The 46,388-nt window shown below is 70.5% G+C and carries 46 protein-coding genes; 17 read left to right on the forward strand and 29 right to left on the reverse strand.

Annotated features, from left to right (window positions below; all coding sequences use genetic code 11):
- Positions 1-497: 497 nt before the first annotated feature.
- Positions 498-899 carry a hypothetical protein gene (locus tag ACWD4B_RS22075; protein ID WP_451422333.1) on the forward strand — a complete coding sequence of 134 codons (402 nt, stop codon included), beginning with the start codon at positions 498-500 and terminating at the stop codon, positions 897-899.
- Positions 900-904: 5 nt separating this feature from the next.
- On the forward strand, positions 905-1,642 hold the full coding sequence (locus ACWD4B_RS22080) for a hypothetical protein (RefSeq protein ID WP_451422334.1): 738 nt from the start codon (positions 905-907) through the stop codon (positions 1,640-1,642).
- A gap of 17 nt (positions 1,643-1,659) precedes the next feature.
- On the opposite strand, the gene ACWD4B_RS22085 is transcribed toward ACWD4B_RS22080, so the two are convergent.
- The 8 genes from ACWD4B_RS22085 to ACWD4B_RS22120 all read right to left on the reverse strand — a co-directional run bounded on the left by ACWD4B_RS22085 (position 1,660) and on the right by ACWD4B_RS22120 (position 9,769).
- Positions 1,660-3,057: an NADP-dependent succinic semialdehyde dehydrogenase gene (locus ACWD4B_RS22085; RefSeq protein ID WP_451422335.1), complete on the reverse strand. Its 1,398-nt coding sequence runs from the start codon at positions 3,055-3,057 to the stop codon at positions 1,660-1,662.
- Positions 3,058-3,156: 99 nt separating this feature from the next.
- Positions 3,157-4,164, reverse strand: a complete 1,008-nt coding sequence (locus ACWD4B_RS22090; protein WP_451422336.1) for a hypothetical protein — start codon at positions 4,162-4,164, stop codon at positions 3,157-3,159.
- Positions 4,165-4,209: 45 nt separating this feature from the next.
- Positions 4,210-5,220 carry an ornithine carbamoyltransferase gene (locus ACWD4B_RS22095; RefSeq protein ID WP_451422337.1) on the reverse strand — a complete coding sequence of 337 codons (1,011 nt, stop codon included), beginning with the start codon at positions 5,218-5,220 and terminating at the stop codon, positions 4,210-4,212.
- Positions 5,221-5,444: 224 nt separating this feature from the next.
- On the reverse strand, positions 5,445-6,953 hold the full coding sequence (locus ACWD4B_RS22100; RefSeq protein WP_451422338.1) for an MFS transporter: 1,509 nt from the start codon (positions 6,951-6,953) through the stop codon (positions 5,445-5,447).
- Between the two features lie 509 nt (positions 6,954-7,462).
- Complete coding sequence (locus ACWD4B_RS22105; protein WP_451422339.1) at positions 7,463-7,639, reverse strand: hypothetical protein; 177 nt, start codon at positions 7,637-7,639, stop codon at positions 7,463-7,465.
- 90 nt (positions 7,640-7,729) lie between these two features.
- Positions 7,730-8,209 carry an NUDIX hydrolase gene (locus ACWD4B_RS22110; RefSeq protein ID WP_451422340.1) on the reverse strand — a complete coding sequence of 160 codons (480 nt, stop codon included), beginning with the start codon at positions 8,207-8,209 and terminating at the stop codon, positions 7,730-7,732.
- A 10-nt stretch (positions 8,210-8,219) separates the two neighbouring features.
- Positions 8,220-8,795 carry a hypothetical protein gene (locus ACWD4B_RS22115; protein WP_451422341.1) on the reverse strand — a complete coding sequence of 192 codons (576 nt, stop codon included), beginning with the start codon at positions 8,793-8,795 and terminating at the stop codon, positions 8,220-8,222.
- 185 nt (positions 8,796-8,980) lie between these two features.
- Entirely contained in the window at positions 8,981-9,769 is a 789-nt protein-coding gene (locus ACWD4B_RS22120) for a glutamate racemase (protein WP_451422342.1), read from the reverse strand.
- An 83-nt stretch (positions 9,770-9,852) separates the two neighbouring features.
- Between ACWD4B_RS22120 and ACWD4B_RS22125 the strand changes: the two genes are divergently transcribed.
- A complete protein-coding gene (locus tag ACWD4B_RS22125; RefSeq protein WP_451422370.1) occupies positions 9,853-11,010 on the forward strand; it encodes a glycosyltransferase in 1,158 nt (385 codons plus the stop codon).
- A 178-nt stretch (positions 11,011-11,188) separates the two neighbouring features.
- Here the strand turns inward: ACWD4B_RS22125 and ACWD4B_RS22130 are convergent, their stop codons facing one another.
- Complete coding sequence (locus ACWD4B_RS22130) at positions 11,189-12,367, reverse strand: TerD family protein (RefSeq protein WP_451422343.1); 1,179 nt, start codon at positions 12,365-12,367, stop codon at positions 11,189-11,191.
- Between the two features lie 208 nt (positions 12,368-12,575).
- Between ACWD4B_RS22130 and ACWD4B_RS22135 the strand changes: the two genes are divergently transcribed.
- From ACWD4B_RS22135 to ACWD4B_RS22160, 6 genes are all read left to right on the forward strand, one after another.
- Entirely contained in the window at positions 12,576-13,007 is a 432-nt protein-coding gene (locus tag ACWD4B_RS22135) for a DUF6643 family protein (RefSeq protein ID WP_336411115.1), read from the forward strand.
- 64 nt (positions 13,008-13,071) lie between these two features.
- Positions 13,072-13,905: an MOSC domain-containing protein gene (locus ACWD4B_RS22140; protein ID WP_451422344.1), complete on the forward strand. Its 834-nt coding sequence runs from the start codon at positions 13,072-13,074 to the stop codon at positions 13,903-13,905.
- A 133-nt stretch (positions 13,906-14,038) separates the two neighbouring features.
- Positions 14,039-14,632 carry an Rv1733c family protein gene (locus ACWD4B_RS22145; RefSeq protein WP_451422345.1) on the forward strand — a complete coding sequence of 198 codons (594 nt, stop codon included), beginning with the start codon at positions 14,039-14,041 and terminating at the stop codon, positions 14,630-14,632.
- A gap of 98 nt (positions 14,633-14,730) precedes the next feature.
- The gene (locus tag ACWD4B_RS22150; RefSeq protein WP_451422346.1) at positions 14,731-17,100 is read left to right on the forward strand and encodes a right-handed parallel beta-helix repeat-containing protein; all 2,370 of its coding nucleotides are present in this window, start codon (positions 14,731-14,733) and stop codon (positions 17,098-17,100) included.
- A gap of 87 nt (positions 17,101-17,187) precedes the next feature.
- Positions 17,188-18,024 (forward strand): DeoR/GlpR family DNA-binding transcription regulator, encoded by an 837-nt coding sequence (locus ACWD4B_RS22155; protein WP_451422347.1) that lies wholly within the window; start codon positions 17,188-17,190, stop codon positions 18,022-18,024.
- A 139-nt stretch (positions 18,025-18,163) separates the two neighbouring features.
- The gene (locus ACWD4B_RS22160; protein WP_451422348.1) at positions 18,164-18,646 is read left to right on the forward strand and encodes an SRPBCC family protein; all 483 of its coding nucleotides are present in this window, start codon (positions 18,164-18,166) and stop codon (positions 18,644-18,646) included.
- 18 nt (positions 18,647-18,664) lie between these two features.
- On the opposite strand, the gene ACWD4B_RS22165 is transcribed toward ACWD4B_RS22160, so the two are convergent.
- A complete protein-coding gene (locus ACWD4B_RS22165) occupies positions 18,665-19,789 on the reverse strand; it encodes an L-cysteine desulfhydrase Cds1 (RefSeq protein WP_390775909.1) in 1,125 nt (374 codons plus the stop codon).
- A 112-nt stretch (positions 19,790-19,901) separates the two neighbouring features.
- On the opposite strand from ACWD4B_RS22165, the gene ACWD4B_RS22170 reads away from it, so the two are divergent.
- Both ACWD4B_RS22170 and ACWD4B_RS22175 read left to right on the forward strand, forming a co-directional pair.
- Entirely contained in the window at positions 19,902-20,222 is a 321-nt protein-coding gene (locus ACWD4B_RS22170; RefSeq protein WP_390775910.1) for a hypothetical protein, read from the forward strand.
- A gap of 144 nt (positions 20,223-20,366) precedes the next feature.
- Positions 20,367-20,828: an ATP-binding protein gene (locus ACWD4B_RS22175; protein WP_336411123.1), complete on the forward strand. Its 462-nt coding sequence runs from the start codon at positions 20,367-20,369 to the stop codon at positions 20,826-20,828.
- A 37-nt stretch (positions 20,829-20,865) separates the two neighbouring features.
- Here ACWD4B_RS22175 and ACWD4B_RS22180 read toward each other — a convergent pair whose 3' ends face one another.
- Positions 20,866-22,089, reverse strand: coding sequence for an ROK family protein (locus ACWD4B_RS22180; RefSeq protein WP_451422349.1), 1,224 nt, complete (start codon positions 22,087-22,089; stop codon positions 20,866-20,868).
- 17 nt (positions 22,090-22,106) lie between these two features.
- On the opposite strand from ACWD4B_RS22180, the gene ACWD4B_RS22185 reads away from it, so the two are divergent.
- Positions 22,107-23,309, forward strand: a complete 1,203-nt coding sequence (locus ACWD4B_RS22185) for an MFS transporter (RefSeq protein WP_451422350.1) — start codon at positions 22,107-22,109, stop codon at positions 23,307-23,309.
- Positions 23,310-23,358: 49 nt separating this feature from the next.
- Positions 23,359-24,252 (forward strand): DUF2797 domain-containing protein, encoded by an 894-nt coding sequence (locus tag ACWD4B_RS22190; protein WP_451422351.1) that lies wholly within the window; start codon positions 23,359-23,361, stop codon positions 24,250-24,252.
- Between the two features lie 3 nt (positions 24,253-24,255).
- Here ACWD4B_RS22190 and ACWD4B_RS22195 read toward each other — a convergent pair whose 3' ends face one another.
- Together ACWD4B_RS22195 and ACWD4B_RS22200 are read right to left on the reverse strand one after the other, a co-directional pair.
- Positions 24,256-25,923: a CocE/NonD family hydrolase gene (locus ACWD4B_RS22195; RefSeq protein ID WP_451422352.1), complete on the reverse strand. Its 1,668-nt coding sequence runs from the start codon at positions 25,921-25,923 to the stop codon at positions 24,256-24,258.
- 493 nt (positions 25,924-26,416) lie between these two features.
- Positions 26,417-26,905, reverse strand: a complete 489-nt coding sequence (locus ACWD4B_RS22200) for an ATP-binding protein (RefSeq protein ID WP_451422371.1) — start codon at positions 26,903-26,905, stop codon at positions 26,417-26,419.
- Positions 26,906-27,149: 244 nt separating this feature from the next.
- Here ACWD4B_RS22200 and ACWD4B_RS22205 point away from each other — a divergent pair, with 244 nt between their 5' ends.
- Positions 27,150-28,520: a sporulation protein gene (locus ACWD4B_RS22205; RefSeq protein WP_451422353.1), complete on the forward strand. Its 1,371-nt coding sequence runs from the start codon at positions 27,150-27,152 to the stop codon at positions 28,518-28,520.
- Between the two features lie 3 nt (positions 28,521-28,523).
- On the opposite strand, the gene ACWD4B_RS22210 is transcribed toward ACWD4B_RS22205, so the two are convergent.
- Together ACWD4B_RS22210 and ACWD4B_RS22215 are read right to left on the reverse strand one after the other, a co-directional pair.
- Positions 28,524-29,444, reverse strand: a complete 921-nt coding sequence (locus ACWD4B_RS22210; protein WP_451422354.1) for an aminoglycoside phosphotransferase family protein — start codon at positions 29,442-29,444, stop codon at positions 28,524-28,526.
- A gap of 153 nt (positions 29,445-29,597) precedes the next feature.
- Entirely contained in the window at positions 29,598-30,257 is a 660-nt protein-coding gene (locus tag ACWD4B_RS22215; protein WP_451422355.1) for an NAD(P)H-dependent oxidoreductase, read from the reverse strand.
- Here ACWD4B_RS22215 and ACWD4B_RS22220 point away from each other — a divergent pair.
- Together ACWD4B_RS22220 and ACWD4B_RS22225 are read left to right on the forward strand one after the other, a co-directional pair.
- Positions 30,235-30,525 carry a MarR family winged helix-turn-helix transcriptional regulator gene (locus ACWD4B_RS22220; protein ID WP_451422356.1) on the forward strand — a complete coding sequence of 97 codons (291 nt, stop codon included), beginning with the start codon at positions 30,235-30,237 and terminating at the stop codon, positions 30,523-30,525. The two genes, ACWD4B_RS22215 and ACWD4B_RS22220, sit on opposite strands and share 23 nt — an antisense overlap.
- A 101-nt stretch (positions 30,526-30,626) precedes the next feature.
- Positions 30,627-30,959 carry a hypothetical protein gene (locus ACWD4B_RS22225; RefSeq protein ID WP_451422357.1) on the forward strand — a complete coding sequence of 111 codons (333 nt, stop codon included), beginning with the start codon at positions 30,627-30,629 and terminating at the stop codon, positions 30,957-30,959.
- Between the two features lie 383 nt (positions 30,960-31,342).
- On the opposite strand, the gene ACWD4B_RS22230 is transcribed toward ACWD4B_RS22225, so the two are convergent.
- The 9 genes from ACWD4B_RS22230 to ACWD4B_RS22270 all read right to left on the reverse strand — a co-directional run bounded on the left by ACWD4B_RS22230 (position 31,343) and on the right by ACWD4B_RS22270 (position 38,982).
- Positions 31,343-31,567 carry a MerR family transcriptional regulator gene (locus ACWD4B_RS22230; RefSeq protein ID WP_451422358.1) on the reverse strand — a complete coding sequence of 75 codons (225 nt, stop codon included), beginning with the start codon at positions 31,565-31,567 and terminating at the stop codon, positions 31,343-31,345.
- Positions 31,568-31,680: 113 nt separating this feature from the next.
- A complete protein-coding gene (locus tag ACWD4B_RS22235) occupies positions 31,681-32,397 on the reverse strand; it encodes a hypothetical protein (RefSeq protein WP_451422359.1) in 717 nt (238 codons plus the stop codon).
- A gap of 156 nt (positions 32,398-32,553) precedes the next feature.
- Positions 32,554-32,961: a hypothetical protein gene (locus tag ACWD4B_RS22240; RefSeq protein ID WP_451422360.1), complete on the reverse strand. Its 408-nt coding sequence runs from the start codon at positions 32,959-32,961 to the stop codon at positions 32,554-32,556.
- A 229-nt stretch (positions 32,962-33,190) separates the two neighbouring features.
- Positions 33,191-34,450 (reverse strand): DUF7224 domain-containing protein, encoded by a 1,260-nt coding sequence (locus tag ACWD4B_RS22245; RefSeq protein ID WP_451422372.1) that lies wholly within the window; start codon positions 34,448-34,450, stop codon positions 33,191-33,193.
- An 11-nt stretch (positions 34,451-34,461) separates the two neighbouring features.
- Positions 34,462-35,217 (reverse strand): ATP-binding cassette domain-containing protein, encoded by a 756-nt coding sequence (locus ACWD4B_RS22250; RefSeq protein ID WP_451422361.1) that lies wholly within the window; start codon positions 35,215-35,217, stop codon positions 34,462-34,464.
- A gap of 79 nt (positions 35,218-35,296) precedes the next feature.
- Positions 35,297-35,635, reverse strand: a complete 339-nt coding sequence (locus ACWD4B_RS22255; RefSeq protein ID WP_451422362.1) for a hypothetical protein — start codon at positions 35,633-35,635, stop codon at positions 35,297-35,299.
- A 97-nt stretch (positions 35,636-35,732) separates the two neighbouring features.
- Positions 35,733-36,077 carry a hypothetical protein gene (locus ACWD4B_RS22260; protein WP_451422363.1) on the reverse strand — a complete coding sequence of 115 codons (345 nt, stop codon included), beginning with the start codon at positions 36,075-36,077 and terminating at the stop codon, positions 35,733-35,735.
- Positions 36,078-36,658: 581 nt separating this feature from the next.
- Complete coding sequence (locus ACWD4B_RS22265) at positions 36,659-37,576, reverse strand: hypothetical protein (RefSeq protein WP_451422364.1); 918 nt, start codon at positions 37,574-37,576, stop codon at positions 36,659-36,661.
- 209 nt (positions 37,577-37,785) lie between these two features.
- Positions 37,786-38,982: a geranylgeranyl reductase family protein gene (locus tag ACWD4B_RS22270; RefSeq protein WP_451422373.1), complete on the reverse strand. Its 1,197-nt coding sequence runs from the start codon at positions 38,980-38,982 to the stop codon at positions 37,786-37,788.
- A gap of 223 nt (positions 38,983-39,205) precedes the next feature.
- On the opposite strand from ACWD4B_RS22270, the gene ACWD4B_RS22275 reads away from it, so the two are divergent.
- On the forward strand, positions 39,206-40,591 hold the full coding sequence (locus tag ACWD4B_RS22275) for a M20/M25/M40 family metallo-hydrolase (RefSeq protein ID WP_451422365.1): 1,386 nt from the start codon (positions 39,206-39,208) through the stop codon (positions 40,589-40,591).
- Between the two features lie 247 nt (positions 40,592-40,838).
- Here the strand turns inward: ACWD4B_RS22275 and ACWD4B_RS22280 are convergent, their stop codons facing one another.
- The 5 genes from ACWD4B_RS22280 to ACWD4B_RS22300 form a co-directional block, all read right to left on the reverse strand.
- A complete protein-coding gene (locus tag ACWD4B_RS22280; protein WP_451422366.1) occupies positions 40,839-41,795 on the reverse strand; it encodes an SDR family NAD(P)-dependent oxidoreductase in 957 nt (318 codons plus the stop codon).
- A 110-nt stretch (positions 41,796-41,905) separates the two neighbouring features.
- Complete coding sequence (locus ACWD4B_RS22285; RefSeq protein WP_451422367.1) at positions 41,906-42,817, reverse strand: hypothetical protein; 912 nt, start codon at positions 42,815-42,817, stop codon at positions 41,906-41,908.
- A gap of 200 nt (positions 42,818-43,017) precedes the next feature.
- Positions 43,018-43,896 (reverse strand): helix-turn-helix domain-containing protein, encoded by an 879-nt coding sequence (locus tag ACWD4B_RS22290; protein WP_451422368.1) that lies wholly within the window; start codon positions 43,894-43,896, stop codon positions 43,018-43,020.
- 109 nt (positions 43,897-44,005) lie between these two features.
- A complete protein-coding gene (locus ACWD4B_RS22295) occupies positions 44,006-45,046 on the reverse strand; it encodes an NUDIX domain-containing protein (protein WP_451422369.1) in 1,041 nt (346 codons plus the stop codon).
- 95 nt (positions 45,047-45,141) lie between these two features.
- The gene (locus ACWD4B_RS22300; protein ID WP_390775927.1) at positions 45,142-46,104 is read right to left on the reverse strand and encodes an ROK family protein; all 963 of its coding nucleotides are present in this window, start codon (positions 46,102-46,104) and stop codon (positions 45,142-45,144) included.
- Positions 46,105-46,388 lie beyond the last annotated feature (284 nt).

A 46,388-nucleotide genomic window follows, 5' to 3' on the forward strand; every position in this document is an offset into this window, starting at 1 on the left:
TGATGCGCAGAGAACGCATGGTTGATGTTCCCCCGAATAGTGACATGTGCTGCGCCGTACCCTGTGCGGCGCTTGAGAAGCCGAGCGGTTGTCGGCGCGACATCCGCTGGCAGCGGATCAAGGGACCGGACGTTACGGCTTGCGGATCATGGGGCCTGCACTGTTACAGGACCGGGGCCTCGCACAAAGTGCGCGCCGCACACGGTGGAGCGCTGCGTCAGCAAACTGAAGCGGCACCGGGCCGTCGCGACCCGCTATGACAAGCGCGACTACATCTTCCCCGGCACCCTGGCCACCGCAACCATCGTGATCCGGCTCCGCGATCTCATCAAAGAGCCATCAGACACTGCCTGGCCCGGACAGGCCTCTCCAAGCGGCAAGAACCGTCTGGACCGGTTGTGGCGAACCCCCCGGGCTGACACGCTACTCGCGAGAGCTGGCCCCGTTCATGCCAAGTTGCCAGCAGGGGCGGAGCGGTCAACCGCGGGGGTGGGCATGTGAATTGGGATCAAGCTGCTGCCTACGGAGCCATCGGCGGAGGAATTGTCGAGGCCCTGGTGTGGAACGGCTACCTGTTGGCTTGGCAGGCAGCCCGTCATGAGGCACGTGAAGGCAGACGGAGACTTCCCCCCTTACGTAAATACGTCGATCTTTCTGCAGACCTCGCCGCCGGGTTGAGTCGCATTCTCCTCGGAGCCCTGATGGGGTGGCTGCTGCATCCTCAGATCACCGGCCTCTACGCGGCGGTGGCTGCCGGTGCATCGGCGCCCGCACTGATCCGACAGCTGGGATCCCTGCGCACGGTGCAAGCCGCACTCAGGGCCGGTGATCCACAACTCGGCGAGCCGTCACCAGCGCCGGACCTCCAGCCCAACAGCGGTAACACCGCGGCGCGGTGACATCGATGAGCTTCGCACGCCGGTATGTGAATGCGATGCTGGGTGCCGACTCTGCGCGGGTTCCCGGTACTGGAGAAAGAGCCCATTCAGGTCTCACTTGGTGGCGACGCTACCTGGCGTCGCTGCTCGGCATGCCACTCCGCAACTCCTCGTCACCACGCACCGACTCCGCCTCTGCGGCAATGGAAGATGTCGACGAGACCGGAACCCGCCTGCCGCCAGGGCCTTCTCATGCTCCATGGCGCAAGGGCTCGGCTTTGACGGCGATGATGACAGGCTTCGCTGTGCTCGCGGCAGCCTTTCTGACTTTCACGGGCGCGTCATGGCTCCACAACCGGCCGACGGGTCAGCCCCATCGGCCGAGCACCGGCCACCCGCCGGAATCCGCCGACGATTCCGTGCTGTGGACAGGTTTCCTCGACCTCGGTCAAGGAAACAGCTGGAACGTCGACCAGACCCCGCCAAAGGTGGCACCCCACCAAAAGGGGGACTTCACCATCACATGCCTTTCCGCCTGCCACTCGGCCTTGATCTCCGGAAGCAGGGTCGCGCCAGGGGACCAAACTGCAGAACCACAGCGGCAACAATGCACTCACGCACTGACCGCCAGCCCCGTACAGAGCGTCAACCTGCAAATTGGACGCTCAGCCTGCTTCATGACGAAGAAGGGGCACATCGGCTACCTCAAGGTGTACGAAACTCTCAACCGTTACGGCCCCATCGAGGTCACTGTCTGGAAGTGATAACGGAGCCCGCAGGATCAGCCGACAGCCCCGTGCCACACCGTCGTGACGTTGCAGAACTCCCGGATGCCGTGCCCCGAGAGCTCGCGGCCGTACCCCGAGCGCTTCACCCCGCCGAACGGGAACGCCGGGTGGGAGGCCGTCATGCCGTTGAAGAAGACGCCGCCGGCCTCCATGTCCTGCACGAAGCGGCGCTGTTCCTCCTCGTCGCGGGTCCAGACGTTCGAACTCAGGCCGAACGGCGAGTCGTTGGCGACCTCCAGTGCCTCGTCCACGTCCTGCACCCGGTACAGCGAGGCCACCGGGCCGAAGGCCTCCTCGTGATGGATGCGCATCTGCGGGGTCACGCCGGCCAGCACCGTGGGTTCGTAGTACCAGCCGCGGGGCAGCGCCTCCGGGCGCTTCGCGCCGCACAGGGCCACCGCGCCGTGCCGCAGTGCGTCGTCCACGAGCGCCTCCAGGTCGGCGCGGCCCTGTGCGGTGGCGAGGGGGCCGACGTCCGTGGACCCGGCCATGGGGTCGCCGACCGTGAGTGCGGCCATCAGTTCCGTGAAGCGTGCCGTGAACGCGTCGTAGACGTCCGTGTGCACGATGAAGCGCTTGGCGGCGATGCAGGACTGGCCGTTGTTCTGCACCCGGGCCGTGACCGCCGTGCGTGCGGCGCGTTCCAGGTCGGCCGACGGCATCACCACGTACGGGTCGCTGCCGCCGAGTTCGAGGACCGTCTTCTTGATCTCGTCGCCCGCGACGGCGGCCACCGAGCGACCCGCGGGCTCGCTTCCCGTCAGCGTCGCCGCGGCCACCCTGCGGTCGCGCAGCACGGCCTCGACGGCGCCGGAGCCGATGAGCAGGGTCTGGAAGCAGCCTTCGGGGTAGCCGGCCCGGCGGAAGAGGTCCTCCAGGTAGAGCGCGGTCCGCGGGACGTTGGAGGCGTGCTTGAGCAGGCCCGTGTTGCCGGCCATCAGGGCGGGGGCCGCGAAGCGGATCACCTGCCACAGCGGGAAGTTCCACGGCATGACGGCCAGGACGACGCCCAGGGGCCGGTAGTGGACGCGGGCGTGCTCGGCCCCGGAGTCCTTCACGTCCGCCTGCGGGGGGCGCTCGTCCGCCAGCAGGGCCTCGGCGTGCGCCGCGTACCAGCGCATGGCCTTGGCGCACTTGGCGGCCTCCGCGCGGGCGGCGGCGAGCGGCTTGCCCATCTCGGTGGTCATGGTGCGGGCGACGGCGTCGCGGTCCTCGTCCAGCAGGTCCGCGGCGCGGTCGAGCAGCAGGGCCCGTTCGGCGAAGTCCGTGGCGCGGTAGCGGCGGAAGGCGGCGTGGGCGGCGGCCAGCCGCCGCTCGGTCTCCTCCGGTCCGAGCGGGTCGAAGGTTTCGAGGGTCTCGCCGGTCGCGGGGTTGACCGTTGCAATGGGCATGGGTGAAGTCCTTCCTCCTGCTGCCTCGTACGCGCCACACCTTTTGCCTGGATGATGCCGGGTTCGCAGGCCCTCCCGCAGCACCGCCCGCCGAACGGGCTACGCGACCGTCAGGCCGGCCAGCCGGGTCACTTCCCCCATGGTGTAGCCGCGTTCGAAGTACCGCGGCTCGGAGAGCATGCGTGATACGAGGCCGATCAGCATCCCTGCGTACTTCTCGCACTTCTCGCCCTTCTCCTCCGTCTCCTCCGCCGATGTCCCGGACAGTCTCGCCCCGGATTCCGTGAGCACCAGCGGGGTCAGCAGCCGCGGCGGCGGCACGGTGCCCGGCCGGAAGCGGAACGCCTCGTCCAGCAGCCTGCAGCCCATGGCCCGGTCGGCCCCCTCGACGATCACGGGGAGCGCACTGTCGCGGACCGCGATCCGCTCCGCGACGTGGCTGCGGTGCAGCGCCGTCAGACCGACGAAGGTGTCGTTGCCGCGCGTCACGTCGGCCGTGTACGTGCCGTGGTCGAGGCAGACGGCCGCGAACCGCGCCCCCCGCGCGTCGGCCGACAGCAGCTCGGTGTGCTCGCCGTGCCGCTGCGCCCACCCGCAGTGCGGGCAGGGCAGGCGCACCGGCACCGAGCCGGTGGAGGGTGCGAGCACCCAGCGCAGCGTGTCCATCAGGCCCAGCGAGGCGAGGAACTCCTCCCGGAAGGCGGGACGGGCCTGCTGCTCGGTGTACGTCCCGGTCTCGTACGCGACGCCCGTCGCGGCCGACAGGGCGGTGAAGAGGGCGTCGTAGTGCGTCCGGGTCAGTTCTGCGACCTGCTCCGCGCCCAGGACGTCGCGGACGGTGCGCTCGTACAGCGTGCCGGTGGCCGGGCACTCGCGGGTCTCGCAGGCGTGGTCGTCCAACACGGCGAAGCGGACGAGGACTTCGACGCCGAAGCGTTCCCGTACGGCCTTCGCCAGGAGGAAGGTGCAGGTCTGCAGCACATGGACGCCCAGGTGCGGCGGTGCCGTGCGGAGCCGCATCGCTGCGTACAGGACCACACGTTCCTGGCGGCCGGCGCGCAGCCGGGGGCGGATGAAGTCGCACGGGTGCAGCACTGGTGCGGTCATGGGTCCTCTCCCTCTTCACCGGGCAGCTCTTCACCAGGCGGCTCTTCACCGGGCGGCGGCCCACTCCAGGACGGCCATCGCGCCGGCGGGCTTCATCGCCGCCTGGGTCCAGGCCAGGGACCGCGGTCCGTCGAGGACCCGGCCCGAGACCTCGTCGCCGCGGCGGGCGGGCAGGCCGTGCATGAAGGCCGCCCGCGGCCAGCGGTCCAGCAGGGCCTCGTCGACGTGGAAGGGGCGGAAGGCCTCGCGCCAGGCGGGGTCCGGGCGGGCGATGCCGGCGAGCTGCCAGCGGGTGGTGTAGAGGACGTCCACGGCGGGCGGCGCGGCGGCGAGGTCGTGGATCTGGTCGACGGCGGCGCCGACCGTGCAGGCCCGGCGGTCGGCCGTGCGCAGCTCGTCCTGCGGCACCCCGTAGCCGGCGGGGGTGGCGAAGGTGACGCGGGCTCCGGGGACGGCGGCCAGCGCATGGGCGAGGGCGACGGCCGTGCTGTTGCCCTCGCCGACGTAGAGCACGCGGATGCCCGTCAGGTCTCCGAAGGACAGGGCGAGGGTGGCGAGGTCGCACAGGCCCTGGGTGGGGTGCTCCTGTGCGGTCAGGGCGTTGACGACGGGCATCCGTCCCTGCCGGGAGAGTTCGCGCAGTTCGTCCAGCGGGCCCGCGGTGCGGGCGACCAGGGAGTCGAGCATCGCGCCGAGCACCCGCCCGGTGTCCCCCACCGACTCCCCGGTGCCCAGGTGGAGATCGGCCGGGCCGAAGGCGACGGGTGCGGCGCCGAGCCGGATGGCGGCGGCCGTGAAGGCGGTACGGGTGCGGGTCGAGGCCCTGGTGAACAGCAGGCCCGTCAACTGACCGGCCAGCGGGCGGTCATGGGCCCCGTGGTCGTGGAACAGCTCGACCGACCGTGCGGTCAGACGCATGATCAGCGGTGGTGCGAGCTCGGCCAGCGAGAACAGCCCGCAGGCGTGCCCGAGTCCGCGCCCGGGTCCGTACCCCGGCCCCTGCCTGCACCCGCGGCCGGTGGTGTCACTGTCGCGGCTGTCCGCACGGCCCGCCACGGCGCCTCCCCGAGACTGCCCGGTGCGGGCGTGCGCCGCACCGGATCCCTGCCCTCGGGTCGTCGAATGTATGGGACACGTGACGCGTGCAACAAGGCGGTGAACTCGCCACGTTTGATGCGGAGGTGGTGCGTGGCGGATGCACCGTTCGGCCCGGCAGAAACGGATCGGCGCCCGCCGTGGGGCGGGCGCCGTCCTGTCGGAGTGACGGGAGATGCAGGTGCTCAGCGGGGAGGCTGGTCCGCCGCGTCACCGGCCCCGCGGGCCGGGCCGGAGAGCGGGGCCGGATTCTGCGGTCTGCTCCCCTCGCCCGCGGGGGCGGTCTGGCCCCGGCCGGCGGGCGAGGACGGCGGGTGCAGCGGGGCCGAGGTGTGCTCGGCCCGCAGGCGCCGGGTGACCGCGTGCCGGGGGCTGCCGTTGCGCCGGGCCATGGCCATGCGGCGCACGGCCGTGATCCCCTCGATCTCCGCCTCGGCCGCCGGCGCCGAGGTGAGCAGGCTCCGGCCGGGCAGTCTGAAAGTGCGGTAGAGCAGGGAGACCGCGGTCGCGGACGCCAGGCCGAAGCCCAGGCAGACGATCCAGGGGAGCCAGGACAGCCCGGTCCGCGCCCCCAGGTCCATGGCCCGGCCGACGACGAAGTTGCCGCCCATCGCCGCCAGCCCCGAGAAGACGTAGAACAGGCCGAAGTACGTGCCCGTCAGCGCCTCGCGCCCGAAGCGGGGGATCATCTCCATCACCGTGGGGTGGGCGACCATGGTCCCGAAGTAGAGCATCAGCGAGCCGAGGACCAGCACCAGCATCCGCGGCACCGCGTCGGCCAGGCCTCTGGACGGCGCGCTGTCGCAGACCAGCAGCGGCGGTACGAACCCGAGCCCCATGACGATGAGCCCTCCGCTCACCCAGCGCAGGCCGCCGCCGTGCCGTTCCAGCATGCGGGTGATGCGGAGCTGGAAGAGCATGTTCACCAGCGCGCCCATGGCCAGCAGCACCCCGGCCGAGCCCGCCCAGCCGGAGGCCTTCAGGGCCCCGGCGGGCAGCAGCAGGTAGACCTGGTTCTCCACGGTGATCATTCCGGTGGTGGCGAAGGAGAACAGCAGGAACCGCCCGTTGCCGAAGGCCTCGCGCCAGTCGGCGAAGACGGAGCTGCGGTCGGTGTCCGCGGCGGCCTCGCGCGGCAGCACCTTCGCCTGGGCCACCGTCAGCACGCCGAAGACCGCGGCCCCGGAGAGCGCGAAGATGCGGAAGTCCGTCAGGAACAGCACGCTGCCCAGCAGCAGTCCGAGGAACGAGCCGACCGTGGCGTAGACGTTGAGCAGTGCGAACGCCTCGGCGTGGCGGTCGCCCGACTCCAGGGCCACGTAGGTACGGACGGCCGGGTAGAACATCGCCGCGGCGATCCCGCTGAGCAGGGAGGCCCCGAGCACCAGCGGCAGGGTGTTGCCGAAGGCGAACAGGGCGAACGCGACGGTCCGCAGGGCGCAGCCGGCGATGATCACCATCCGCGGCCCCAGCCGGTCGGCGGCCGAGCCGCCGAGGATGAACAGGCCCTGCTGACTGAGCGTTCGTGCTCCCAGCACCAGCCCGACCAGTGCGGCGGACATGCCGAGCCCGTGCTCGAGATAGGCGGCGAGAAAGGGCATCAGGAGGTAGAACCCGATGTCCACGCCGAACTGGTTGATGAATAGCAATCGCAATGCGAGGGGGAACTCGCGCGTCGCCCGAAGTGTCATCATGCACGTCCCTGTATTCAGCCCGAGCAGACGGAAGAACACCCTGAGCCGAGTGGGCGCCATGCACCCGGAGGGTTTCGCGGTGCGAGGTGGCGGCAGGGACGGCGACCGGGACGACCTTGTGTTTCTCCCTGTTCAGGAGCCCTGATCACAGGTCAGAACGCCCCGGCGTACAGCGCGTCGGCTCGCATTTCCGTTCCTGGGAACGGTCGCACTCGCTGGATGGAGCGAGCGGTTGATCATATGCTTTTGCGGTGCATGGTCAACGACTCCCGACTACGCTCGGAAGATACTCGGCAGATACTTTAGCAAAGCAGCCTCTTTCTCGATAGAGGCTGGAAAGCCTTCGGCCGCTGGAACGGCAGTCCCCACGAACGCACTTGCCCGCCGGGGCCGCAGTCCTCCGGCAGGAACGCATGGACCATTGCAACCAGGCATGAAAAAAGCCGAGTTCGCGTATTGTGGACGCGAACTCGGCTTCGGCGCAGCCGATATGGGGGCCACCCGTCCCGTCATTCACGGAACACGCTGGTGGCCACCCACATCAGCCCTGCCCACGAGCCGACCACCACGACGGCGGCGAGGACGCCGCACACCCACGCGGCAAGCGGAACCGGATCGTTCTCCTGCTCGGGCTCCGGTTCCACGGGACAGCATCGCGAGCAGTGGGCGGAATGAGTGTCAGACATGCACGGCAGCCTGCTCCGCCAAATGCCCTGATCACAAGGCGGGTACCGGCCTGGTACGCACGGTCCCCCAGAGGGCTCCGGGCCCCCTGCTCACGCCTCCCCGAGGCCCTCGAACCAGGTCGGCCCGCCCGCCGCGGCCTGCTTGATCCGCCGGACCGCGAACTCCTCCATCTCCGGCAGCGCGTCCACCGCGAACCAGCCCACCTCCAGCGACTCGTCGTCGTTCACCCGCGCCTCCCCGCCGACCGCCCGCGCGAGAAAACAGGTGTCCATGAACTGGCACACGTCGCCATTGGGATAGGTGACCCGCTGCAGCGCCTCGACGAGCAGGACCCGCTCCGGGACGCAGTGCACCGCCGTCTCCTCGTACACCTCGCGCACGAGGGCCGCCGCCGGCTGCTCGCCGGGGTCGGGGATGCCGCCGATGATCGACCACTCGCCGGTGTCCGCACGGCGGCCGAGCAGCACCCGGCCCTCGTCGTCGCGCACGACGGCGCTCACGCCGGGCATCCAGAGCAGGTGGTGGCCCGCCTTGGCGCGCAGGTCACGGATGAAATCGGGGATCGGCATGTCCCGAAGCCTAAGTGGTGTGCGGCGGTGGTCCGCCGATCCGCAGCCGGTCGCGGATCACGCGTACCGCCGCCTCCGCGTCGTCCACGGTGACCGTGAACGTGCGGCCGTCGCCGAGCCGCAGCACGAAGCCCTCGCCGCGCCGGACGACGACGGCCGTGCCCTTCTCCGGGCGCCAGCGGTATCCCCAGCCGCCCCACTGGCGGGGCGTGACGCGGGGGGCGAAATCCGCGCCGATCACCTGCGTGAGGGGGATGCGGGTGCGGGGCACGCCGATGTGGCCGCAGCGCACCTCCAGGTTGTCCTGGTCGACCCGCACGGCCACGTGGACGAACGCGATGGTGCCGTAGAGCATCAGCAGCCCGGCCGCGACGCAGCCGACGACCGCCATCGCCAGCGGAGCGAGCCCGGACGTCCAGGAGTTGTCGACGGCGAGCTCGATACCGAGGGCGAGGCAGGCGGCACCGGCGGCGGCCAGCACCCACTGGATGCGGTTGGTCGCACGACCCGTCCAGACAGCGGGCGGGGCGGCGTCGGCCTCGCCGCCGTTTCCGGGGGTCCGCGGGTCCTCGGAGTACTCCCTCATACCGGGCAGCCTACTCACGTTCCGTGGGAGCGGCAGGGGTGCGGCGCCCCGCAGGGGCGCGGGGCTCGCCACGAGCAGCCACGGCGCGCCTGCAGACGACACCTGCGGGCCGGTGGGGGCTGGTCGCGCCCACGCGGCGGAGCCGCATGACGTCACAGCCCCGCGCCCCTTACGGGGCGCCCTGGCTAGGGGCGGGCAGGGCTTGCCGTGAGCAGGGAGCGGCCCTCGGGGTAGCTCAGGGAGGACGGCTCCAGCTCCGTCTCGCGCCCGCTCGAGAGCACGGTCAGGCCGCCCGTGGGCGCCGCGCCGGGGGCGGGGGCGGCGCCGATGCGCCGCAGCGCCTGCGCGGCGACGGCCTCGGCGGAGCCGAACAGCGCCAGGGGCGGGGCCGAGGGCTGCTGGACGGCGGCGCGGATGCGCTCGGCGACGAGCTCGTAGTGGGTGCAGCCCAGGACGACGGCGCGGACGCCTCGCGGGGTGCGGGCGGCGGCGTCGGCGATGGCGGCGTCGGCGGCGTCCGCGTCGGCCCACTGCACGGCGTCGGCGAGGCCGGGGCAGGCCACCTCGGTGACCTCGACGCCGGCGGCGAAGTCACGGATCAGTCCGCGCTGGTAGGGGCTGCCGGTGGTGGCCGGGGTGGCCCAGATGGCGACGGGGCCGCCGGCGGCGGCCGCGGGCTTGATCGCGGGGACGGTGCCGATGACCGGCAGCGCGGGCTCCAGCTCGGCGCGTATCGCGGCCAGGGCGTGGACGGAGGCCGTGTTGCAGGCGACGATCAGGGCGTCGGGCCGGCGGGCCGCGGCGGCGCGGGCGACGGCCAGGGCGCGCTCGACGACGTCCTCGGGGGTGCGGGGGCCCCAGGGCATCGTCTCGGGGGCGGCGGAGAGCACCAGATCGGCGTCGGGCCGCATCCGGTGCACGGCGGCGGCCGCCGCCAGCAGGCCATTTCCGGAGTCCATGAGCGCGATCTTCACCCGGTCACTTTAATCGATGCGTCCTGCGGACCGTCCCGCGCGGGCGGTCCGGGTGCGGCAGACTGCGGCGGGTGGGCGTGCTGATGTGGATCACCGTGGGTTCCCTGGCCGCATGGCTCTGGCTGCTGCTGGCGCAGGGCTTCTTCTGGCGCACCGACGTCCGGCTGCCGCCACGGACGCCGCCCGCACGGTGGCCGTCCGTGGCCGTCGTCGTGCCGGCCCGGGACGAGGCGGAGGTGCTGTCGTCGAGCCTGCCGTCCCTGCTCGCGCAGGACTATCCGGGCCGGGCGGAGATCTTCCTCGTCGACGACGGCAGCACGGACGGCACCGGCGAGCTGGCCCGCGCCCTGGCGGACGCGCACGGCGGGCTGCCGCTGACCGTGGACGCGCCCGGGGAGCCCGGGCCGGGCTGGACGGGCAAGCTGTGGGCGGTGCGGCACGGCATGGCGCTGGCCCGGGCGCGGACGGATGCCGAGTACCTGCTGCTGACGGACGCGGACATCGCGCACGCCCCGGACAGCCTGCGGGAGTTGGTGGCCGCTGCCGTGTCGGGCGGGCTGGACCTGGTGTCGCAGATGGCCCGGCTGCGGGTGGCGACCTTCTGGGAGCGCCTGGTCGTGCCGGCCTTCGTCTACTTCTTCGCCCAGCTCTATCCCTTCCGCCGGGTCAACAGGCCGGGTGCCCGCACGGCCGCCGCGGCGGGCGGGTGCGTGCTGCTGCGGCGCGAGGCGGCCGAGCGGGCCGGGGTGCCGGAGTGCATCCGGCAGGCGGTGATCGACGACGTGGCGCTGTCGCGGGCGGTGCAGCGGTCCGGCGGGCGGATCTGGCTGGGGCTGGCCGACCGGGTGGACAGCGTGCGCCCGTACCCGCGGCTGGCGCAGCTGTGGCGGATGGTCTCGCGCAGCGCCTACGCGCAGTTGCTGCACAGCCCGCTGCTGCTGGCCGGGACGGTGGCGGGGCTGGCGGTGGTCTACCTCGTGCCGCCCGTGGCGGTCGTCGCGGGGGCGGTGACCGGCGGCGTCGTCCCGCTCGTCGCCGGGGCGGCCGCGTGGACGGTGATGACGGGGACGTACCTGCCGATGCTGCGCTACTACCGGCAGCCGCTGTGGCTCGCGCCGCTGCTGCCGTTCACGGCGCTGCTGTACCTGCTGATGACGGTGGACTCGGCGGTGCAGCACCACCGGGGCCGGGGCGCGGCGTGGAAGGGACGGACCTACGCCCGCCCGGAGGCCGCGCCCTAGCCGGCGCCCCGTAAGGGGCGCGGGGAACTGCGCGAGCGACCACGACGCGCCCGCAGCCAAGGTGATCGGGGCTGCGCCCCGGACCCCCGGGGTAGTGCGTCGACTGCGGGCCGGTGGGGGCTGGTCGCGCAGTTCCCCGCGCCTCTGACGGGGCACGAAGATCGCCCACCGCCCGGCCTCACTTGCGGCCGGGCGTCCACTGCAGGCCCCAGCCGTAGGCGCGGTCGAGGGTGCGCTGCGGGCTGACCCCGCGGTCCGGCACCAGGTAGCGGGCCTCGCGGCGGACGACGAGGCCGCTTCCGTCGTGGGTGAGCAGGGCGAGGGCGCAGACGGTGGACGGCACGGTGCATTCGTCCAGGGCGAAGTCGACGGGCGCGCCCTGCTGTGGCCGGAGGGTGACGGTGGCGTGGAGGCCGGAGAAGGAGGCGGCTCCTTCGTAGATCGTCACGAAGACGAGGATGCGCCGGAACGCGGCGGCGTGGTCAAGGTTGACCGAGAGGTTCTCGCCGTCCGCGGCGGCGCCGGTCCGGTCGTCGCCGTCGAGGTGGATCCAGGGCGGCCGGTGCAGGGAACCGAAGGAGTTGCCGAGCGCCTGGATCACGCCCTTGGTGCCGTCGGCGAGTTCGTACAGGGCCCCCAGATCGAGGTCCACGCCGGCGGAGGGGGCCGCGAGGGCCCGGCCGAGGCGGGCGCGCCGGCCACGGGGCTCCTGGCGCATCTGCCAGTTGAGGTTGACGCGCAGGATGCCGGAGGTGCCGCCCTGTTTGGCGAGCGAGACGGCCGGGGCCTGTTTGGTCAGCGTGACCCGGGCCGGGCGGGCGGGCTGCGGTGCGGGCTCGGCGGCGGCTGCACCGTAGGCGGCGGCCAGGCCCGCCGGGCCGTCGGCGTAGCCCTGGCCCACCGCCCGGAACCGCCAGCCGCCGTGCCGCCGGTAGAGCTCGCCGAGGACGAGGACGGTCTCCACGGTGGCGTCCCGGCTGTCGTAGCGGGCGAGTTCGCCGCCGTCGGCCGCGTCCAGGACGCGGATGTGCAGGCCCGGTACCCGGCCGAAGTCCCCGCCCTCGGCCGCGGCCGTGAGCAGGACGCGCTCTACGGCCGGTTCGAGTGCGCCGAGGTCGACGGCGAGGGTGTCGGTGACGGTGCCGTCGGCGGAGTGCCTGCCCTCGTGCCGCACGGCGCCGGAGGAGTCCACCGGCCGGCTGCGGGAGACGGCGTCCGCACCGGAGCGGACCCGGCCCTCGGCCAGCAGCAGTGCACCGGCCTCGGCCGCGGGTGCCCCCGGCCCGGCGCCCCGGACCACCTCGACGCGCACCGCCCGCGCGGATATCGGCGCATTGGCGCCCTTGAGCATGCCCATCGTCGACCCCACCCCTGAAAAACCCTGAAGGAACTGAAGGAGCTGAAGGAGCTGAAGGAACGGTCGGCTTTTACACGATTCCTACGTACCTTGGCGACCGTTTTTCCCAGGTTCGCTCGGGTTGGGGAGCCGCACCTGCTCCGAGCTTGTGAAGGAACCCCCATACCCGTCTCCCCAACCGGAGCACCATGGGCTTAACTTATGCGCTATGACCTCCCCCCGCAGTGCCTACGGTGGCGGCTACTACGCCACGTCGTCGTTCAAGGACACCCCCATCTACGACAGCCTCGTCGCCGAGCGTGGCACCCCGCAGATCGCGCCCATCCGCGTGTCGTCGCCGTACGACTTCAGCAGCAACAGCAACCTGCCGGCGCTGCCCGCTCTGCCCTCCGGGCCGTCCGCGGCCCCGGCCCCGCAGTACGCCGCCCCGGCGCCGCAGCCCGGCCCCGTGCAGCCGATGGGCCTCCAGCAGGCGGCCGCTCCGTACATCCCGCCGCAGGCCTCCGCGCCGCGCGGCTACCCGGGCCCGGCCGCGGGCCCCGCCGGCTACGACGCGATGCGTCCCGTCGCGCCGCGCCCCGCCCCGGCGTCGTACGAGGACCCGTACAACCGGCCGTACCCGCAGCAGGGTGGCTACTGACGGACTCCGCCGCCGCATTCGGTCCGGCAGTTCAACTGCCGGACCCGGCTGGCAGACTGGCGGTATGTCCACACCTGTGCTGAGTTCGGTCCACCTCTATCCGGTCAAGTCGATGGCGGGCTGCTCGCCGGACGAGGCGACCGTGGAACCGTGGGGGCTCGCCGGGGACCGGAGGTGGCTGGTGACCGAGCCCGACGGCCGGTTCATCACCCAACGGCAGCTCCCGCGGCTCGCGTTGGCCTCGGCGCAGCCGCTGCAGGACGGCGGGGTCCGGCTCACCGCCCCGGGCGCGGAGCCGCTCGACGTGGCCGTGCCCGCGCCGGTGGAGCAGGGGGGCACGATTCCCGTGACGGTGTTCCGGGACAAGGTGGAGGCGGTGCGCGCGGGGGACGCGGCCGCAGCCTGGGTGAGCGCCTTCCTGGGGACCGAGGCGCAGCTGGTGCACATGGACGACCCGGCCGTCCGGCGTCCGGTCGATCCCGACTACGGGCTCCCGGGCGACACCGTGAGCTTCGCCGACGGCTATCCGCTGCTGGTGACGACCACCGGCTCGCTGCACGCGCTCAACGCGCTCATCGCCGAGGACGGCATCGCCGCCGAGGGCCCGCTGCCGATGAACCGCTTCCGGCCGAACGTCGTCGTCGACCACACCGCGCCCTGGGCCGAGGACGGCTGGCGCAGGATCAGGATCGGCGGGATGACCTTCCGGGTCGTCAAGCCCAGCGGCCGCTGCGTCATCACCACCACCGACCAGGCCACGGCCGAGCGCGGCAAGGAGCCGCTGCGCACACTCGCCCGGCACCACCGGATCGGCGAGCGGCTGGTGTTCGGGCAGAACCTGATCCCCGAGCACACCGGGGTGCTGCGCGTCGGCGACCCCTTCGAGGTCCTCGACTGAGGCGGCACGTCAACTCGCCGCACGGGCAGGCGTCCACGGAGGGTGATTTTGCTCTCTCCGCCGCCTTCCTCCGCATGCGCCGTCCCCGGTGAGGTATTTACGGACGCGTGAGGGGGTGGGCACTGTGCGCGCAATGCGGTTCGTATGGCGGTGGCGGCGCAATCCTCTGCGCCGCCGGAGCGATGTCCTCGAGGCCTGGACGGGCGTGGCCGCGGTGCTGCTGATGCTGGCGCTCGGGACGGTGGCGGGCTGGACGGTGGGCTCGTTCGCCCACGGCGCCCTGCGGGAGGCGGTCCGTGAACAGCAGCAGCACCGGCACCTGGTGAGCGCCGAAGTGGTGCGCGTGGTGACGGGCACGGCGGCGGAGCCCGACCACGAGTCGACCACCGGGCGCGAGGGGTACGGCCGGTTCCTGGCCCGCTGGCAGGATCCCGGCGGCGTCGAGCACACCGGCCTGGTGGCGCTGCACCAGGCGCCGGACCCGCAGGAGCGGTTCCCGCTGTGGACGGACGACGAGGGCCGGATCGCCGGGCGCCCCATGGACCGGGCGACGGCCGCCGTGCACGCGGTGCTCGCCGGCGCCGCGGCGGCTGCGGGCGCGGCGGGACTGGTGGAGGGCGTGCGCAGGGTGGTCGTATGGCGCCTGGTGCACCGGCGGTACGTGCAGTGGGACCGGGAGTGGCGGCGGGCCGGGCACACCTGGGGGCGGGCGGACGCAGGAAGCTGACCGGCCGACTCCCACGGCCCGCGCGCGCTACGGTGGTTGCGGCCGGTACTCATCCGTCCCGGGTGGACGCATGCACGAGGTGGGGGCACAGCAGCACCATGGCACAGGGCTCGGTCCAGGTGACGCACACCGGCACGTCGCGCTGGCGACGCCGCACGGGAGAGTACGACTCCCTCTCATCGGCCCTGGACGCGGCCGCCGACGGGGACGTGCTGTCCCTGTCCCCGGGCACCTACCGGGAGAACCTGGTGGTCTCGCGGGCCGTCACCCTGCGCGGTGCCGAGGGCGCGCCCGGTGCGGTGCGGATCGCCCCGACCGAGGGCGTCGCCGTCACCGTGCGCGCCTCCGCCCGGCTGGTCGACCTGCACATCGAGGGCCACGACGCCGCGCAGCCGGCGCTCCTGGTCGAGGGCGGCGCACCGGAGTTGGAGGGTCTGCGGGTGGCGACCCGCTCGGCCGCGGGCATCGAGGTGCGCGGGGGCGCCCGGCCGACCGTGCGCGCCTGCACCGTCGACAACCCCGGGGGCGTGGGCATCAGCGTGCTGGACGGCGCGGGCGGCGTCTTCGAGGACTGCGAGGTGGTCGCCGCGGGCCAGGCGGGCGTCTCCGTGCGCGGCGGGGCCGCCCCCCGTCTGGAGCGCTGCCGGGTGCACCACGCCCGGGGCGCGGGGCTGTCGCTGACCGGCGAGGGCAGCACGCTGGAGGCGGCCGGCTGCGAGGTCTACGAGATCAAGGGCACGGGCGTACAGGTCACTTCGCGCGCCACCGGGCGGCTGACGGACTGCCGGGTGCACCGCACGTGCGGCGACGGGGTGTCGCTGGACACCGACGCGGTCCTCGCCCTGGCCGACTGCGACATCCACGACGTCCCCGAGAACGCGGTGGACGTGCGGGCGCGTTCGGTGCTGACGATGCAGCGCTCGACGGTGCGCCGGTTCGGGCGCAACGGCCTGTCCGTGTGGGACCCGGGCACCCGGGTCGAGGCGGGCCAGTGCGAGATCCACGACAGCACCGGCGACTACCCGGCGGTGTGGGTGAGCGACGGCGCCGGCGCCGTCCTCGACGCGTGCCGCCTGCACGACGTGCCGGACGCGCTGTTCGTCCTCGACCGCGGCTCGCGCGTGGAGGTCTCCGGCAGCGACCTGTCCCGGGTGCGGGGCACCGCGGTGTCGGTGAGCGGCGGGGCGACGGCCCTGCTGCACGACTGCCGGGTCCGCGAGGCCACCACCGGGGTCTGGTTCCGCGGCCACGACAGCGGCGGCAAGCTGACCGGCTGCACCCTGGACACGACGTCGACCGGCGTGATCGTCACCCAGGGCGCGGACCCGGTCGTCGAGCGCTGCACGGTGAGTTCACCGGCGGAGGCGGGCTTCTACGTGTCCGCGGAGGGCCGGGGCACCTTCCACGGCTGCCGGGTGACCGGCAGCAGCGGCTACGGCTTCCACGTCATCGACGGCTGCCGGACGACGCTCACCGACTGCCGCGCGGAGCGGTGCGCGCGCGGCGGCTACGAGTTCGCCGAGGGCGGCCCGGTCAGCGAGGGGTGCACGAGCGACGAGCCGACGGCCCCCGTGGTGCGCGCCGTGGAGACGGCGCACCGGCCGCTCGTCCCGCCGATCCCGGAGCAGCGCGTCTCCGACTCCGTTGCCGTGTCCGCGCGTTCGTCGTCGACGGTGCTCCGCGAACTCGACACCCTGGTGGGCCTGGACAGCGTCAAGCGCGAAGTGCGCGCCCTGATCGACATGATCGAGGTCGGGCGCCGGAGGCAGCAGGCAGGACTCAAGGCGGCCTCCGTCCGGCGCCATCTGGTCTTCACGGGCTCGCCCGGCACCGGCAAGACGACGGTGGCGCGGCTGTACGGCGAGATCCTGGCGGCGCTGGGGGTGCTGGAGCGCGGGCACCTGGTGGAGGTCTCCCGGGTGGACCTGGTGGGCGAGCACATCGGCTCGACCGCCCTGCGCACCCAGGAGGTGTTCGACCGGGCGCGCGGCGGGGTGCTCTTCATCGACGAGGCGTATGCGCTCTGTCCCGAGGACGGGGGGCGGGACTTCGGCCGCGAGGCCATCGACACGCTGGTGAAGCTCATGGAGGACCACCGCGACGAGGTCGTGGTGATCGTCGCCGGCTACACGGCCGAGATGCAGCGCTTCCTGACGGTCAACCCCGGTGTGGCGTCGCGCTTTTCGCGCACGATCACGTTCGGGGACTACGCGCCGGACGAACTGCTGCGCATCGTGCAGCAGCAGGCGGACGAGCACGAGTACCGCCTCGGCGAGCGGGCCTCCGAGGCCCTGCTCGCCTACTTCACGGCCGTCCCCCGGGGCCCCGCCTTCGGCAACGGCCGCACGGCGCGCCAGACCTTCGAGGCGATGGTCGAGCACCACGCGGGCCGTGTGGCACGGCTGCCCTCTCCGAGCACGGAGGACCTCACCCTGCTGGTTGCGGAGGACCTGCCGGCGTTGCCGTGAGCCGTACCGGCGGCGCCGAACCCGCGGCAACCCCTACGTGGGACAATGCAGCCTGCAGGGCGAGCTGTGACGGAAAGGGACGGCCGGGTGGACGACAATCAGAATCTCCTGGCGGAGCAACGGCGCGCCCTGATCCTCGACGAGGTCAGACGGCGCGGCGGTGTACGGGTCAACGAGCTGACGCGGAGGCTCAACGTCTCGGACATGACGGTCCGCCGCGACCTGGACGCCCTCGCCCGCCAGGGCCTCGTGGAGAAGGTGCACGGCGGCGCCGTGCCGGTCGCCGAGCCCACCTCGCACGAGCCCGGCTTCGAGGCGAAGGCGGTCCTGGAGCTGAGCGCCAAGGAATCCATCGCGCGGGAGGCCGCGAAGATGGCCCCGCGCGGCAGCGCGATCGCGCTGGCGGGCGGCACGACGGCCTACGCCCTGGCGCAGCAGCTGGTGGACATTCCGGACCTGACGGTGGTCACCAACTCGGTGCGGGTCGCCGACGTCTTCCACAGCGCGCAGCGCACCATGACGGCCTCCGGCCCGGCGGCCCGTCCGGGCGCGGCGACGGTGGTGGTCACGGGCGGGGTGCGGACCCCGTCGGACACCCTGGTGGGCCCGGTCGCGGACGCGGCCATCCGCTCGCTCCATTTCGACGTGCTGTTCATCGGGGTGCACGGCATATCCGTGACGGCCGGCCTCTCGACGCCCAACCTCGCTGAGGCGGAGACGAACCGGCACTTCGTGCGCTCCGCGCGCCGGGTCGTGGTGCTGGCCGACCACACCAAGTGGGGGACGGTGGGCCTGAGTTCGTTCGCCTCGCTCGACGAGGTCGATGCCCTGGTGACGGATGCGGGACTGTCGGCGGAGGCCCGCACGGAGATCGCGGAACGCCTGCCGGAACTGGTGGTGGCGGGCCCGTCCGAGACGCCCTGAGCGGATTTCCGTGCCCCGTAAGGGGCGCGGGGAACTGCGCGATCAGCCACGAACCACCCGCAGCCGCAGTACCGCGCTTCCAGCGGAGCGCCTAAGGTGACCGCGACCACGCGATCCGCCGATGTCCGGGGGTGCCGGGATGCCGCTCAGAAAGCTCCGCCCCGTGGGGCCTGCCTTCGCCGGGACCGCGCCGCTGCGCTTCGCGTTCACGGCCCGGATGGCGGCGCCGCCGGAAGCGGTGTACCGCGCGCTGGCCGACGAAGTGGAGGCCTGGCCACGGTGGTTCGGTGCGGTGGCACTGGCCCGGCCGCTGGAGGCGGAGGGCCTCGGCGGCCGCGAGATCCGGCTGCGGGGAGGGCTCCGCTTCCGGGAGACGATCACGACCGCGGACGAGCCGAAGCAGTACGCCTACCGGGTCGACCTGACGAACGCCCCCGGCGTCCGGGCCCTGCTGGAGGAGTGGCTCCTGGTCCCGGTGGGCGCGGGAACGGTCGTCACATGGACGGTCGCCCTGGACCCGGCCCCGCTCGCGGGCCCGCTGCTGCGGCTCGTCCGGCCGGGCGTGGCACGGGAGTTCCGCCGGGCGGTCCGCACCCTGGACCGGCGGCTCGCGACGGGCTGAGACGGCCCGCGGCGGGGGTCAGGGCCAGCGGCCGGTCGCCAGGAAGGTGCTGATGGCCAGGGCGTAGGGCGTGATGTCCAGGCCCTGTTGGGCGAGCCAGGCGTCGGAGTAGTACTTGTCGAGGTAGCGCTCGCCGGGGTCGCAGATGAGTGTGACGATGCTGCCGCGGTGTCCCTCGCCGGCCATCTCCGCAACGATCTTGAGGGCGCTCCACAGCCCGGTGCCCGTCGAGCCGCCCGCCTTGCGCCCGATGGCCCGGTCCAGGGCGCGCACGGCCGCGACGCTCGCGGCGTCCGGCACCTTCATCATCCGGTCGATCACGCCCGGCAGGAAGCTGGGCTCCATCCGGGGCCGCCCGATGCCCTCGATGCGTGAGCCCCGGTCGCTGGTCGCCCCCGGGTCGTGGTCGCGCCAGCCGTCGAAGAAGCAGGAGTTCTCGGGGTCGGCGACGCAGATGCGGGTGTCGTACTGCAGGTAGCGCACGTACCGGCCGAGCGTCGCGGAGGTGCCCCCGGTGCCGGCGGTCGCGACGATCCAGACGGGCTCGGGGAAGCGCTCGTCGCGCAGCTGGCTGTAGACGGACTCGGCGATGTTGTTGTTGCCCCGCCAGTCGGTCGCCCGTTCTGCGTAGGTGAACTGGTCGATGTAGTGGCCGCCGGTCCGCTCGGCGAGGGCGGCCGCCTCGGTGTACATCGCACGGGGGTCGTCCACGAAGTGGCAGCTCCCGCCGTGGAATTCGATGAGCCGGCACTTCTCGCGGCTGGTCGTACGCGGCATGACGGCGACGAAGGGCACGCCGATCAGCTGGGCGAAGTACGCCTCGGAGACGGCGGTCGAGCCGCTGGAGGCCTCGATGACCGGGGACTCGGGGCGGATCCAGCCGTTGCACAGCCCGTAGAGGAACAGCGAACGGGCAAGACGGTGCTTCAGGCTTCCGGTGGGATGGGTGGACTCGTCCTTGAGGTAGAGGTCGACGCCCCACTCCTCGGGGATCGGGAAGCGCAACAGGTGCGTGTCCGCCGAGCGGTTGGCGTCGGCCTGCACCTTGCGGACGGCTTCCTTGAGCCAGGTGCGGTAGGCCGGGTCGCTGCGGTCCACGTCGACGGTGGGCACGGGGCCCCCGGACTGCTGTGTGCTGTTCACGCCGGGCTCCTGACGACGACCCCCACGACCAACATAAAGGGGTACTGGTGCCCGGGCCTCCGCACGGGCAGACTGCGCACGGAGGACCTTCCGGCCGGAGAGGCGGTGCGCCGTGGCAGAACCGGAGTTCACTGCGACGGGAGTGGGGATCGAGTGCGCCCGCAGGTCACTCACCCGGGCCGGCCAGGTGAAGATCCACGACGGCAGGCTGGAACTGCTGACCAGCTACGGCCGGGAGATCGACAGCGCACCCGTGGTCTCGGTCCACGCGAGCAAGCCGTGGTTCGCCTCCCGGGACCGGGCCCGGGCGACCGTCAACGGCACCCGGTACGTGCTCACGCTGGGCCGGCGCGACGCGGATCCCGGCGATGCGGCGGACGCCGCGGTCGACCGCTTCCTGGCGGCGGTGCGGGCGGCGCACGAGGGCACCTGACGGGCGCACGAGTTGCGCACTCGGCCATGAGCACCGACGCTTGTTGCGTACCGGTATCACCGAGAGTCCTGCGCACATCGACAGCCCGTATCGACAGCGCACTTCTGCATCAGGCTAGCCCTACTTCTTCAGGGAGTCGCAGCCGTGATCAGCCGAGTGAACAAGCACTGCACCGTTGAACTCCAGGCTCTCCCCCCTCGGATCCGCCAGGTCCGCAGAATCGTATCTGCGCAGCTTCGCTACTGGCATCTGGATCCGCTCATCGATTCCGCGGCGCTCGGGGTCACCGAGTTGCTGACCAACGTGCACCTGCATGCGCAGCCGGACAAGCGCTGCACGGTCGAGATCGACCTGGTGCCGGAGCGGCTCACGGTCTCGGTGCGCGACCACGATCCGCGGCTGCCGTGCATCAAGGTCCCGGACACGGACGGACTGACCACGCACGGACGCGGTCTGGCCCTGGTGGCGGCGGTGAGCGAGAGCTGGGGCGTACGGGAACGCCAGGACGGCGGCAAGGTCGTCTGGTTCACGTTGCCGGTACCGACGGCCGCCCCCTGCCCGGTGAATGCCACCCCACCGCTGGAGACGGCCGCGGCGCTGAACTGAGGCGCCCCGTAAGGGGCGCGGCTCGGCCCCCCGTGGGTTACCCCAGCACCGCCAACGGATCGTCCAGCACCGGCTGCCACGCCGCCTCGGCCGCCCCGATCAGACTGCCGTGGTCGAGCGTGCACGCGAGAATCGGCACGCTCCCGCTCCGCCCCCACAGGCTGCGGTCGGCGACGACGGCCCGCAGCCGCTCGGGGTCGGCCTCCAGCAGCTCGCGGTGCAGACCGCCCAGCAGCACCCGGTCCGGGTTGAGGATGTTGACCAGGCCCGCGAGCCCGAGCCCGAGCCGGTCGACAAGCAGCTCGACCGCGGCCCGCACGGCCGGGTCCGCGTACTCGGTGTGGATCAGGTCCCGGGACTGCTGCAGCAGCGACACCGCGGGGCCCGGCTCCCGGCCCGCCGCGGTGACGAAGGCCAGCGGGTCGGCCTCGACGTCGAGGCAGCCGCGGCTGCCGCAGTGGCAGGGCAGGCCCGCGGGGCTGACGGTGAGGTGGCCCACCTCCAGGGCGAGGCCCGAACTGCCGCTGTGCAGGCGGCCGTCGAGCACGAGCGCCCCGCCCACGCCGCGGTGCCCCGTGGCCACGCACAGCAGGTGCCGGGCGCCCCGGCCCGCGCCGTGCCGGTACTCGGCGAGGGCGGCGAGGTTGATGTCGTTGCCCGCGACCCCGGCAAGCGGGACGCCGCCGGGCCCGGTGATCCCGGACTTGGCGAGGGCCTCGGTGAACAGCTCGCGCACGGGCGCGCCCACGGGCCAGGAGAGGTGCAGCGGATTGAGGGCGGTGCCGTCCGGCTCGGCGACGGCCGAGGGCACGGCGAGCCCTGCGCCCAGGCAGCGGCGCCCGGTCTCGCGCAGCAGCCCGGCGCCCGCGGCCACGACGGCGTCGATGATGTGCGAGGGGTCGGCGGGCACCGTCATGCAGCCCGGTGCCGTGGCGATCGTCCGGCCGCCGAGCCCGACGAGCGAGGCGCGGAAGCCGTCCGCGTGGATCTGCGCGGCGAGGACGACGGGGCCGTTCGGCGCGACGGACAGGCGGTGCGACGGGCGGCCCTGGGAGCCCGCGGCCGCCGCCGGGCGGGCGTCGACCTGGATCAGGCCGAGCGCCTCCAGCTCGGCGGCCACGGCCCCGGCGGTCGCCCGGGTCACGCCGAGTTCGGCGGTGAGGACGGCGCGCGTGGGGGCGCGGCCGGTGTGCACGAGCTCCAGGGCGGGGCCGAGGGCGCCGCGGCCCCGCTCCAAACGTGTTGTCCGAGTCTGGGTCACGCCTCTATTCTGACTTTGTGCCGACGCTGAACAAAATACGGACGGCCGTTTTCCCGGGGACGCACCGGACCCCGGACGCACCGGCACTCCGTATCCTCCGCGCCCGACTGACCCTCTTCTTCGCCCTCGACGGCTTCCTCTTCGCCGGCTGGGTGGTCCGCATCCCTGCGATCAAGGAACGCACCGGGGCCTCCGCCGGAACCCTCGGACTGGCCCTGCTGGGCGTGTCGGCGGGCGCGGTGGCCACCATGATGATCACAGGCCGGCTGTGCCGGCGCTTCGGCAGCCACCCGGTGACGGTCGCCTCGGCGGTCCTGATGTCGCTGGGCATCGCCCTGCCGCCGCTGGCCGGTTCGGCGCTCGCCCTCGGCCTGGTGCTGCTGGTCTTCGGCGCCGCCTACGGCGGACTCAACGTCGCCATGAACAGCGCGGCCGTCGACCTCGTCACGGCGCTGCGCAGGCCCGTGATGCCGAGCTTCCACGCCGCGTTCAGCGTCGGCGGGATGCTCGGGGCGGGGCTCGGCGGCCTGGTCGCCGGGCAGGTGCCGGTGACGGCGCACCTGCTGCTGTTGACCGCGCTCGGCCTGGCCGTCAGCGCCGCGGCGGGCCGCGGGCTGCTCGCGCACCCGGTGCCGGAGCGGGAGCGGCCCGCGGCGGCCACCGCCCGGAGCTCCCGCCCTGCCGGGCGGCTGGTCGCCCTCTTCGGGGTGATCGCCCTGTGCACGGCGTACGGGGAGGGCGCCCTCGCGGACTGGAGCGCCCTGCACCTGACGCAGGACCTCGCCGCCCCGGCGGGCGTGGCGGCCGTGGGCTACTCCGTCTTCGCACTGGCCATGACCGTGGGCCGGGTCGCGGGCAGCACGCTGCTCGCGCGGCTCGGCCAGACGCGCGTGCTGGTCGCGGGCGGGGCGACGGCGGCAGCGGGAATGCTGGTGGGCGCGCTGGCCCCGACGGTGTGGGCCGTACTGGCCGGATTCGTGTTGACGGGCCTGGGCCTGGCCAACGCCTTCCCGGTCGCGGTGGGCCGCGCCGGGGAGCTGGCGGGCCCGGGCGGCGTGGCCGCGGCCTCGACGTTCGGCTACGGCGGCATGCTGCTGGGCCCGCCGGCGATCGGCTTCCTGGCGGAGGCGTACACCCTGCCGGTGGCGTTGACGACGGTCGCGGCGCTGGCCGCGACGGCGGCGGTGCTTGCGTACGGGGCACGGCGGGTCGTCCAGTGAACGGGACCGGTGAACAGGACGGGTGAACAGGACCGGGAGAATGCACCCCATGCACACCGACTGGCGCTGCACCGGCCTCCGCTGGTCCCCGGCCGAAGGTCCCGCCCTCACCTGGCACCACCCCGTCCACGGCGACCGTCTCTCCCCTCTCCCGCCGGAACGGCACCTCGCCTTCACCACCGGCCCCGCACGCCACTGCATCGGCGTGCGCCGCGCCGGCCGTCACACCCCGTGCCCGACGGAGGCCCTCGTCCCGCCGGGCGCCGTCTCCGCACAGTGCCCCGAGTGCGCCCGCCTGGACCGCTCGCACTCCGTCGCGGCCGACACGGCCGCCGACGACCCCCGCCCGTACGACGTCTACCTCGCCTGGTTCGCCCCGGGCCTGATCAAGGTCGGCATCACGGCGGCCGAGCGCGAGGGCGCCCGGCTCCTCGAACAGGCCGCGCTCTCCCACGCGTTGCTCGGCCGCGGCCCGCTGATGGCCGCCCGCCGCGCCGAGTCGGTCCTGGGCGCGGCACTCGCCGTGCCGGACCGCTTCCCGTACGCGGCCAAGCGCGCCGCCCGCCATCCCCTGCCGCCGCAGGAACGGCGCACGGCCGAACTGGCGGAACTGCACGACCGCGCATGCCACTTGCCCGGCCTCCCGGAGTCCCTGGCGATACGGGACTTCGCACCGGTGCACCACGACGCCGCATTCCACCTGGACCGGCTGCGCCCGGACCCCGGCACCGTGGAACTCGCCCCCGGCCGCACGGTGGCGGGCCGGGTGGCCGCCGTGGCCGGGCCGGACGTGTATCTGGACGCCGTGGACGGGCGGTTCCTGCTGCTCGACGCCCGGCAGTTGGCCGGCTGGGAGCTCACCGCGGCGGCGCCGGATGCGCGGACGACGGCGGACGTACGGACCGTCGGGGCGACGGCGGAGGGTCCCGAAGCCCTGTTCTGAGCATCAGTTTCCGAGCCTGAGTTCGGAGTCCGCGTGGAGGGTGATGCGCACCGGTACGAAGGCGGTGGCGTCGACCGGTGACTCTCCGGTGCCGGGGTTGCGGGCGTAGCGCGGATGGGCGCCTGCGCTGATCTGCCAGCGGATGCGGTGACCGGCGGCAAAGCGGTGGGCGGTGGAGCTCATCGGCACAGTGACGTGCGACGGTTCCTGGCCGGCCGTCGTCAACCGGCCCGCTCCGTCACAGACATTGACGGAGCGGCCTTGCGCGTCGACGTCGCACAGGCGGGTGAAGACGTCGGCATGACCGGTGTCCGTGGAGATGCTCAGCCGTGCGGAGACCGGGCCGAGCACGTCCACGGGTTCGGTCAGCGGGGGGCCGGTGAACGTGAGGACGTCGTCCCGGACTTCGAGGGTGCTGTTGTCCCGGGGACCGGCATGGCGGGAGAGCAGCGGGCCGCCGAGGGACGGGGTGGGGTCGGCGGGGTCGTAGCGGAAGGTCCGCAAGGGTACGGAGCCGGTGGGGGCCTGCCGGGTGAGGTGCCCGTCGGGGGTGGGGAACCACGAGGTGACGGCCGGAGTCGGCGGCCAGGCGTCGAGGTCCCGCCAGGCGTCCTCGCCGCCGATGTGTACGCGTACCCCGGTCGAGCGCAGGCCGGAGGGATCGCCGCACAGGTGCGCGCGCAGCCAGGCGAGGCTCTCGGCGAACACCTCGGGCCACCCCTGCTGCAGTGCGGAGTGGTGGGTCCAGGGGCCGACGAGCAGGGCGGTCTCACATCCGGCCCGGCGCAACCGGCCGTACTGTTCGAGGGTCTGGTCGAGCAGGACGTCGTGCCACCCGCCGATCAGACTCGTGGGGACCTTGTGCTGATCCGCCGCCCCGACCACCGATATGCCGTGCCAGTAGGCATCCTTGGCGTCCGGGTGCGTCATCACCTCGTCCAGCCAGGGCACTTCGCCGAGCGCGGACACGTGCGCGCCGCGCAGCGGCTGCGCGGTGGTGATGTCGCGCAGCCGCCTGTGCACACGCAGGCTCGCTTTGAGCAACTGTGCGATCCCTCGGTGCTGATACGTCATGCCTGTACCGACAGTGAGGGCGTTCTCAAGGTGAAACACACCGCCCGCGTGAAAGAAGGCGTGGGGGTCGTGCAACCCCAGCTGCACCACCATCGCCTTCAGCTCCGGTGGCGGATCCAGCGCAAGGGCCCACTGCACGTATCCCAGATAACTGGGGCCGACCGTCCCCAGGGTCCCGTTGAACCAGGGCTGCTCCCGCAGCCAGGACACCGTGGCCTGCCCGTCGGCGGCCTCGTTGCGCCACGGGACGAACTCACCTCTTGACCCACCGGTGCCGCGGCAGCTCTGCAGGACCACATGAAAGCCCTGTTCGGCGAAGAGCAGGCCGTACATGGGGGACCACGGCACTCCCCTGCCGTACGGCGAGCGCACCAGGAGCGTGGGGAAGTCGCCGTCCGCGCGCGGGAAGTAGTGGTCGGTGACCAACGGACTCCCGTCGGCGGCCGGCACCACCAGCCCCGGCTCCCACCCGACGCCGTACCGCCCGGCCGGGAGGCGGCGCCACGTCGCCCTCATCAGCCGCGAGGACAGCGGCGGCTTCCCGGAAGGCGGTACCCAGGCGGGCCTCGTCCCAGGGTTGTGTGTGCGTGGTGCCATGGTTCCCCTCCTCATTTCCGTACTGTGTACGAGAATAGAGGATGCCCCGATGCCGGCCGCAAGGGCCCCGCGGTCGAGGGCCTTCAGGGTCGGTGTTGCGGGCGTCGCACGCGATCGCTCAGCCAGGCCGAATCCGCGGGACCCAGCCGCAAGGGAGGGCCGGCCTCGAATGTCAGCACAACCGCCATGGTCCCCGAGCGCCAGTCCTGGCGGACGTCCTTCACTTCTCTGTCCTCGCCCTCTACGACGATCACGTCCCCGGGCTTCACTCGTTGCGACCACACTCGTGTCATTGCCGTTTCTTTCTGCCTGAGGCCCTCGAATAGGACCCGTGCCACACCTGTTGGGGGCGCGGCCTCCCGCCCGGGAGGGGAGCTCCCGAAAGCTGCGAGAGGCCACGCCGGCCGGGGCAGGGAAGTCACTCCTGCTCCGGCAATGGGCCGCTCCAGCCTCCAGATCGCAAGGAGGTCGAGGACAGCAGCGGCCCGGCTCTCTACCTCTGAGTGCTGAGATCGAAGCGGCAGTAGACCGTCTTGCCGCCGTCTTCTCCCGGGACCCACCACACTGCGTCCGCAAGGCGGTTGATGATCAGAATCCCACGGCCGGAGTCGGGCAGAACGGCTTCCGGAAGGCCGTCCGCCAGGCAGGGCGGGAACCCCTCACCCATGGGGAAAGTGGGCCCGCTGGAGTCCTCGTCGGCAACACCGACGAACAACCACTTGGGCCACATTCGGAGGGTCACGTCGATGCGTCGGGGCGCTCCCGGTCCAGCCAGACGCTGGTCGGGGACCGCGTGGTGAACCACGTTTCCGACGAGCTCGGACACGACCAAGCGAACATCGTCCAGCAGCGCTTCAACACCCCAGTCCTGGAGGGCCGATCGGGCCATGTCGCGCGCAGCCCGCACGGTGTCGGGCGACTCGGCGAACAACGTGAATGCCCGGAAGCGGACCGTGCGCGTCGGATCGCGGGGAGCAAGCACCGACGGATCTGCTGTCGACCACTTGATCTTTGAAGACGCCACGCCCGTTCCTCCCATCTGCCGGTCGGAACGACCGTTCCGTCGGTGCCGAACAGTCAACGGCGCACTGGGGATAAGCGGGAGCGTTCACAAGGGGGTTCACGCGAACTCCCCTGATGGAAGGGGGGTTCACGAATGAACCCCCCTGGGTGACCCTGCTGTGCCACCATGAACCTCAGCCGTCATCCAGGGATGGCAAGGGAGCATGAGCCGAGAGCCAAACACCCATTTGATCTCTCTCATGGCAGAGGCCAACGTCTCGAACAAGGGCTTGGCCAAGCGCATGCGGGACGTCGCGGCCCAGCGCGGCGAACATCTTGGGACCACGCACGTAGCGGTTCAGCGGTGGCGGCACGGAGGCGGCATCCAGCCGAAGACCGCGGTCGTCATGGCTGCAGCCTTGAGCGTCAAGCTGCTGCGCAGAATCACCCCGGCCGATCTTGGGTTCTTCGGCAAGGTGGAGCTGTCCACACCTCTTCCTGTGACGTATCCCGCCACGACTGGCGATACTTTGGCTGCGCTCCACGACCTGAGCGCGGAACGGGTGGTGGGGCCGGACAGCGGGCGCTTGATCGTTGCCGACGGCGACCTGAGCGCCGCCGTCCTGTCCTGGATGGTTTCCCGCCCCGACGGCATTCAGGCCGACCGGCCGGTGAGTCAGCGCGTGGGCATGCGCGACGTCCGAGCCATCCGCACTGCGGGCAAGATGTTCATGGAGCTGGACTTTCAGTTCGGCGGCGGCCACGGGCACAAGGCCCTACGTCATTACTTCCGGCACGAGGTTCTTCCTCTGCTCGACGCGAGCTTCAGCAAGAAGGTCGGTACGGCCTTGTTCGGTGCCGCATCGGAAGTCGCGCAACTGTTGGCGTGGACCGCCTACGACTCGGGAAACCACCGGCTCGCCCACCGGTACATGCTGTCCACCCTCAGGCTTTCCCAGGTAACCGACGACAGGATGTTCGGGGCACGTATCCTGTCCAATCTCAGCCACCAGGCGAACTACTTGGGTCGGCACACCCAGGCCACGCAGCTTGCCCGTGCCGCGCTGGAGGGCGCAAAGGGGTGTGCCACGCCTCGCGCCATGTCCATGTTTGCCGCCATGGAGGCCCGGGCCTTGTCCAACTCCGCCGACGCGCGGGCGGCAGGCAAGGCCATGAGCGAAGCGGAGCGCTACTTCGAGCAGGCAGACACCGCGGAGGATCCGGATTGGTTGTCCTACTTCAACTCGGCCGAGCTCATGGGGGAGTTCTGCCACTGCTTCCGTGACCTGAAACAACGAGCTGAAGCCGTGCGGTATGCACTGAAGGCCGTGAACGAGACCGATCCCAAATACGCGCGCACCCTTGGGTTCTGCCGCATGGTGCTTGCGCAGAGCCAACTGCTCAACGGTGAAGTCGAGGCTGCAGTGACTACGGCCGGCTTGGCTGTGGAGGCAGGGAACTCGCTCCAGTCCTCCCGCTTCCAGCGCTACGTCTCCGACTTCCAGGCCGAGGTCAGCACCCACGCCGCCCATCCGGCCGTCGCCGACTTCAACGAGCAGGTGCGCCAGGCTCTCGCCCGTCTCGACGAGGAGTGACGCCTAGCAAGGACGCCAGTCACGGGGAGCCTCGTCGTCCCGCAGTGAGGCAATGCGGCGCGCATACTCCTCCGCCACGTGCCGGCCTTCGGTGACGTTCTGCATGAGCCACGTTGTCATGTGGAACTCCTGCACAGCGCGCAGTGTGGAGAAGCCCGGCCAATCCCGGAGATCACGCCCGTACGCCGACACGAAGTCCGCATATTGCTCTGCCGTCTGCCAGCCAATGCTGTGATGCTCGACCGAGGTCACCATGAGATCCCACTCCGGGTGATCGAAGCTGAACCTTTCGAAGTCGATGAGCCTGACCTGCCCGCGATCGTCAATCATCAGGTTCTGTACGTGCGCATCCCCGTGCAGCGGGCCCTTGGGCGAGTCGAAACGCAGCTCAGCCACCTTTGCTCGCAGTTCCCCGAAGCGGTGCTGCAAGAACTCGCGGTCATCAGCAGCTATTCCCTGTGCACGAGCGATGCGCAGCGGGGTCCGGCCGAAGATGTTGTAGGGCTGCATCTCCAAGCCGACAGGCAGCGACAGCGAATGCAAGTCCTTGAGAACTCTGCCGAGTTCCGCATAGGTTGCCTTCCTGTCCCCCTCGCGGATCAGATGCCAGAACGTCACCGGGTGCCCCTCCACCGATTGCGGCTGCTCCAGGTCGCCCACGACGCGCGCGGCAAGGAAGCCCTCAGCCTCCAGCCAACGCGACACTGCAACCTCGTTGCGTACCGCAGGCATGTACTCCGAAGAACGGGCGATACGCACGACCACCGGCACCGCCGCCAACCGGTACAGGGCGTTCTCGCCCAAGCGGATCAGCTTCGCCCCTTCGGCATCCAGCCCTACCGACCGGCACGCTGCAGCCATCACGCGTGCTGCTCGCGCCGAGGTGAACCCTTCCTCCGGTGTGCAAGCAGCGTCGAACGGCATGCCGGTACCAGCTCCCCTAGTCGTGCACGGCCTCCCGCCACGCGCAACCACTGGTGACCAACCAACGCGCGCCGGGCACAGCACAGACCGTACCGGCCCCTGCCGAACGCAGGCGAACCTCAAGGCCGACTGCCAGTGACCGTCCGGCGCGGTCTACCGACCATGCGATTCGAGGCTTGCGGCGGAGCGGGTCGGGGCGAGGGGGAGGGCGGAGAATCGCCTCTCGGTGTCGCGGAGCAACTGCCGGCGCTGGTCCGGGGTCTTGTCGGCGACGCCATCGAAGTTGATCCACCGCAGGTTCTTGATGCCGATCTTGCCGAAGGTGCCCTTGAAGAGGATTTTGGTCAGCGGGTCGCGGTACCACCAGCGGTAGGCCCTGTCCGGGGTGGCCATGACGGACAGGACGGTGACTCCCTGCAGCCGCGGCATCAGGTTGCGGAACGGGCTGCCTTTGGCCTCGGGCAGTTCGGCGAACACCACGTTCTTGGTGAGCACGCGGTCGAGGAAGCCCTTGGTGGCCGCCGGCATCGCTTCCCACCACACGGGGAAGGCGAACACCAGGTGGTCGGCGGCCAGTAGGCGGTGTTGGTAGTCGCGCACCTGCGGGTCGGCCACGGCGCCCTGTCGCCAGGCGGCGAGGTCCTGCCTGGTCATCGTGGGCGAGAACCCGTCGGCGGCCAGGTCGATCAGGTCCACTTCGTGCCCGGCCGTGGTGGCGCCCCGGATGGCGGCGGCGGTGACGGCGGCTGTGAAGCTGCGGCTGTGCGGAACGTTGTCGGCCGAGGCGAGAGTGTACGGGTGGTCGAGGACCATCAGGACCAAGGGCACCGTCAGCCGCCAGATCGACAACGCGGTCTCCGCCGGGCCGGTAACGGTCCAGCCGTCCCCGCACAGCCGCCGCGAGAACGCCGTCTTCCTCACACCGGCCGGCACCGATCTGGTGCGACGCGGCGACACGGCATTCCACCGGGATCGCGCCGCGATCCTGCCGATCGTCGACCCCGACGACATGCACGCCGTGATCCGCGTCCTTACGGTCATGAACAACGCCCTCAGCACCCACCGCGATGTGCACCGCTGAGGCCTGACCGTCGACCCCGGATGGCTGTGCGGGTGGCGTGGACCGGGCTGCCGGAGGTGAACGGCCAGCAGTAGTGCGGCAGTCGGCGGAACTGGAGCAGAATGTCCTATGACCTCGCACCGGGCACCTTCCCGGCCTTCGGCGGCGAGCGCGAGCATGGTGTGGTTGCCGGCCAGGACGATCAGCGGTCCGTCGGGGATTGCCCTGACGACGAGGGATCTGTACTGGCCGTTTTTGCGGAGCGAAGCGCGTATGGCGTCGATGTCGCCGCGCTTGGCGTTGCCGGGGTACGGCATCAGCTGATCAAGAGGTACGAGGGCCGTGCGCAGGTACCGGGCACCGGCGAGGCCCTCGTCTATTCGGGGCTCATCGGTCCCTTGTCTGCCCATGACTCCTCCTTGATCAAGACCAGCCGGGCGGCAGTACGGCAGTAACGTCGGCGGTCGTCGGCTCCGGGTCCGGCGGGGGTGTCGGTTCCGGCGTGCAGTCGCACCCGGGCAAGTCACGGGCGGACGGGGCGCTGCAGGCGGCTTGGTGGATACGCGCAGCGGCGTCCAGCGCGATGGCGTGGGCTGCACAGGCGAAGACGACGGTGGTGCACTCGTCGGCTTGGACGACAAGGTCGTGACGCTCTTGCTCCCGCATGAGATGGGCGGCGAACTCGATCTCGGTAAGACGGCGTTGCCAGTGCACGACCGCGCGCTCTCCGCACAGACCGCACACTGGGCCGGCCATCGGCGACGGCGCGGGCATCGGCTGCGGAGCGATGGTCACGAGTCTCCTTCTATGCCAGGGCGAGCGGTGGTGCGGTGAGAGATCAGGCTGCCGGGTAGGTGCGGCGGGCGCGTTCGCGGGTGGCTGCCTCGGCCTTGACGACGTCGATAGCCCGGTAGCGCGGGCTGCGGCAGCGCGGGGAGTTCGCGCGGTGGAGGTGACCGCGGTGCGCCCAGATGCGGATTACCGCGGGCGTGACGCCGGCGGCCTGGGCGGCCGCGGCTGTGCTCCACAAGGTGCTCTGGAGGTCATCGTCGAAGTCGAGCACGGGTAGCCACCTCCGGCGCCTCGGAATGCGAAAGCCCCGGAGGGGGCTCCGGGGCGGGCGATCGAGGCACACGGGTGCCTGGCGATCACGTTACGCGTAACGCATCTGCTGCCTCAAGCTGCTGTTTGATGCACGTGCTCTTTTACGAGCGCCCGGCAGTGCTGCTCGTATTCGTCTGGGGTGAGGAGCTGTCCGCATTCGAGGTTCCGGCACTCGATGTAGTCGTCACCGTCGGCGCGGTAGAGGGAGAGCAGTTCGCATCGGGGGCACGACATTCCGTACCTGTCCATGCGGATGTCTCGACGGGTGAACCGCTGGGCCGCCGCGTGCCAGTGGTGGATCTGCGCGGCGGGGTTCGCCGAGAGCCGGTCGTGCGGTTCGCCGGCCATCGGGTGGCATTCCAGCGCCCACGACAGGTGTGCGGTAAGGAAGGTGATCGCGCAGTCGACGTTGGCCCCTTCCTGGCCACGGTCCACGCGGGGGCGCAGACCTCGGAGATCCCTGACGTCGTCCTCAAGATCGAGGAGGCCGCCGATGATGTGATCGGTGATCAGCCGGGCGGCCTGGCCGGGCCAGGAGGGTGTGCTGCTCCGGCCAACGGTGCCGGTGGTCTTGGCTCGGGTGCCGTGGAGGGCTTCGAGCCAGATCGCGGCCAGGAGCTCGGGCAGGTCGGCGAGTTGGGATCGGGCACGGTCGGCGCAGCGCGGGCAATGGACCGGCTGTCCCCACACGGGTTTCAGATCTTGATCGATGCCTGTTGCCGGCCGTTCGGCTTCGGCTGCCCGCCAGGCGTGGTTGTGGGTTCCGGGGCACGGGGTGGGAGTGGGCATACGGCCTCCGGGGGCGCATTGGGGCGATGTGCCCATTGTGCAGGTACTTGACGCCATGTTTGAAGAGCTCGGGCCCCGGAGGAGCCCGCCATGGGCAGACTCCTCCGCATCGCGCCGCTGCGCAAAGGTCGATTGACTCATCCTGCGGGTGACCGGTTATTGATGCCGCACCGCTCTTGTGCGCCATGGAGTCAAATAGAAGGCCATGACCCCAAGTAGCGTACCAATTGCGGCAATTGCCCAGCAGGCGGAACTAGACGGTGTCTGCCCTGTCCAGTCCCACCAGCGCGGGCGCCCCAGGTCATCCTGATTGAGGTAAGTCAATGGGAAGACTGTGGCCACCGGGAGAATCCAAGACAACTTGCGGCCAAAAAGCCGTCCGGACAGAAGGGCGAGACCCAGCCAAATAATGAGCGCCCTGCTCAGTACTACAGCCATACCAAGGCCATTGATTATCAATTCGGGCACGCCAACAAGGAGGATCGTTGCCAGATAGAGAACTACGAGATGGGCTTTCTCGTAAGTTCTCAATACGGAAGAGGCTGCTTCCTCAAGCTGGTGCATGTGGCTATGCAAGCTTCCGGCAGCGAGTGCAGCAAATGCTATAGGCAACTCTCGTCGCATGGGTACGCCACTTGCTTGGCCGCCCCGCCCGAACGGCAAGTCGATCATCTTCGAGCCGAATGATATATCACATGCCGTAAGTAGCGCCAAGCCTACGGTAAGGCCGATTACGTGGTGCGAGCGCGCGTAACAAATCAATGGGTTTGACAAGAAAGGCGCTGGCTCGGCGCTAGCCGCAGAAGGCATGATGAATGATGTCGATTCGACTAGAGGTCCACTTGCTTTGTTCTTCTCCGGGCTGCTGCGTGACCCGGGCTATTGTTTGGAGGTTGACTGGCGGCCCTCCATGTATTCCGCTCGGCACTCCACCGCCGAAGATTCGCATCGTTAGCCATACGTTGAGCTCTGAGGTGGCATTTCGAAACTCCCGCGTCAGCCTGGGGCCATCTGGCAAAGTGCAGCCGTTTCCGCTGGGCCAGGAAGCACTCACAATGCTACCTGCCATGGTTGCTGCCGGGTCCCACATGGAGCCTTCCATTATGTAGAACTCGGAGGCTGGCTGTGCACCCTTCCTCAACCCGCGTTCGTGGAACTCCGATGGAACCTTAAAAAATCCCTTCGGGAGGTCGCGCATCCGATTAGCCATCTTTTGGGCGTCTGGCAGGTATTTGCGGTCTTCAGGCCAAAGGCACACCGTGGGGGTGCCGGACGTACACAGAGGCTCCCTGGAGGGCCCACGGGTGATTTGAATAGGGCCGGCGATGGTCAGACTAGCTAGGCACGCGCAGACCACGACACCAAGGGAAGCGACTCTCGGTACACCGAAACCGCCAATTGACCTGTGTTTGCCGGGAGCATAAAGAGGCCTCCTCAAGAGGCAGGCTGTTACCGCCACGGCTGCCGCCAGCAGGCAGCGCATGATTAGCGCTGGCATCGATATCGACTTATACGGGTCACCGGATATCACAAAAAGGCCGAGATTGTGCGGCGCTCCGATCCATGCGATGACGATGAGGCCGCTTAGGCCCATTAGGGTAGGGCCAAGAAATTGTGACTTTGACAGCCTCCCCACCAGGTGGCCCGCTCCCGCAAAGAGGGTAAGCAACGCTATACCCAAGAGCACATAGTCTGGCCAGATGAAACCAGGGCCCGCACTTGAGTAGCTGACCGAGACGGCGGCGATAATCCCTACCAAGTAGGCCGCAAGTCCGTAGGAAAGCGTGGCCAGTAGTTGGCACATTTCCACCTGCCACTGGGGGCGAGCGGCCGCGGCCAGCTGTGGCTGGAAGTTATTTCGTGCCGCGCGTCCAGATGACCATGCAGCCCCTGCTGCAAGAACTGGAGCAAAATAAAAGGCGGGAATCTGAACCTGGGCACTAGTCTGTGGCCACTCGCCGATCCACCAAGTGCTGCGTCCAAAGAGTGTGGCCAGATCAAGCGCGACGAGTATCAGGAGCCACCAACGCATGGGCGACCGGCGCAATTCCATCCAGTAGTATCTCACCGAACGGTCGCCCCTCGACTCTCCAGAACTGACATGTACCCGCGTTCCAGCGGCGTATCCCCGGCGTTATTTTGTGATGCCTGAGCAGTAAGTTGCGCGGGTGTTCCGCGGAAGAACAGCTCTCCGGTTGACATGACTACGACTTCGTTGCAAACGGCGGCAACATCTTCAACGAGATGCGTGCTCAAAATTACCGTCGCGTCAGTCAAAGAGCGAATGAGCTCGCGGAACTCAAGGCGTTGCGCAGGGTCGAGGCCGACTGTCGGCTCGTCGAGCAATACCAGTCGTGGCGAGCCAACTAGTGCGGAGGCAATACCGGCACGCCGCACCATGCCACCCGAGAGCGACTTCATTTGCGCGCTCATTTTGTCGGCCAGGCCTACCTGTTGAATAGTCTTGACAGTGTCGACGTGCGCACGCCGACTGGGTACCTCCCGCAGCCAGGCGATATACCTAACAAAGTCGTACAGCGAAAAGGAAGGGAAATAGCCGAAATCTTGAGGAAGGAAACCGATGTTGCGGCGCACAGACCGCGCCGATTTCTCCGAGGATACTGATTGTCCTAGAATTTTCAGAGTTCCAGCACGAGGAGGCGTAATGGTTGCCAAGGTGCGCAATAGAGTTGTTTTCCCCGCCCCGTTCGGGCCGAGAAGTCCGTAGACGCCCGGCTCGAAACTGATTTCAAGCTCGGAGAAGACCTCTTTGCTTCCGTATCCTTGAGTGAGTCCTGAGCATTCAATTATCGGGTCCATGCGAGCATCCTCTTGCTGGTGAGCCGTGTGCCAGTACATTCCGGAGTGCTGGCACACGGGTCAATTAACTACCTGCTGATCAGTGGTAAACTATGTACGCCTTTCTCATGTTGAAGGTGCATTCGACGCCTCCCCATTGGACAGCGTATGCGCCCTTCTCGAAGTAATTCCATCCAGATAGCGAGTCGTTCTCGTAGGCGCAGACACCGTAAACGCGATAGTTTCCGGTCTGGGTCACGTACGGGTCGCTACAGTGGCCGTTTGCAGTGGTGCTCCCGTACCAGGCATAGCAGCCGTTGGTGGTATCGCTGGTGTCTGCAGATGCTATGGGGGCGAAGGAGATCGCAGCAGCAGCGGCAAGGGTGCTGACCCCTGCAATCTTCGCAATGCTAGAGCGCAGGTTCCTGGGCGTTGACATGACGTACCTACCTTTCTCCTTAGAGATGGGTGAATTGGGCGTCTAGGTGAGTCGTTTTGTCGAGGGGGTGCAGATAAGTGCCTCGACTATTCGCGGCTCAGCTGTACTGTATGTAGGCCCTCCGCATATTCCAGCTACACTCGACAGTTCCCCAGCCGTCCGCGACAGTTCCCTTTTTGAAGCCGTTCCAAGCGGACAGTTGATCACCTTCATAGGCGCACACGCCGTAAACCTGATAGTCCCCGGTCACGGTCACGTAGGGGTCGGAGCAGTGGCCGTTTGCAGTGGTGTTCCCGTACCAGGCGTAGCAGCCGTTGGTGGTTGAGCTGGTGTCTGCAAAGGCTGTCGGAGCGAGGGTGAATAACGCGGAAGTCGCAAATGCGCTGGCTGCCAACACCTTCGCGAGTCTAGAACGCGCACCCCTTGACTTGATCACGACCATTCGCTCCCTTTTTGTGTGACGAGTCGGACGCCTTCACGTGTGTGACGTTTTCGTCCGACAGCAGAGGGTAGCGAGTTGTCATGGCGCGGTCGCGTGACCCTTGAGTCAAAGTGCATGATGCAATCTGGCCAGCCCAGTTGCGATGCTCCCAGCCTGTCTGCCAGGCGCAGGTCTGCCTCGGGCATCTCTGCGCCAGTGGTACCAGTCGTCCATCGACTGGGAATACCCGCCGGACCCGTCGCCGTGGACCGAGGAGCAATGGACCCTGTTCAGGCAGCAGGCAGACACCGCGCTGGACGCTCTGCGCCGTGAACTGGGCAACGGCTGGATGGTCGAGGACCGTCGTCGAGCGTCGTGACACGATGTAGAGCAGCGGGCTGACCATCGAGACAGCCCGCTGCTACAGCTAAGACGCGCAGGGAAGTGCACGACCAGCCCCAACAAACCCGCAGCCGAACGCCCAACCGTGCCGGAGGCATGCGATCAGCGCAGTGTGGAAGAGCCCGGGGCGACGCTCGAAGAGTTCGACGGCTGCCTCACCGCAACCGGACTTCCCTCCTGACGACACCACGCCCGCAAAGTCAGCAGCTGCCCTCGGCGAAGAGCTCCTCGGCCGTGGAGACGATGAACGCCTGGTCGAGCCACCGGTCCAGGGCGTCCAGGTCGGAGCAGTCGGCGAGGCGTTCCCGTACCGCATCCGGCACAGGGATCCCCCTCTTCTCCAGCACGCGCAGCACCAACCGCGCACGCTCCTCGGCCTTGCCCTCGGCGAGCCCCGCTGCGACTCCGTCGGCCTTGCCCTCCAGGTACTTCTCCTCGACGAGCGTGCCACGCCCGGGGAAGAAAGAGCCCACACCCATCAGCTTCCTCCAGATTTCTCTCGCCTGGTCGTCTGCCAGGCCGACTTCCAGCAGTTCCGAGTAGTACGCGAAGGACACGGGGTCGGCTGTGCGCAGCGCACACGCCAGCGCCTCCAGTATTGCCGCAGCGTTCCGGCCACGGCTATGTGTCATGGCGGCGAACGCCGCCCAAGTGAGGTCCTCGGCGGCCTCCCCCGGGTCGGTGATCACCGGGACGTTCCCCGGCCCCACCACCAGCGGATGCACCGACAGAGCAGCCCAGTAGCCCGGGCCGAGCTTGAACGGCCCGGCCGCCCAGTCGGCGGTGGCCTTGTCGTGGCACACCACCAGCAGGAGCGCCGGACGCTCGTACTTCGCCGTCAAATAGGCCAAGTAGTACGCCCAGCTCGCTTCCTTGTCCGGATCCCGACGCCCCTGCGCCTCGATGGCGAGTACGAACCCCTCGCCCTCCGACGGATCGATGCGCAACACGCTGTCCACCCGCCGCTCCAGCGGACGGATCTCCGTCGCATCCGCGGTGAGCACTTCGACCGTCGCCTTCTCGGGAGGTGGCAGGCCCAGGATCTTGAACACGGGCGCGAGCAGCTTCGGACGGTCCTGGAAGATCCGGTGCGAGGCCTCATGGTGCGAAGTAACCATGGGCCGACGTTATGAAGAGGCACACGGGCCCCACCCGACAAACGATTGCCCACCACACGTTCGAGTGGCAGCACGCCGATCCGCCCACGAGAGCCACGCCCGACGCTCCTGGGCGGGTCGGCCACTCGCCCGTCGTCAGCGGGACGACGCACGCTCCGGCACCGACCGGCCCCGGCACCCCGCCTCGGGCGGTGCGGCGGTGCGGCCCCTCAGCCCCGGTCCATCCTCGACAACACCCGCCGCGCCAGCGGATGCACCCGCACGACCTCGGCCAGCGACGTGGTCCCCCGCGTGATCTGCGCGAACGCGCGCCACGCAGGCGGAAATCCGGTCAGCGCAGCATGGAAGAGCCCGGGCCGGCGCTCGAAGAGCGCCAACAGGCGGCGGCCGACGCCCATTTCGATGCCCAGCCCGGCCTTGATGGCGAAGGCGTAGTTGAGCGCCTGCCGGCGCGCGTCGACGGCGTCCTGCGCCTCGGCGATGCGCACGGCCCACTCCCCCGCCAGGCGCCCGGAGCGCAGGGCGAAGGAGATGCCCTCGCGGGTCCACGGCTCCAGCAGGCCGGCCGCGTCGCCGCACACGATGACGCGGCCGCGGGAGAGCGGGGAGTCCTCGGACCGGCAGCGGGTCAGATGGCCGGAGGAGATGCTCGGCTCGAAGCCCGCGAGGCCCAGGCGGCCGATGAAGTCGTCCAGGTAGCGCTTGGTGGCGGAGCCCTCGCCGCGCGCCGAGATCACGCCGACGGTGAGGGTGTCGCCCTTGGGGAACACCCAGCCGTAACTGCCGGGAATCGGGCCCCAGTCGAGCAGCACCCGGCCGGCCCAGTCCTCGGCGACGGAGGCCGGCACCGGGATCTCCGCCTCCAGGCCGAGGTCGACCTGGGCGAGCTTCACGCCGACGTGCGCCCCTATCCGGCCCGCGCTGCCGTCCGCGCCGACCACGGCGCGGGCGAGCAGGGTGCGGCCGTCGCCGAGCACGACGGCCACCGTGCGGCGGTCGGGCACGGACGGGCCGTGCTGCTCGACGCGGGAGACGCCGACCCCGGTGCGCACCTCGGCGCCCGCGGCCCGGGCGGCGTCCACCAGGCCGGCGTCGAACTCCGGCCGGTTGATGAGCCCGAAGAGCATCCGCCGGGAGCGGCGGGTGCGGACCATCCGGCCGTTGTGGGAGAAGGTGACGGCGTGGATCCGGTCCCGCAGCGGCAGCCGGAAGCCGGGCGGCAGGGCGTCCCGCGAGGGGCCGATGATGCCGCCGCCGCAGGTCTTGTACCGCGGCAGCTCGGACTTCTCCAGCAGCAGCACCCGGCGGCCCGCGGCGGCCGCGGCGTGCGCGGCCGAGGCCCCGGCGGGCCCACCGCCCACCACCACGACGTCCCACACCGGCTCCGTACCGGGCGTACCGGGCATGTCCCGGCCCTCTTCCCGGGCTGTGCTGTCGCTGCTCACCGCGTTCTGCTCCCCATCGACCACCGGCTACGACTACGGTCCGCATCCTACGGCCCACCGGCGGCCCACCGGCCCGGACACCCGCCGCGGGAACCTCCGGGGCGGTCGTGCGAGGATCGGGACCACAGTCACGATCGCCCGTAACCCACGGACACACGACATCGCGCCCACAAGGAGCGTTCCCATGGACACGTCCCCGACCCACCAGCCGGACCCGGCCGCACTCGCGACGACCGTCGCCTCGCTGCAGCCGCGCGCCAAGGCCGAGCTGGCCGAGCTGGTCGCCTTCAAGTCGGTCGCGGACGAGGCGCAGTTCCCGAAGAGCGAGTGCGAGGCGGCCGCGGCCTGGGTGGCCGGCGCCCTGCGCACCGAGGGCTTCGAGGACGTCGCCCTGCTGGACACCCCCGACGGCACCCAGTCCGTCTACGGCATCCTGCCCGGCCCGGCCGACGCCCCCACGGTGCTGCTCTACGCGCACTACGACGTGCAGCCGCCGCTGGACGAGGCCGCCTGGATCTCCCCGCCGTTCGAGCTGACCGAGCGCGACGGCCGCTGGTACGGGCGCGGCGCCGCGGACTGCAAGGGCGGCTTCATCATGCACCTGACCGCGCTGCGGGCGCTCAAGGAGCACGGCGGCATCCCGGTCACCGTCAAGATGATCGTCGAGGGCTCCGAGGAGCAGGGCACCGGCGGCCTGGAGCGGTACGCCGAGGCGCACCCCGAGCTGCTGACCGCCGACACCATCGTCATCGGCGACGCCGGCAACTTCCGGCTCGGCCTGCCGACCGTGACGGCGACGCTGCGCGGCATGACGCTGGTGCGGGTCCAGGTGGACACGCTGGAGGGCAACCTGCACTCCGGCATGTTCGGCGGTGCCGCCCCGGATGCGCTGGCCGCCCTGATCCGCATCCTCGACTCGCTGCGCGCGCAGGACGGTTCGACGACCGTCGACGGCCTTGAGGCGGACGGCGTCTGGGAGGGTCTGCAGTACCCGGAGGAGGACTTCCGCAAGGACGCGAAGGTCCTGGACGGCGTCTCCCTGATCGGCTCCGGCACGGTGGCCGACCGGCTGTGGGCCCGTCCCGCGGTCACGGTGCTCGGCATCGACTGCCCGCCGGTCGTCGGCGCCACCCCGTCCGTCCACGCGGGCGCCCGCGCCCTGATCAGCCTGCGCGTGCCCCCGGGCATGGACGCGGCCGAGGCGACGAAGCTGCTCACCGCCCACCTGGAGTCGGCTGCTCCGTGGGACGCCCGCGTCTCGGTGGAGCGGGTCGGCCAGGGCCAGCCCTTCCAGGCCGACACGCAGAGCCCCGCGTACGCCTCGATGGCCGAGGCGATGCAGGTGGCGTACCCCGGCGAGGAGATGCAGACCGCCGGCATGGGCGGTTCGATCCCCCTGTGCAACACGCTGGCCTCGCTCTACCCGGAGACGGAGATCCTCCTCATCGGCCTGAGCGAGCCGGAGGCCCAGATCCACGCGGTGAACGAGAGCGTCTCGCCGGAGGAGCTGGAGCGGCTGTCGCTGACGGAGGCGTTGTTCCTGGTGAACTACGCACGCAGCAAGGCCTGATCGGAACCTTCGAGCGCCCGGCGCGGACCGCATTCCGGTCCGCACCGGGCGCTTTCGCATGCCGCCTCGCCCACCGCGCGGAGCCGTGTGCACGACATGACGTCGCGCTGTTCGCAGACGCCATGACGCTGGTCTCCGTCGGTGCCCTCGTGAGCCTCGTCCTCCTGCGGGCGCCCCGCAGGAGGCGCGGGGCAGCTGCATGATGCGGCCCCGCGTCCCTGCGGGGGCGCCGCGGCATGAGCCCCGGTCAGGCCGTGAAGGCGTCCAGACCGGTGAGTTCGGCCGACAGCGTCCACAGGCGCACCGCCTGGTCCGGGTCGATCGCGTGGTCGCGCACACCGGACCAGCCCTCGTCGCTCGTCGTGGGTTCCGCGATGTCGCAGTCCTCGCAGTAGGCGCCGCCCAGGCCGTCCAGCAACGGGGAGGTCGCCGCCCACACGGTCGTCGCGGCCCCCTGCTCCGGCGTCTTGAAGTCGGGGTGCACGACGTTCCCCTCCTCGTCGATCCACCCCTTGGCGACCATGTCCTGCCGGTCGAGATGGCGTTGGAGAGGGGTGATGATGGCGCCGGGATGCAGCGAGAACGCCCGCACACCGGCGTCGCGGCCGAGCGCGTCGAGGTGCGCCGCGAACAGGGCGTTGGCCGTCTTCGACTGCCCGTAGGCGAGCCACCTGTCGTAGCCCTTGCCGAACTGCACGTCGTCCCAGCGCATGCCGGAGAGCTGGTGCCCCGCGGAGGACACCGCGACGACCCGTGCGCCGGGCACCATCGCGGGCCGGAGTCGGTTGACGAGTGCGTAGTGGCCCAGGTGGTTGACGGCGAACTGCGCCTCCCAGCCGGGACCGACCCGGGTCTCCGGGCAGGCCATGATGCCGGCATTGCCGATGACGATGTCGAGGCCGCGGCCCGAGTCGAGGAAGCGCTGCGCGAAGGTGCGGACGCTGTCCAGGTCGGCGAGGTCGAGCTCGTCGACCTCGGTGCCGTCGATGCCGGCGACCGCCTCCTCGGCGGTCGCACGGCGCCGGGCGGGTACGACGACGCGGGCTCCGGCGCGGGCGAGTGCGCGGGTGGTCTCCAGGCCCAGGCCCGAGTAACCGCCGGTGACGAGGGCGAGTTTGCCGGAGAGGTCGGTCCCGTGCAGGACGTCGTCGGCCGTGCTGCGCGCACCGAACCCGGATCCGATCTTGTGCTGAGGTGTTCCCATGACCTCAACGCTAGGAGCTCGACCTCGGTCTAGGTCAAGGCCGTACGACGGGCAGGGCAAGGGCCCGGTACGGATCCGGTTCCGGTCCGTACCGGGCGCACTCGGGACGGTCACGGGTTGCTGACCGTCCAGGCCGAGTTGGCGGTGGTGACCTTGGCGTTCAGGTGGGTGCAGCCGAAGATGGCGCCATTGGCGTCGGCTGTGGAGTCGGAGTTGTCCGGTGCCTTCCAGCTGCCGTTCACCAGTTGCCAGATCTGGGTGGCGCTGAAGGAGTCGTTGGCGGTGTCGGCGCAGATGTAAGGCTGATTGGTGGAGGGGTTGTTGGCCGAGTAGACCTCGAAGGCGTCCCAGCCGCCGACGTTGGGGGACTGTGTACCGTTGTTCTTGTCGTAGCCGGCGGAGTCGAAGTAACGGTCCCACTGGTTCGTCGAGTAGTTGAAGAGCCACATGGTCCATTGGTTGGTGGACGTATTGGTCTTGCTGATCTGCACCTCGTAGGAGCCGTTTTTGGTGTACGTGGCCTGGAAGTTCGCGTCCATCGCCGTGTACTTGCCGACGGTGTAGCTGTTGCACCAGTCCCAGGCCCAGATCACGGCCTGGTTGTTCTCGTAGGCGGTGGTGTTCTCGATGCATGCGTTACCGGCCGGGTACAGCGTCGGCGCGTAGACGACGTCACCGCTGTTGGACGTGCGGAGGCTCGGGGTGACCGAGTGGTGGGCGTCGGTGGCGGTGGGGGTGTCGGCCCCCGAGGGATAGATCGCCCAGAACTGGTGGACCGGAGCCGGCGAGGCCGAGGTGCTCTGCTTGAGGTGGGCGTAGTGCTGCTTCATGTAGTCGTCGCGCTGCGCAGGGGTCAGCAGCTTCGCCGCAGCACTTCCGGTGACACCGGGAACGAGGTGCGAGGAGTGCGGTGCAGGGCTGGGCGGGTCGTTCGGGGCGTGATGGGCGGCGCCGGCCGCGGAGGCCGGAGTGACTCCCGCGGGCAGCAGACCGAGGACGGCGAGCACGAGTGCGCTGAACACGGCTGCCATGGTTTTGCGGAACGGATGCACGGTGGTCTCCCTTCACTCGGCGCAAGCGCAGCAATGGCTGAGACGCTTGACGCCCGGGCAAGTCACGGCACTTGGGGAAATCCCCTGACATGGCCGACTTGCGATGCGGTGGAGACGCTACGGCCCGGCCGACACCAGTGGCGTTCAATTTCCGGCGCCGGATTATCTCGTCATCTCGTGCACGTCCCGTGGCGCAGCTGCGAGGGCGAAATCCCTTGGTAGCGGCGGAACACCGTCGCGAAGTACTGCGACGAGGAGAAGCCGAGTGTGTGCGCCACGGCCGTGATATCGCATGCGGGGTCGCTTTCGAGCAGCGCCCGTGCATGCTCGATCTTGCGGCGCAGCACGAAATCCCGGGGCGTCGTGCCCGTCTCCGAGCGGAAGACGCCGTGGAATTGGCGTTCCGACAGCCCGGCCGCCCGCGCCAGTTCGGCGACCGTACAGCTTTCGCCGAGGTGGGCGTCGAGCCAGTCCAGCGCCCTGCCCACTCTGCGGCTGTACGCCACGGGGACGGTCCTGTCGGCGGCATGGAAACTGCGGACGAGGAGAAACACGCACTCCGCCAGAGCGTGCGCCAGAAGGCTCTCGCCGATCCAGTCGCGGGCGTCCTTCGCCAGGCCGAACGCCGCCTCCCAGCCCGCCTGGACCTGCGCCGGGACGCGCCAGACCACCGGCCCCCGGGAATCCGCCAGCGCCTCGACGGCCCGGGGCAGGGAGCCCCGCCCGGGGTGCGGCACCGGCCCCAGCATCATCCATGCCAACTCGCCGCGGGGCAGGGCGGACGTGCCTGAGCTATAGGACGTTTCCGGCAGGATGCGCAGCACCTGCCCCGGCCGGACCTGGTGAGCCGTTTCCTGGTGAGGGGTTTCACCGAGGACGAACGGAAAGGCCCCCTTCAGCGGAAGCACCAGGATCAGCAGACGCGTATGACGCCGTCCCCCCACTCTCCCCCGCGCCGACAGGGATTTGTATCTGCCGAGCAGCGCTTGGCAGTTGCCGCCTTCGGACGACGCGATATGGACTGCGGTCTGCTCACTGAACGGGAACATGGGGCAGCATCCCTCGACGAGGCCGGGATTCAGTCCAGCACTCCGCCCGGAACCCCTACAAGAGAAGCGAAAGAACTCGGACGATCCGACTTACCGCCCTCCTTCGCCCTCACCCCACCGGAACCCCCGCCTCGAGATTGAGCGCCCGCCCCCGCTCCCGCGCCCGCAGAGCCCACCGCAAGCGGCTCAGCCGCACCGGCGGCAACATGGACGTCGCCTCGTCCTCCGTCACGAACCGCCACCCCCGCAGCTCCGACCCCGGCAGCAACAGCCGCCGCGCATCGGCCCCGGTGAGCCGTCCGCCGTCGAAGAGGAAGCGCAGGCCCCCGTACCCCGGCGGCTTCGGCGGCTCCCAGTCGACGACCAACAGGCGGGGCACGGCGGCGAGTTCGATCCCGATCTCCTCCGCCACCTCCCGCATCCCGGCCCGCGCGGGCGGTTCCCCCGGCTCCACGACGCCGCCGGGAAACTCCCAGCCCGGCTTGTACGTGGGGTCCACCAGCAGCACCCGGTCGTCCTCGTCGAACAGGAGCACCCCCGCGGCCAGTGTCTCGGCCGTGGGCTCCGGCGTCTGCACGATCTCGCACGGTCCGGCGGCCCCGCTGCGCACCGCCTGCGCGACGCGCTCGGCTGTCTCGTACGGCGTCAGCCGGCTGTTGTCGACGGCGAAGGCGTCGTCCTTCAGCCAGGACCCCAACGCCTCGTGATACGGGGTGAGATGCTCCCGCGCCCACTGCCGGACCGCCTCGCTCCGCACGGGGTCGTGCGCGAACTCCACCCGTCCCTCTATGCGCGAACGCAGTATCGTTTCCTCGGGTGTCAGCAGTACATGCCGTACCCGGATCCGCCGCGAGGCCAGCCCCCCGAAGATCTCGTCCCGGTACTCCTGCCGCAGCAATGTCATGGGGACGACGAGCACTCCGCCCAGCTCCGCGAGCAGCGCCGCCGCCGTGTCCACCACCATCCGGCGCCAGACCGGCAGGTCCTGGAAGTCGGTCACCTCCGCCATGCGCTGCGCCGGCAGCAGGTGACGCAGCGCCCCGCCGGTCACCTCGGGGTCGTAGAGGGTGCTGCCGGGGATGAGTTCGGTCAGCCGGCACGCCGTGCTGGTCTTCCCCGCTCCGAACGCTCCGTTCAGCCAGACGATCACGGTTCCCCCTTTTCCGTAGCCCCCTGTGTACTGCCCGGTACACCTTGCCACGGAAAGGTGTACGAGCGGCATGGTGCACGGTCAACACCATGCGCTCAGGGCGCGGCAGTTGCCCACAGCCCCAGCGCCTCCGCAGCGGCGGCCGCGGCCCCCACCAAGCCCGCATCGCCGCCCAGCCGAGCAGGCACGACCTCGATGCCCGCCGTGAACGAGAGCGCGGCGTACTCGCGCAGCCGCTCCCGCAACGGGACGAGGAGAACGTCCCCGGCACCGGCCACGCCGCCGCCTATCACGGCCACGTCGATCTCGACGAGCGTCGCCGTGGCCGCGATGCCCGCGGCGAGCGCCCGGGCCGCCCGCGCGAAGGAGGCGAGGGCGAGGGGGTCGCCGGCGCGGGCGGCCGCGGCGACACCGGCGGCGCTCGCGTCGCCGTCCGGCCCCGGCCGCCAGCCGGACTCCAGCGCACGGCGCGCGATGTGCGGCCCGCTGGCGATCCGTTCGACGCAGCCGCGGCCGCCGCAGGCGCAGGGGTCGCCGTCCAAGTCCACGCTGATGTGCCCGATATGGCCCGCGTTGCCCGTGGGTCCGGGGTGCAGCCGGCCGCCGAGGACGAGTCCACCGCCCACGCCGGTGGAGACCACCATGCACAGGGCGTTGGCCCGGCCGCGGGCCGCACCCTGCCAGTGCTCGGCCGCGGTCATCGCGACCCCGTCGCCGACGAGCACCACGGGCAGTCCGCCGATACACCGTGCCACCTCGGCGACCAGCGGAAACCCGCGCCAGCCGGGCACGTTGACCGGGCTGACGGTCCCCGTGGAGGCGTCCACGGGCCCGGCGCTGCCGATCCCCGCGGCCCGCACCCGGGACCAGTCGGCCGAGCGGCGCAGCTCGCCGAGCACTTCGGCCACGGCGCCCATCACCGTGGCGCCGTCCTCGTGCGCGGGGGTCGGCCGTTGCGCCCGCAGGAGCAGCCGGCCCCGGCCGTCCACCAGCGCTCCGGCGATCTTGGTGCCACCGATGTCGAGGGCGGCGACGAGGCCGGGCAGTCCGTCGTGCATGGGGGGTGTGCTCTCCTGGTCGATGGGTGTCGAGGGGTGTCGAGGGGTGTGGGACGGGGATGACGAGGAACGTCAGTCTCCCCCGGTCTTGACAACGTTGTCCAGGCTCTATGCTCTAGGGGGTGTCCGATGGGTCAGCACGGGCCCTGCGGCGTCTGGTGCGGTGCATCGCAAGGCGGAGCATCACCCGCGTACTGGGCGTACTCGGGTGATGCGACAACGCGGCGCCAGCTCCCGGGCCAGCCGGACGGGGCTGATCGTCTCGTCCGTGAGGAAGATCGTGG

The sequence above is a fragment of the Streptomyces sp. NPDC002536 genome (genome assembly GCF_053594995.1).

Bases quoted from the DNA above. Each gene is read 5' to 3' on its own strand.
- ACWD4B_RS22235 (WP_451422359.1), bottom strand. From the start codon at position 32,397: ATGCCCACTCCCACCCCGTGCCCCGGAACCCACAACCACGCCTGGCGG.
- ACWD4B_RS22210 (WP_451422354.1), bottom strand. From the start codon at position 29,444: ATGCCGTTCGACGCTGCTTGCACACCGGAGGAAGGGTTCACCTCGGCG.
- ACWD4B_RS22080 (WP_451422334.1), top strand. From the start codon at position 905: ATGAGCTTCGCACGCCGGTATGTGAATGCGATGCTGGGTGCCGACTCT.
- ACWD4B_RS22115 (WP_451422341.1), bottom strand. From the start codon at position 8,795: ATGAGGGAGTACTCCGAGGACCCGCGGACCCCCGGAAACGGCGGCGAG.
- ACWD4B_RS22190 (WP_451422351.1), top strand. From the start codon at position 23,359: ATGCACACCGACTGGCGCTGCACCGGCCTCCGCTGGTCCCCGGCCGAA.
- ACWD4B_RS22195 (WP_451422352.1), bottom strand. From the start codon at position 25,923: ATGGCACCACGCACACACAACCCTGGGACGAGGCCCGCCTGGGTACCG.
- ACWD4B_RS22085 (WP_451422335.1), bottom strand. From the start codon at position 3,057: ATGCCCATTGCAACGGTCAACCCCGCGACCGGCGAGACCCTCGAAACC.
- ACWD4B_RS22135 (WP_336411115.1), top strand. From the start codon at position 12,576: ATGACCTCCCCCCGCAGTGCCTACGGTGGCGGCTACTACGCCACGTCG.
- ACWD4B_RS22260 (WP_451422363.1), bottom strand. From the start codon at position 36,077: ATGGTCGTGATCAAGTCAAGGGGTGCGCGTTCTAGACTCGCGAAGGTG.
- ACWD4B_RS22105 (WP_451422339.1), bottom strand. From the start codon at position 7,639: ATGTCTGACACTCATTCCGCCCACTGCTCGCGATGCTGTCCCGTGGAA.
- ACWD4B_RS22145 (WP_451422345.1), top strand. From the start codon at position 14,039: ATGCGGTTCGTATGGCGGTGGCGGCGCAATCCTCTGCGCCGCCGGAGC.
- ACWD4B_RS22280 (WP_451422366.1), bottom strand. From the start codon at position 41,795: ATGGGAACACCTCAGCACAAGATCGGATCCGGGTTCGGTGCGCGCAGC.
- ACWD4B_RS22240 (WP_451422360.1), bottom strand. From the start codon at position 32,961: ATGCACCAGCTTGAGGAAGCAGCCTCTTCCGTATTGAGAACTTACGAG.
- ACWD4B_RS22100 (WP_451422338.1), bottom strand. From the start codon at position 6,953: ATGATGACACTTCGGGCGACGCGCGAGTTCCCCCTCGCATTGCGATTG.
- ACWD4B_RS22275 (WP_451422365.1), top strand. From the start codon at position 39,206: ATGGACACGTCCCCGACCCACCAGCCGGACCCGGCCGCACTCGCGACG.
- ACWD4B_RS22130 (WP_451422343.1), bottom strand. From the start codon at position 12,367: ATGGGCATGCTCAAGGGCGCCAATGCGCCGATATCCGCGCGGGCGGTG.
- ACWD4B_RS22225 (WP_451422357.1), top strand. From the start codon at position 30,627: ATGTCCTATGACCTCGCACCGGGCACCTTCCCGGCCTTCGGCGGCGAG.
- ACWD4B_RS22215 (WP_451422355.1), bottom strand. From the start codon at position 30,257: ATGGTCCTCGACCACCCGTACACTCTCGCCTCGGCCGACAACGTTCCG.
- ACWD4B_RS22205 (WP_451422353.1), top strand. From the start codon at position 27,150: ATGAGCCGAGAGCCAAACACCCATTTGATCTCTCTCATGGCAGAGGCC.
- ACWD4B_RS22265 (WP_451422364.1), bottom strand. From the start codon at position 37,576: ATGGTTACTTCGCACCATGAGGCCTCGCACCGGATCTTCCAGGACCGT.
- ACWD4B_RS22270 (WP_451422373.1), bottom strand. From the start codon at position 38,982: ATGCCCGGTACGCCCGGTACGGAGCCGGTGTGGGACGTCGTGGTGGTG.
- ACWD4B_RS22300 (WP_390775927.1), bottom strand. From the start codon at position 46,104: ATGCACGACGGACTGCCCGGCCTCGTCGCCGCCCTCGACATCGGTGGC.
- ACWD4B_RS22245 (WP_451422372.1), bottom strand. From the start codon at position 34,450: ATGGAATTGCGCCGGTCGCCCATGCGTTGGTGGCTCCTGATACTCGTC.
- ACWD4B_RS22255 (WP_451422362.1), bottom strand. From the start codon at position 35,635: ATGTCAACGCCCAGGAACCTGCGCTCTAGCATTGCGAAGATTGCAGGG.
- ACWD4B_RS22160 (WP_451422348.1), top strand. From the start codon at position 18,164: ATGCCGCTCAGAAAGCTCCGCCCCGTGGGGCCTGCCTTCGCCGGGACC.
- ACWD4B_RS22150 (WP_451422346.1), top strand. From the start codon at position 14,731: ATGGCACAGGGCTCGGTCCAGGTGACGCACACCGGCACGTCGCGCTGG.
- ACWD4B_RS22140 (WP_451422344.1), top strand. From the start codon at position 13,072: ATGTCCACACCTGTGCTGAGTTCGGTCCACCTCTATCCGGTCAAGTCG.
- ACWD4B_RS22250 (WP_451422361.1), bottom strand. From the start codon at position 35,217: ATGGACCCGATAATTGAATGCTCAGGACTCACTCAAGGATACGGAAGC.
- ACWD4B_RS22090 (WP_451422336.1), bottom strand. From the start codon at position 4,164: ATGACCGCACCAGTGCTGCACCCGTGCGACTTCATCCGCCCCCGGCTG.
- ACWD4B_RS22125 (WP_451422370.1), top strand. From the start codon at position 9,853: ATGTGGATCACCGTGGGTTCCCTGGCCGCATGGCTCTGGCTGCTGCTG.
- ACWD4B_RS22290 (WP_451422368.1), bottom strand. From the start codon at position 43,896: ATGTTCCCGTTCAGTGAGCAGACCGCAGTCCATATCGCGTCGTCCGAA.
- ACWD4B_RS22110 (WP_451422340.1), bottom strand. From the start codon at position 8,209: ATGCCGATCCCCGATTTCATCCGTGACCTGCGCGCCAAGGCGGGCCAC.